This window comes from Candidatus Arsenophonus triatominarum, assembly GCF_001640365.1.
GTDB classification, from domain to species: domain Bacteria; phylum Pseudomonadota; class Gammaproteobacteria; order Enterobacterales; family Enterobacteriaceae; genus Arsenophonus; species Arsenophonus triatominarum.
Window position 1 is genome coordinate 517,714 of the sequence record NZ_LWMI01000016.1, and the last position, 50,883, is coordinate 568,596.

The window sequence follows — 50,883 nt, forward strand, 5'->3', positions numbered from 1 at the left end:
CTAGGCTACGTTTTATCGTCCGCTCAATATCTGGCTCCTTAGGCCGACACCAATAGCGATATAGCTAGGCGACTTAATTTTGATTACAAGGTGTGTTATGAGTTATACAATTGATTTTCGACGTAAAGTAATATCTGTAAGGAAAGCCGAAGGTTTAACAATTCGAGAAACTGCGAAACAATTCCGTATTGGAAAAGCGTCTTTAGTACGTTGGCTTAAACGACCAGAGCCAAAAAATTCAACGCCACGTAAGAGGAAGCTCGATAAAAATGCTTTAGCAAAAGATGTGGAACAGTATCCAGATGCTTACCAAAAGGAACGGGCAGAGCGATTCGGTGTTTGTAAAAAGACTATTTGGCAATCCCTTAAAAAGCTGGGATTAACCTATAAAAAAAACTCTATTCCATCCAAAAACCAACGAAAGCGACAGGCTGGCACATCAGCAAAAAAGACAACAGTATGAAAAAAAAGATAAATCTGTTGTTTTTATTGATGAAAGTGGTTTTTCACATGACACTCCACGAACTCACGGCTATTCCCCAAAAGGTCACCGTTGTTTTGGCCTGAAAAACTGGGGTGCTAAGGGAAGAACAAATGTTATTGGCGCTTTATTGGGAACAACCCTTTTTGCTATCGGATTATTTGATTGCAATATTAACCGTGATGTTTTTTATGTTTGGATCACAAAAATATTGCTCCCAGAACTTCCTGAAAATTCTGTTATTTTTATGGACAACGCTAGCTTTCACAAAGGTAAGAATATTGAACAGACAATTATAAACGCAGGACACCAGATAGAATATTTGCCTGTGTATTCACCAGATTTAAATCCTATAGAACATAAATGGTCTCAAGCTAAACGTAAAAAGATGGAAACAGGATGCACTATCGATGACCTGTTTTTAATACATATGCTGTAATCAAAATTAAGTCGCCTAGCTATAACTGCTTCGGTGAACATTAAAAATACGACACAAAGTTTTCACCGGATAAAGCACTCTTAGCTTTTCAACTACCGAAAATTTTTCAGTGAGTCGGACATTAAGAGCGCAGTAGCCTTTTTTAAGATGTCATTCTCTATTTCCAGCCGGTGGATTTTTTTCTTCATTTCTCTGAACTCAATTTGTTCAGGTGTTAATGGCAGACCAGGCGATGTTTTCCCTTGACGTTCTAAACGAAGGGCTCTTACCCACCGGCTAATCGCTGAAAGACTGACGTTCATGCCTTTCGCGGCTTCCTGGTAGGTGTAATTTTGGTCAAGGACTAATTTGGCGGTTTCACATTTAAATTCAGCAGTAATTATTTTACTCATTTCGGCACCTATAAAAATTATGAGGTAAGCATATCACCTCAACTTAGGTGGCCAAATTTAGTATGCCACTACATCATCTACTCTATATTTTTACGTTAGGCACCCGTCGATTTTGATTAATTAAAGCGTCTATCCCACCATCGTTAACAAGTTCCTGGTAGCGATAAAACGTATCTCGGGATACCCCCATAATCTTACAGGCTTTTGAGACGTTATTAAGCTCTTCAGCGAGGTTAAGTAACCCGACTTTATGTTTGATGATAGGATTATTTGTTTGATACATAGAATTACCTTTTATTTAATTATCTAATAATGTTAATTAAAACCGGTAACGCTCTTTTTTAAAATCAGAATTGTCAGATTAAGTTAAGACTAACACACTTAATCAAAGAACGCTCTGCACCATTAGCTAGTAACTGTTTAGCAATTTTACGAGAAGCAACTTTCTCGCCTTGCTGCAATCCCTCGTTAACCCCATCCTGTCGGCCTAGCTGGTAGCCTCTTTTTTCACCTTTAGGTTCAAGCTGTTCTGCAATAGTAATAAAATCCTCCCGGTAAGTCGGTGTCTTTTCCGCAAGGGTACGTATGAATCCTCGCCCGCCGTCAATCGTATTTCCTGCTTGAGCTATATAAAATATAATAAACTCTTGCATTGTTCTTTAGAATATGCCATTTTTCTATTACACTACTCTTGCACAGGAATATAAAATTCTAAAAATAGCTTAAAATGATGATTAATCAGTAATTTACCAAAAATAATTTATTCATTTAAATAACAATAACTTACAGTTTATAAGATTTTCTTAATTATATATTATGCTGAATTAACCTTAAAAATAACTCGTTTTTTGATTGATGCGAAACTCGTGCATATGTTGAAATGACTATAGTGATCTGAGCCGATGATCACCTAAAATTCCGATTTATTCAACAAAGCTGCGTATGTGATGAATATCGATCTCCACTATTTGCCGCCTTACAGCCCGAATCTAAATCCGATAAAAAGGCTGTGGAAAGTGATAAATTAACAAGCGAGAAACATTCCACGGTATATTACCGAGACTGGCAGGGGCCTTTACACATAGAATTAATGACCACTTCCAGACGCTGAAAAATGCAACTTTAAGTTAATTGAGTATATACCGTAATTATTACAGCTAGATCAGGGATGATACATTATCTAATAAATAGCCATATAACTCAGCTCGGCCTCTTTGGTTAAACAACATTTGTTCAGTATTATTTAGTTCTAAAAATGATTTTACAAATTTAGTCAGAGATCCATAAGGTGTTTTGTTTAAGTTATTTGCTATGGACTTCATTGCGTTAGACACAAACAAACCACATGCGTTAGGTGCATTTTCTTGGAGTGATTCTTTCACTACTGAAATTTCATTTGTGCCAAGAGAGCCGGCAAGTGTTTTTATGAAATTCATTTCTTTGTTATTTAGATAATTTGTACTATCAAACAATATTGCTGATTTATCTCCCGACTCAGTCGTAGACAACCCAAACAAAACCCAATGACCTCTAAACAATAGGGGAATAAAATCTCCTAGTGAAGGTATTTGTTTTCCTTTATTGTCAATGTTTAGTAATGTAGACAATAATTTTTGTGGTATATGTTCATTATCAATAGCAGTAGCGGCTATTTCTACCGCATCATGGAATTTAAAACCACCTTCTTTACTATTCAGTGATTTAGAAATGGAGTCTAACTCCGCTGATGTGATTAATCGGTTTGTGTGGAAAAATGATGAGCTGACGGGTTCTCCATCATCAACACAGACACAAAAGTTTACATTTTTATTTATTTCTTCTAAAATTTCTTCTCTCTGTTGTGATCTTTCTTGTGTTTCAAAACCCGCCATGATTAAGATTTTATCAGGTATAGACCATGCCTCTTCTGGTATTGTATTTTTATTTTTTCCTTGCACAATCTCCCATAACTTTAAACTATCTTTTCCTAACTGTTCCTTTATATAGGGATGCCCCTCTTCCTTTCCTGTATACAAATCGAAAAGAAAAGATTCAGCCTCTAATCCAGCAGGACTATTCTCACATGCTAGTGTAAACAAACAATCAATACTAAAATCATCGTTATTTCGAGCGGCGCTTTTTAAAGCTTCAAGTGAAGGAAAGTTATATGCATATTCTATTTTGTTATTCTCTTTTGCATGAACAGAATATGTACTTAATGATAGTGGGTAAGAAACAGAAAGTGCAGTCATTTGCAGTCCTTATTATTTTAATAAAAATAAAGTCAGTTCTTCAGATTGTTTAACTCCGCATCGTTTAGCCCTGTGGAAAGCTTAATGACTTCTCTATCAACACCATTAGCAAGAAGCTGGCGGGCGATCTGAATTCGGGTTTCCTGTTGGCCTTCCTGTCGGCCTTTCAGCTTCAGCTGCTCTGCAATAGTCATAAAATCCTCCCGGTAAGTCGGTGTCTTTTCCGCTAGGGTTCGTATGAATCCCTCGCCATCAATTGTATTCCCTGCTTTAGCTATATAATATAATAAACTCTTGCATTGTTCTTTGGAATACTACCATTTTTCTATTAGAGTAGCTAACTCCACGGCAAGTTCCAACATATCTCGCGTTCGGATGTGCTTTTGTACCAATTGCAGGAGTGCTACTTGGCGGTGTGTCAGGATCTCCTCATCCAGTATCGTGGTAATATCAACCAGCGGAAAAGCTTGCCTGTAGACTGATTCTGCCAGTTCAGGGTCAGCAAAGCAGTCAAACCATTGGGTAGTGTACGGATAGGGTGATGTGGTACCGTGATAGAATAACAGCGGGATAACAACAGGCAAAGAGTCATTGCCTTGTTCATGGTGCCGCTGCATGGCTGCCACACTGTACCGTAAAAGCCTAAATGCCATTAGCTTTTCAGTGGTGCTCGACTACTGTGTAGATATAGCCTTTTCCCGCTTTCGTCTGTACAGAGTACAGCATATCTGAACATTGTGTGCGCAAGTCGTCTTCGATAAAACTGCCAGACTCCATCGCAAGAGTGCTGAAATTACAATGCGCCCGAAGATGAGGAGGCAAATGTACTTCCAAGAAATCCCTTGCTACAGCAATATCGCCAAGGAACTTTTTAAATAGCGAATCATGTATTGAGAGTGATGATTTTGTCATGGGCACAGTATACCAAGCTAAGTTAATAAATGCCAATTGAAGTAATAAGCCCAACACATAACGACATAACGAGCCATATTGCTTCTGTTAGATAGATAACAGAAATTGATATATTACAAGCTAAGTAATTTTCTTTCCCATAGATCAATAATCTCGCGTTTTTCTTTTAGATAGTCGTATCGGTCATAGTGTCGAGCAGATACTCCGGGCATTTTATGATTCTGCAATCTATAGCTAGGCGACTTAATTTTGATTACAAGGTGTGTTATGAGTTATACAATTGATTTTCGACGTAAAGTAATATCTGTAAGGAAAGCCGAAGGTTTAACAATTCGAGAAACTGCGAAACAATTCCGTATTGGAAAAGCGTCTTTAGTACGTTGGCTTAAACGACCAGAGCCAAAAAATTCAACGCCACGTAAGAGGAAGCTCGATAAAAATGCTTTAGCAAAAGATGTGGAACAGTATCCAGATGCTTACCAAAAGGAACGGGCAGAGCGATTCGGTGTTTGTAAAAAGACTATTTGGCAATCCCTTAAAAAGCTGGGATTAACCTATAAAAAAAACTCTATTCCATCCAAAAACCAACGAAAGCGACAGGCTGGCACATCAGCAAAAAAGACAACAGTATGAAAAAAAAGATAAATCTGTTGTTTTTATTGATGAAAGTGGTTTTTCACATGACACTCCACGAACTCACGGCTATTCCCCAAAAGGTCACCGTTGTTTTGGCCTGAAAAACTGGGGTGCTAAGGGAAGAACAAATGTTATTGGCGCTTTATTGGGAACAACCCTTTTTGCTATCGGATTATTTGATTGCAATATTAATCGTGATGTTTTTTATGTTTGGATCACAAAAATATTGCTCCCAGAACTTCCTGAAAATTCTGTTATTTTTATGGACAACGCTAGCTTTCACAAAGGTAAGAATATTGAACAGGCAATTATAAACGCAGGACACCAGATAGAATATTTGCCTGTGTATTCACCAGATTTAAATCCTATAGAACATAAATGGTCTCAAGCTAAACGTAAAAAGATGGAAACAGGATGCACTATCGATGACCTGTTTTTAATACATATGCTGTAATCAAAATTAAGTCGCCTAGCTATACCATACGGTGTATCAGGGCCACCCCATTCAAGAATCTGAAATTCACCGCAATGCGGACAGGGCACCCAGTAATGACGCTGATCACTCTCGTTATAGACTTTTTCAATCCGGCTGACATGCTTTACCGTCGGGGTTGAGCCTAAGACAATAAGCGTGTTGCTTAATAGTGAAATAAGGGTATTTCGGTGATTGAAGTAAATTTTAGGCTGTTCTGAGATGGAAATTCCAAAGACCGGCACTAAGGAGTAAAAAGGTATCATCAATAAAGGGTCTACGATTCCGTAAAATTTGGGTCATACAACCGAGGCGCTTGATACCCGCGATGGCGTGTTCAACCGTAATACGGATGCCCGAGATTATTTTATTTTCTTGTTTTTGTTCAGGCGATAAAGGTCTTTTTCGAGTTCCTTTTTTTGGGATTTGTGTATTAGGATGCTGTTTATCTGTATTAGTCTTAACTTAATCCGACAATTCTGATTTAAAAAAGAGCGTTACCGGTTTTAATTAACATCATTAGATAATTAAATAAAAGGTAATTCTATGTATCAAACAAATAATCCTATCATCAAACATAAAGTCGGGTTACTTAACCTCGCTGAAGAGCTTAATAACGTCTCAAAAGCCTGTAAGATTATGGGGGTATCCCGAGATACGTTTTATCGCTACCAGGAACTTGTTAACGATGGTGGGATAGACGCTTTAATTAATCAAAATCGACGGGTGCCGGTGCCTAACGTAAAAAATAGAGTAGATGAACAGATTGAAAGCGCTGTAGTCGAGTATGCGATTGAATACCCTGCACACGGTCAACACCGCAGTAGTAATGAACTAAGAAAAAAAGGCATTTTTGTTTCGGGGAGTGGCGTTCGCTCTATTTGGCTGCGCCATAATCTCGAAAATTTTACAAAACGCCTAAAAGCGCTTGAAGATAAAATCGCAACAGAAGGAATTATCCTGTCAGAATCACAAATCAGTGCTCTATAGCTAGGCGACTTAATTTTGATTACAAGGTGTGTTATGAGTTATACAATTGATTTTCGACGTAAAGTAATATCTGTAAGGAAAGCCGAAGGTTTAACAATTCGAGAAACTGCGAAACAATTCCGTATTGGAAAAGCGTCTTTAGTACGTTGGCTTAAACGACCAGAGCCAAAAAATTCAACGCCACGTAAGAGGAAGCTCGATAAAAATGCTTTAGCAAAAGATGTGGAACAGTATCCAGATGCTTACCAAAAGGAACGGGCAGAGCGATTCGGTGTTTGTAAAAAGACTATTTGGCAATCCCTTAAAAAGCTGGGATTAACCTATAAAAAAAACCCTATTCCATCCAAAAACCAACGAAAGCGACAGGCTGACACATCAGCAAAAAAGACAACAGTATGAAAAAAAAAGATAAATCTGTTGTTTTTATTGATGAAAGTGGTTTTTCACATGACACTCCACGAACTCACGGCTATTCCCCAAAAGGTCACCGTTGTTTTGGCCTGAAAAACTGGGGTGCTAAGGGAAGAACAAATGTTATTGGCGCTTTATTGGGAACAACCCTTTTTGCTATCGGATTATTTGATTGCAATATTAATCGTGATGTTTTTTATGTTTGGATCACAAAAATATTGCTCCCAGAACTTCCTGAAAATTCTGTTATTTTTATGGACAACGCTAGCTTTCACAAAGGTAAGAATATTGAACAGGCAATTATAAACGCAGGACACCAGATAGAATATTTGCCTGTGTATTCACCAGATTTAAATCCTATAGAACATAAATGGTCTCAAGCTAAACGTAAAAAGATGGAAACAGGATGCACTATCGATGACCTGTTTTTAATACATATGCTGTAATCAAAATTAAGTCGCCTAGCTATAGAAAAGAAAGCGCAAGATGATGAAGCCTGTGGTGAGATTGAAACAGCGCATCCAGGTTATCTGGGTTCACAAGATACTTTTTATGTCGGTCATTTAAAAGGCGTTGGTCGTGTTTATCAACAAACTTACATTGATACTTACAGTAAAGTCGTTCATTGTAAGCTTTACACAACAAAAAGCGCGATAACGGCGGCAGATTTATTAAATGACAAGGTTCTCCCTTTTTATTCCCAGCATGGGTTACCGGTGTTACGTATACTGACGGACAGAGGCAGTGAGTATTGTGGTAAAGTTGAACATCACGATTATCAACTTTATCTCGCTATCAATGATATTGATCATACAAAAACTAAAGCTCGTTCACCTCAAACTAATGGGATTTGTGAACGCTTTCATAAAACTGTATTACAAGAGTTCTATCAGGTGGCTTTTCGTAAGAAAATCTATAGGGCTTTAAATGAATTACAAGCTGATTTAGATAAATGGTTAGCGGAATATAATAACCAACGCACTCATCAAGGAAAAATGTGTTGCGGTCGAACTCCTATGGCAACTTTACACGATGGAAAACAACTTTGGAGAGAGAAAGATTTAAATCAAATTTAACCTGACAGGTACTGTATAAATAACCGGTAACTGTCAGATTAAGTCTGAGCTACTACAATCTAATGGGGTTGGGATAAATCCTTTCTGCCCTGCACCCATCTGCCGCTCGTGATCTTTTCGATTCTTTTTCCGATAAATCAAATAACAAGCTGAAAATTCAGCGGCTAAATTTTTCAATTCTTCGACTGATAATCCAATGATTGCTTTACATAAACGATTATCTCGTAACAACCGCTTTTTGTTGATCATTTCAAACCGTTATTTTCTAAGTTAAACCTCTTTTTATTGTCTATAGCGTGACAAAAAATGCAAGTCTCTATTCAGCAACTATTTTAATCTTACGGTTCCAGAAGGTTTCTGAACGTTTGGTACCCAGGGCTATTTGATCTCCTTCTGCGCCAGCCCCCCCAAAGGGTAACCATCCATCTCGTCAAATAAAATAATGCGACAGGTGATACGCCGAAAGCCACCTGGTGAATTAGCGCCGACCAGGGTTAAATTCGCGCCGTTTGAAAATTGCTTTTTAAGGATAGTCTGGCCCGTGTCTTTCGCTTTGGCTTCAGGGGCGATGGCGGTGAGCACGGGTGTATCGCGTATCATCGGCGCGATTTCCGTTTTACTATAATCTTCGGCATCCTCCACACGCGGTTGTACCACTAAGATGGGTGACGGATCATACGAAAGATAGTACGGCCACCACATGATCAAGGATTTTGGTATAACCGACCCGGGCGGACTTCATGACAGAGACTTGCGTGACATCCGGATCTGTGACTGCATCCATAATGCCATCCTGATAGGCAAAAGAACGAAATTTACCGGTTTGCGGGAAAGCACCGCATATTTATTTGCCCATTCACTGAGCGATAAGGCTTCTGGTGGTTTAATATCGGTGCGTTTTTGAAACATTGCATTGGTAAATAGGTGCCTGGCATTACTCTCCCTGTTCACGGTCATCAAGGCTTAATTCCTCCATCGCCTCATAAATAACCTCTCGCAAAGCAGCGACAAACTCAGCATCATTTACCGTACTTGCTAACGCTCTCAAACGGGGGCCATGTTCAGGGGCAATCGCAATTAAACGGGTTCGCATCCGTGCGTATTCTTTTCCAACCTGGTTTATCATGTCTTGCCAAGGCAGCACTTCACCCGATTTGATACTGTACTCCAATTTCACCAATTCAGCTAAATAGTGCTCTTTAATGGCACGAGATTCTTCTAAACTGCGGATTTGTTCATCATTTGATACTAATGAAGCATATAACGATTCTGCCCGCTGCTGAAAATCATCAGTATCGCTGACCACTGCTTGATGAGCTTCTGGTTTTTTCTTTGCTTTTTGGGTACGAAGATCATGACTGTCGCGATACTGCTTTAGATTTTTATCACTGCTTTCAACATCAATCTCGCCATTAAGCATCACGATATATTTTCCGCTTTTCATCCATCGCGAGATCGTTTTACGGTTTACGCCCGTATGTTGGGCATACTCAGAAATATTCATCGTCGACATGGGACATTTTCCTCAATCAATGGGACATAGCGTGGGACATGTCCCACATTAAATGGGACACAAAATCCAAATAATTTTTCACTAACTTGATGAAATAAAAATAAAAGTGACCCTCCCATATCATGGGACATGGGACACAAATTCAAAAACGTTTAGCTAGTGAAATACTGCGGTGCGCAATGTCCACGGTTTACAAAAGTGTCAGGAAGGACCCAAAATAAATATTACAATAAACAATAGGTTATTGTTAAATGGATTTAATTAAAAATATTAAAATGTGATCTTTTTCATGGTTATGCGCAAAAATGTGATAAAGACTGGATTGCCATTGAAATCTCTATAGTAATTTCATAAAAATTAAGGTGATGACCTGATTATTATTTAACACAGATAAATTATATATAAGTTATTAAATTAAGTATTTTGGGATAAACCAAAATAAGCAAATGAAGTTTATTTTTAATTTTACACTTTTGGGAAAATAGAAAATATGACATACGTAAATTTGAATGCAGAACGTTGTTCAAGTTTTGCTCATCATATAATGAATGTTAACAATGTAGAAGGTAAAAATTTAATAACATCACCGAAAGGACTACTTGAATATATAATAAATTTTTTTACCGCTGGAGGGATCGAAAGGGAATTATCTAAGCAATATGATAATTTTATTCAAGCAGTAACTCACTCTATTGAAGAAAATAACGCTGACTCAAACTCTTATCATTTGCCTGAAAAAATGAAATTTAATTTCAAAGGTTGTTTAGTAACAATTACCTCTTGTGATTCTTCTCCTGATAGGGTAACTATTAACGTTCAAGGAAAAAAAGGAGAGAGCTTTACTTCAGAAATAGGTGAGAAAGAGTTTAAAAATGTCGCTACCTTATTATTATTACAAAAACGGCTTAATTTAAACGTTAACATGAACGAAGGTAAAATAGATTTATCAGGCATAAATCTATCAGGCAAAAATCTATTGGGAATTAACTTAGAAGGAGCAAATTTATCATTCTCAGATCTAAGCGAGGCCGACTTAAGCGGAGCGAATCTGGAAAACGCAAATATGGCGAATTCGATACTCAATAAAGCCAGGCTAATCCAAACCAACCTAAACGGAGCAAATCTAGAACAGGCTCAATTAAAGAATGCAAATTTAAATTCAGCCTTGTTAAATAAAGTAACAATGCTTGGTACTAATTTGATGGGCTCAACGCTTATTGATGCAGATTTAAGGGAAGCAGATATAAGAATATCTATCTTGGCTGATACAAATCTACAGCATACAAAATTAAATAACGCAACTATTGATGCATCAGATTTAACACTTGCAGAGATGGCTGAAGCAGATTTAACAAATGCAAGTCTGTTTTCGACAAAAATGAAAGGAGCAAATCTGAGCAGAGCAAACCTACATCAAGCAAGACTAAGATTTGTTAATTTAGAAAAAGCAAACCTAACTCAAGCTATCTTAATAGAAACTGATCTTCATGAGGCAAATCTATCTGGAGCACATCTTGAACAAGCAAATTTAGCAAAAGTTAATCTTCACGCAGCAGATTTAAGTTATACCAATTTAGCAAAAACTACATTAGTTGAATCAAATTTAAGCTACGCAAATTTAGAAGGCGCTGTCTTACAAGAAGCTAATCTGACCAAAACAAATTTAGAGAGTGCGAACTTAAGTAAAAGTAATTTAATGAAAGCGACGTTAAGAGAGGCTAATTTAAGCAACGCAAATCTAGAGGGCGCTATTTTGAAAAAAGCCAATCTTACAGACGCTAACCTAAATGGTGCAAACTTAACTGAAAGTAATTTAAAAAAAGCTTCGTTGAAAGATGCTAACTTAACAGAAGCTAATCTTAATAAAGCAAAATTAAAGCAGACAAATTTAGAAAACACAGGTTTGACCGCAGCAAATCTTTACTCTAAAACCACAATAAATATGTTAGCAAAAAAAGCGATATCAAAACTGGGTAAAATTTATGGTTAAAAAAATTAATATATTCTATACAGTTAATACAATATATTGATAGTCTTTTTTGATCATAAGCGTGAAGTTTATACTAGCTCAAACTTTATCTGACAGTTGCCGGTTATTTATACAGTACCTGTCAGGTTAAATTTGATTTAAATCTTTCTCTCTCCAAAGTTGTTTTCCATCGTGTAAAGTTGCCATAGGAGTTCGACCGCAACACATTTTTCCTTGATGAGTGCGTTGGTTATTATATTCCGCTAACCATTTATCTAAATCAGCTTGTAATTCATTTAAAGCCCTATAGATTTTCTTACGAAAAGCCACCTGATAGAACTCTTGTAATACAGTTTTATGAAAGCGTTCACAAATCCCATTAGTTTGAGGTGAACGAGCTTTAGTTTTTGTATGATCAATATCATTGATAGCGAGATAAAGTTGATAATCGTGATGTTCAACTTTACCACAATACTCACTGCCTCTGTCCATCAGTATACGTAACACCGGTAACCCATGCTGGGAATAAAAAGGGAGAACCCTGTCATTTAATAAATCTGCCGCCGTTATCGCGCTTTTTGTTGTGTAAAGCTTACAATGAACGACTTTACTGTAAGTATCAATGTAAGTTTGTTGATAAACACGACCAACGCCTTTTAAATGACCGACATAAAAAGTATCTTGTGAACCCAGATAACCTGGATGCGCTGTTTCAATCTCACCACAGGCTTCATCATCTTGCGCTTTCTTTTCTAGAGCACTGATTTGTGATTCTGACAGGATAATTCCTTCTGTTGCGATTTTATCTTCAAGCGCTTTTAGGCGTTTTGTAAAATTTTCGAGATTATGGCGCAGCCAAATAGAGCGAACGCCACTCCCCGAAACAAAAATGCCTTTTTTTCTTAGTTCATTACTACTGCGGTGTTGACCGTGTGCAGGGTATTCAATCGCATACTCGACTACAGCGCTTTCAATCTGTTCATCTACTCTATTTTTTACGTTAGGCACCCGTCGATTTTGATTAATTAAAGCGTCTATCCCACCATCGTTAACAAGTTCCTGGTAGCGATAAAACGTATCTCGGGATACCCCCATAATCTTACAGGCTTTTGAGACGTTATTAAGCTCTTCAGCGAGGTTAAGTAACCCGACTTTATGTTTGATGATAGGATTATTTGTTTGATATAGCTAGGCGACTTAATTTTGATTACAAGGTGTGTTATGAGTTATACAATTGATTTTCGACGTAAAGTAATATCTGTAAGGAAAGCCGAAGGTTTAACAATTCGAGAAACTGCGAAACAATTCCGTATTGGAAAAGCGTCTTTAGTACGTTGGCTTAAACGACCAGAGCCAAAAAATTCAACGCCACGTAAGAGGAAGCTCGATAAAAATGCTTTAGCAAAAGATGTGGAACAGTATCCAGATGCTTACCAAAAGGAACGGGCAGAGCGATTCGGTGTTTGTAAAAAGACTATTTGGCAATCCCTTAAAAAGCTGGGATTAACCTATAAAAAAAACTCTATTCCATCCAAAAACCAACGAAAGCGACAGGCTGGCACATCAGCAAAAAAGACAACAGTATGAAAAAAAAGATAAATCTGTTGTTTTTATTGATGAAAGTGGTTTTTCACATGACACTCCACGAACTCACGGCTATTCCCCAAAAGGTCACCGTTGTTTTGGCCTGAAAAACTGGGGTGCTAAGGGAAGAACAAATGTTATTGGCGCTTTATTGGGAACAACCCTTTTTGCTATCGGATTATTTGATTGCAATATTAATCGTGATGTTTTTTATGTTTGGATCACAAAAATATTGCTCCCAGAACTTCCTGAAAATTCTGTTATTTTTATGGACAACGCTAGCTTTCACAAAGGTAAGAATATTGAACAGGCAATTATAAACGCAGGACACCAGATAGAATATTTGCCTGTGTATTCTCACCAGATTTAAATCCTATAGAACATAAATGGTCTCAAGCTAAACGTAAAAAGATGGAAACAGGATGCACTATCGATGACCTGTTTTTAATACATATGCTGTAATCAAAATTAAGTCGCCTAGCTATACATAGAATTACCTTTTATTTAATTATCTAATGATGTTAATTAAAACCGGTAACGCTCTTTTTTAAATCAGAATTGTCGGATTAAGTTAAGACTAATACAAATTAACACACAATGATTTCCACGCACTCATGAAACGGGCTAAAGAAGGGGGGGTGACGTTACCTGCTTCAGTCAACCGTTTGTATCTGGCCAATGATGCCCAGCCGTTACCCTCCACTTTGACCAATGGTGGTATTCCTGCCATCGTCGCGGGGGGTATCGATCCGAACGTTATCAGAACGGTATTTGCCCCAACCCGTGCCACGGAAATTTACGGCGAGCGCACAATCGGATTGTGGCAACACGATTAACCAGGATTACAACCGGTTTGCCTTTTTTGGTGTTGAAGGCATTAACTACGGCGCATTAAATAACCCTCAGCTTCCCACGCCGATCACACCAACCAAGGTGAGTGGTAAAACGAAATGGGAAGATAAATCCATCCAGCAGCGTTACAACGATATTTTAGCACTCTACAGTGACCTGGTAGGACGAACCAACGGGGTGGTGGGTGACGGGGTGGACATGGCTTCCTCCCTGACGCTGGTATTGTCAAACAAAGCCTCGGTGTATTTGAAATCATCAAACGAAATCATGGCCACCTCGCTTGAGGACTTGATCAAAAAAGCGTTCCCCAATCTACGCATTGAAACGGCTCCACAATTGAGTACCGATGCCGGTGAGTTAATACAGATGTTCGTGCGCAGCTATCAGGGACAGCCTGCTTGCTATAGCTAGGCGACTTAATTTTGATTACAAGGTGTGTTATGAGTTATACAATTGATTTTCGACGTAAAGTAATATCTGTAAGGAAAGCCGAAGGTTTAACAATTCGAGAAACTGCGAAACAATTCCGTATTGGAAAAGCGTCTTTAGTACGTTGGCTTAAACGACCAGAGCCAAAAAATTCAACGCCACGTAAGAGGAAGCTCGATAAAAATGCTTTAGCAAAAGATGTGGAACAGTATCCAGATGCTTACCAAAAGGAACGGGCAGAGCGATTCGGTGTTTGTAAAAAGACTATTTGGCAATCCCTTAAAAAGCTGGGATTAACCTATAAAAAAAAACTCTATTCCATCCAAAAACCAACGAAAGCGACAGGCTGGCACATCAGCAAAAAAGACAACAGTATGAAAAAAAAAGATAAATCTGTTGTTTTTATTGATGAAAGTGGTTTTTCACATGACACTCCACGAACTCACGGCTATTCCCCAAAAGGTCACCGTTGTTTTGGCCTGAAAAACTGGGGTGCTAAGGGAAGAACAAATGTTATTGGCGCTTTATTGGGAACAACCCTTTTTGCTATCGGATTATTTGATTGCAATATTAACCGTGATGTTTTTTATGTTTGGATCACAAAAATATTGCTCCCAGAACTTCCTGAAAATTCTGTTATTTTTATGGACAACGCTAGCTTTCACAAAGGTAAGAATATTGAACAGGCAATTATAAACGCAGGACACCAGATAGAATATTTGCCTGTGTATTCACCAGATTTAAATCCTATAGAACATAAATGGTCTCAAGCTAAACGTAAAAAGATGGAAACAGGATGCACTATCGATGACCTGTTTTTAATACATATGCTGTAATCAAAATTAAGTCGCCTAGCTATATGTGGCGAATTCGCAAAAATATCGGGCATTTCCGCTTCTTCAGCAACACTCAAGCTGGTCGCAGAAAGTGGCGGCCAGTACGTATGGCACGGTGATCACACAACCCATGCTTTTTGCTCAAATGTTGGGGATCTGATCATGGGAAAAATCATTGTCGGCTGTAAACTCCCTCATGGTCTAAAAGCCACCGTGAAGAATGAAACTATCGAATTGAAAGGGGCTAACGCTTGCGCCATTTATGGCGGTTTTGGCATAACTGAAGGCGTAGATGAGGCGTGGTTCAATGTATTTTCAAAAACCTACGCGCAGGCGGGATTTATCGAAAAGGGGTTAATCTTCAAGGTCACCGATCAAAAAAGTTTTTCCTCAGCCGCTAAGGAAAGAGCACAGGTCAAAACCGGTTTAGAACCGATTAACCCGAAAAAGGCAACCGTCAAACCCACGGAGGTTGAATGACTGTCGTGACATTGGATATTGCAGTGTTTCGCAGAGATTACCCACAGTACGACAACGTTGCCGATACACAACTTAATCTCATGTTTGATATCGCGCAGACGGCGTTTGATAATTCTGAAGGCGCACTAGAGCCAGATTTAGACAAACGCAAGCGCCTGCTTTATCTGCTGGCGGCGCATCTGTGTGATATCACCTTTGGTGATACGAAGGGTAAGGGTTCAGGTGCGTCCGGCGCTATCGGTCGGGTTGCGAGTGCATCAGAAGGCAGTGTTTCCGTGTCGCTTGATGTCGGGCAGGGATTACCTTACTCGCAAGCCTGGTATTGGGGGCAGCTTTTCTGGCAACTGACCAAGCCCTACCGGATGTTTGCCTATTTCCCAGGTATTGAGGTGAGGTGCAGCTGATGGCGGGGAAGATAAAAGCGTTTCTGGACGCACAGGAAAAGCAGCTTAATGACCTGACGTTAAACGTCGGCTTTCCAAAAGAGGCAAGCTATCCAGAAGGCCGTCGGGTTGCTGAAATGGCTTACATGAACGAATTTGGCAATCCTGGGAATAACCAGCCACCGCGCCCTTTCTTCCGTAACGCTATTTCAGCCCATCAAAAAGACTGGTCAACCTATCTGGCGTCGTCCATGCGCGCCGGTGTTAATGCTAAAGAAGCGGCAGAATTATTAGGTGAAAAAGTCGTCAGCAATATTAAAGATTCAATATTGACACTCACCGATCCGCCGCTTTCTGAAACCACGCTTTATGTGAGAAAGCACCGGACTCACAAACCAAAAAACTTCACTGACAAACCGCTGGTTGATACACATCACATGCTGGAGTCAGTCAAATACTGGGTGGTGGTGGATGATGAATCTTCATAATCTCACTCGTTCGGCTATTCGAGCCGTTAACCCTGATATTGCTGCAATAGTCCGCCGTTCTGATGGTTGGACAGTCGGTGAAGGCCGGACACGCATCCCCAAATACCTTCCCGATGAACATATAGCTAGGCGACTTAATTTTGATTACAAGGTGTGTTATGAGTTATACAATTGATTTTCGACGTAAAGTAATATCTGTAAGGAAAGCCGAAGGTTTAACAATTCGAGAAACTGCGAAACAATTCCGTATTGGAAAAGCGTCTTTAGTACGTTGGCTTAAACGACCAGAGCCAAAAAATTCAACGCCACGTAAGAGGAAGCTCGATAAAAATGCTTTAGCAAAAGATGTGGAACAGTATCCAGATGCTTACCAAAAGGAACGGGCAGAGCGATTCGGTGTTTGTAAAAAGACTATTTGGCAATCCCTTAAAAAGCTGGGATTAACCTATAAAAAAAACTCTATTCCATCCAAAAACCAACGAAAGCGACAGGCTGGCACATCAGCAAAAAAGACAACAGTATGAAAAAAAAGATAAATCTGTTGTTTTTATTGATGAAAGTGGTTTTTCACATGACACTCCACGAACTCACGGCTATTCCCCAAAAGGTCACCGTTGTTTTGGCCTGAAAAACTGGGGTGCTAAGGGAAGAACAAATGTTATTGGCGCTTTATTGGGAACAACCCTTTTTGCTATCGGATTATTTGATTGCAATATTAATCGTGATGTTTTTTATGTTTGGATCACAAAAATATTGCTCCCAGAACTTCCTGAAAATTCTGTTATTTTTATGGACAACGCTAGCTTTCACAAAGGTAAGAATATTGAACAGGCAATTATAAACGCAGGACACCAGATAGAATATTTGCCTGTGTATTCACCAGATTTAAATCCTATAGAACATAAATGGTCTCAAGCTAAACGTAAAAAGATGGAAACAGGATGCACTATCGATGACCTGTTTTTAATACATATGCTGTAATCAAAATTAAGTCGCCTAGCTATATCGTCATTCAGTTGCAACCCCTGTCGAAAGGGGATTTGCAGCATGTGGACGGATTGAATATCCACGGCATATTCAAATCGATTCACGTTAACGGAAACTTCTGGTCGGTTAACCGAAAACAACAGACCGGTGGCGATTTATTCCTCATTGAGGGGGATACCTGGCTGGTGATTGAACCGCTTGAATTGTGGCCGGACTGGTGTCGGCTGTTAGTGTGTCTCCAAACGGACAGGGAGGGGGGATGAATGATTATACGGTCAATCAGGTCATTGACACGTTGGCCGATTTCATTGAACCGATTGCAGGTACGGTCTGGCAGGCTCAGGATAACCGGAATCCCATGCCGAGCGATATCTTCTGTGTTCTCACGCCATTACGATTTATCCGGCTGTCGGCGGCGAGAGGGATTGCCCATGACAGCGGAAACCCTCAAACCAGTACGATGAACTGGACTGAAGTAAGGCAAGCTGATATAGCTAGGCGACTTAATTTTGATTACAGCATATGTATTAAAAACAGGTCATCGATAGTGCATCCTGTTTCCATCTTTTTACGTTTAGCTTGAGACCATTTATGTTCTATAGGATTTAAATCTGGTGAATACACAGGCAAATATTCTATCTGGTGTCCTGCGTTTATAATTGCCTGTTCAATATTCTTACCTTTGTGAAAGCTAGCGTTGTCCATAAAAATAACAGAATTTTCAGGAAGTTCTGGGAGCAATATTTTTGTGATCCAAACATAAAAAACATCACGATTAATATTGCAATCAAATAATCCGATAGCAAAAAGGGTTGTTCCCAATAAAGCGCCAATAACATTTGTTCTTCCCTTAGCACCCCAGTTTTTCAGGCCAAAACAACGGTGACCTTTTGGGGAATAGCCGTGAGTTCGTGGAGTGTCATGTGAAAAACCACTTTCATCAATAAAAACAACAGATTTATCTTTTTTTTCATACTGTTGTCTTTTTTGCTGATGTGCCAGCCTGTCGCTTTCGTTGGTTTTTGGATGGAATAGAGTTTTTTTATAGGTTAATCCCAGCTTTTTAAGGGATTGCCAAATAGTCTTTTTACAAACACCGAATCGCTCTGCCCGTTCCTTTTGGTAAGCATCTGGATACTGTTCCACATCTTTTGCTAAAGCATTTTTATCGAGCTTCCTCTTACGTGGCGTTGAATTTTTTGGCTCTGGTCGTTTAAGCCAACGTACTAAAGACGCTTTTCCAATACGGAATTGTTTCGCAGTTTCTCGAATTGTTAAACCTTCGGCTTTCCTTACAGATATTACTTTACGTCGAAAATCAATTGTATAACTCATAACACACCTTGTAATCAAAATTAAGTCGCCTAGCTATAACCTGGATGCGCTGTTTCAATCTCACCACAGGCTTCATCATCTTGCGCTTTCTTTTCTAGATGCACTGATTTGTGATTCTGACAGGATAATTCCTTCTGTTGCGATTTTATCTTCAAGCACTTTTAGGCGTTTTGTAAAATTTTCGAGATTATGGCGCAGCCAAATAGAGCGAACGCCACTCCCCGAAACAAAAATGCCTTTTTTTCTTAGTTCATTACTACTGCGGTGTTGACCGTGTGCAGGGTATTCAATCGCATACTCAACTACAGCGCTTTCAATCTGTTCATCTACTCTATTTTTTACGTTAGGCACCCGTCGATTTTGATTAATTAAAGCGTCTATCCCACCATCGTTAACAAGTTCCTGGTAGCGATAAAACGTATCTCGGGATACCCCCATAATCTTACAGGCTTTTGAGACGTTACTAAGCTCTTCAGCGAGGTTAAGTAACCCGACTTTATGTTTGATGATAGGATTATTTGTTTGATACATAGAATTACCTTTTATTTAATTATCTAATGATGTTAATTAAAACCGGTAACGCTCTTTTTTAAATCAGAATTGTCAGATGAAGTTAAGACTAATACATATAAATAACCGGTAACTGTCAGATTAAGTCTGAGCTACTACAGCAAGCCGTATTCTGAGACGACCTGACAGGCTAATTTAAATATTCTGGTTTTATCCCGACTCGCTGTTGATGGGTGGATCCCTAGTGATTTAGCAAACCCGTTATTACCGCCTTCTGATGCCATCTTCTGGTAGAAGTAAGATTCCAAATGCTCAGGTTTGCAGGTGATTTTGATAGTATTTGAATTTTCCATGGTTATAATCCTTAAGTAATAAAATTCCCTACCTCGATATTCCTATGGGGTTTGTGAAAAAATAATAGATAGAATGAGATTGTGAGTGATTAAGTGGGTTTTGCCGCTTCAGCCATTTAGCAGAATGCTATCCGGTCGCCCGATGGTATACCGCATCGTTCGGTAAAATGTAGATTAATTTATACTGCTATTAGCTCTGGCCAGATCTTATGCCAATCATCAGGTCGTAAATCTTTGCGTGATACTTTGCCACAGGTGGCTAGCTCAATTTCAACGCATCGTTTGGGTGATATTGGACATAAGCCAGAGGCCATTTGAGATAAAAAAGATTTAGATATATTTAATTTTCTTGCTAGATTCTTAGAACCGCCACGCTCAAGAGAATCTATGTATTCTTTTAATTCCATATGAACTCCTTTAATCCTTTGGATTTAAGTCAAGTTTATATAACGCTAAACATTGTGTCAATAGTTTGATTGTTTAGGATTTACTAATCAAAATGTTTCCATGGATATAAAATTAATTCGTCAACGACGTTTAAAAGAGTGGTTTTCAGATAAGACCCTCCCAGAAAAAGAAAAAAGTTATTTATCGCAGCTGATAAACGGCAAGACTTCTTTTGGAGAAAAAGCAGCAAGACGTATTGAAAGTACGTACGGCATGCCTAATGGCTATTTAGATTCGGAGTCCTTTGATGATATAATCAAAAATAAATATAAAAAACTTACAAATCAACAAATTGAAATATTAGAGTTATTCGATAATCTCCCCTCAGAAGACGCAAAACAATTTCTGAATGAAATGAAATCCAGAAAAGCTCACTATGATTTGATTTTTGCTGAGTTATTAGAAAAACGTAATAATCACCCTCCCTTAACCAAAAAATAAATACTTTTAAATCAATCGCATAGAGCATTAATTAAAAAAATGTTCTATTTTTAATTGACTAAAAGTTTATAGTTTAATAAACTTACTTCATCGAAGGTAATCAGCCTGAGATTGAAAAAAGTGAACGGAGCACTCTAACGCACGGGCGGACGGCGTATCTCACAAGAGACAATGTACCGAAGTGGCAAAACCCATTTTTCATTACAAACACGATTATTTATTCATCTAATTTGTTAAGGAAAAATATTATGAAAAAAACATCTGCTATATGCCCTGTATGTTCTAAACGTTTCAATCCCAACAAATCTTACGAACACATTAAGGAATTTCACCCTACAGCAAGTGACTATCAATTAGCTATCATTCGTGATGTACGTCGTAAATGTTATGGGCAGAGTAAACCAGTGAAACATAAAAATGCGGCTTTACTTCCTCACACATCAAACTTTGCAATATCACGGACAAGAGCCACTAAATTAAGAGTTGCCTGACAATTTGATAGTCTTTGCAGCAATCTTATCCTACACTTAATTCCATAAGTTTCAGATAATAGTTATCCCTCCCGATGGGCTGGGAATTTAATAATCTCCCAATTTCAGGGAGGCCAGGTTGTTAAAGAGCGGTGTTACTTACATGGTAGTTTGCTTATCAGCAGGGATACCATCTGTTGGGTTTGGGTAAAGATCGGGGCGTAGCTCGTGAGGTGTGATCTACCACCCTAAAACTTTAGCCATTGAAAAAACGCATTCAGCAGGAACACGATTTCTAAACCAAACACTAATTGTTTGGGGACGTTTACCCAATTTACGACCTAACTCAGACTGAGTTGTGATAGCAAATATTTTATTTTGTAGATCTATGTCCATACGATCTCCTCTAACTTGAGCTTACTGATATTACAGATTTAATTTTAAATTTCAAATTATATTTGCAATGTTAATAACAAAAAAATTTTGTATGCTTTAATAGTAATAACTATTTAATGGATAAAAGTATGAGTTTTCCTAAAAGACTCCAGCAAGTGTTAGATGAACTAGGCTGGAATCAATCAGAATTAGCTCGCAGAATGGGAGTTAAGCCTCAATCCGTTCAAGGCTGGTTAAAAAATGTAATACCTAGGATGGATAAACTTGAGAAATTATCTGAAGTAACAGGAAAACCTTTAGATTGGTTTTTCTCTCATCAATTACAAAATCAAGAAAAAAAAAGTTATGAAACTTTTCGTAAAGAGAAAAATACACTTACAGAAAAACAAAAGCTAATACTTGAACTATTTGAAGCTCTTCCTGAAAGTGATGTAAATCTGATTCTAAAAGAGTTGGAAATTAAAAAAAGCTTTTATGAAAAGAAAATAGCTGAACTTTTAAATCAAAAGAAGAATATAGTCTAACTCCTCCATTATTTTATCCTATTTTATAGGAATATCAAATTTTACCAACCAAAGTTACAAATTAAATTTTAATTTTTATTGACAATTTAAATTTTAATTTGTAGATTATTTCCATCAACTCACTGCAACAGGCAAACGCAAGACAATACCACGAGTTATCTGAAACTTTGCCAGACGCTGCTAAGTAGCCAGCCGAAGGCGTATGAACATGAAGGCAAGTGACGACAGTTAAGCAATACCGCTCTTTAACACCATTTCGCTGAAAAAGCGAACCATAAAACACCCAAACAGTCGGTTTTGGGGTGTGTGAAATAACCAAATTGCAGCCATAAAGTTGAAACCAACACCAGGGTACTACCAATATGACTGTAAATATAATCCGGATACCTCCGGCACACACCACCAAAACCCATTGTCAGGAGGTAATATGTGTAACTTTCATGGTTATGATAATGCTCGCTGTCGTAGACATGAGCGTAGAAGCGCCAAGCGAGCAGCCTATAACTATAACAAAGCGCTTAATTTGGCATTGAAAGCAGCGTTAAACCCATCTAAAAAATCTAACCAACTAACAACTCCAAATCCTAAACGCCCTGTTCTTTCACTAAAAAGAAAAATGATGAGTCGTGTAGAAAAAGCAATATCAATACGCCTAACTAAAGTTTATGACTCATTTGATAATTGCTGTTTGCCTGAAATAGCTTTATACACTGCTAAAAGGTTTAAAAATAAACCTAAGCTCAACTTCGGAGTAACTGCTAATGTTTGAGAATAACAAAACGATTAAGGTTCAAATTGTTGCTGATGTTAGAGCAAAGTGTAACTATATAGTAGATATGAACGAAGAAGATTATAAAAAATTTGAAAGAATTATCGATTCACAAATGACATCCAGCAAGATGAATGATGCAATTCTTGATATAGCAAGCAAATATGGAATTTATGATAATATCGACTTCTGCGAACCTGAAGACATTGAATTCCATCTGATAGGAGCATAATTAATCAATTCACAAAATCAAATCCTTTCTTTTTATTAATCATAAATAAACAATTCATAATATAATCAATGTCTTATTAAGGTGATCATTATTCCTGTTTTGTGTGTTGTTGGATTACACAGAGGGAGCGAGCCTGACGCGCCAGAAATATCTGGCAATCAAATTAGTTTCAGGATGTGTGAATGCGGCTCTGCGCTCGCGGGACAGTCAACATTCTATAAATTATCTTTCAAATAGCTAAATATAGTTTGATTGCGTTTACCCGACCGTGATGACTGTAATCGGACACCAAGAGGCACTTGGCACACATCCTAACTTTTCAGCAAATGTTAACAAGGAGTACACATAATGAGATTGGACAATCCACGCATTGTAACGGCAAAGCATCCCAATATGGGTAATCTGGTTGGGATTACTAATGGTAGTCGTCATTTGAGCGATGCAAAATACTTAAGCAGCATTGATATATGGAATGACGACGACATGGAAACAAAAACTTTCAAAGAAATTATACAGTGCTTAACAAAAGAAAATAAGCGTCTTAAAAAAGAGAATTTAAGACTGATGAAGATATATCGTGAAATTGGCGGGCTGTGCAGGACTTGAACCTGCAATAAGTAAATTTTATCTACTGCTCTACCATTCAGCTAACAGCCCAATGTTAATTATAGTGCGGGCATCAAGAAAGCTTTAACCACCAGAGAGAGAATACCTAAAATACCCGCACCTAACATCCAGCGAATTAACTTTTGTTCAGCACGAATACCAGACATTTCAAGTTGTAGGTCTTTACGGACTATTTCCATGTCTTTACGAACATTGGTTATTTCAGCAGATAAGTCCTTACGGACATCAGCTATGTCACGTTTAACGTCAGCAATATCAGCTTTAGTTGCTACATCCGCAACTTCATGCGATCTACGTACAACAAGTGAAATAGCTTTAGCTTGCTGACTAGTAAGTCCAGCCGTTTGAAGCTCTTCTGATGCCTGTAGTGTATCAAATGCAACCTGACCCATAGGAAATCCTCCTTTTTGGTAAGTATAACGGGTTTAGTCTGCAATCTGCAAAATCTTTCACGTTAATACCTTAATTCGTTTACTCACGGAGAAACCGTTATGTCTAAATTAGTTGTTATTGAAAATACCGTTGTTCATCAAAACGCTTTCGGGCGTTATTGTCTGAATGATTTACATAAAGCCGCAGGAGAATTAGAAAAGGATAGACCTAAGTATTGGCTCGCCAATGATAAGACTCAAGAATTAGTTGCTCAATTCGTAAGCGATGGTGGAATTCCCCCATCGGTTATTAAAGGAGGTACAGAGCAGGGAACCTACGTTGCTAAAGAACTGGTTTATGCTTATGCCATGTGGATTAGTGCAGCTTTCCATCTCAAAGTTATCCGGACGTTTGATGAAGTTATTTCTACACCTATCCAACCACTAACCGATAAAGTTCAGGCTGGATTAGCAATGCTGGCATTCTGCAAACAAGAATTGCGTATCGCACCTTCTGGTATGCTTGGTGCAATGAAAAAGCTACAAAATTCACTTGGTATGCCGGATATCCTTCCCGCTTATGCTGTTGATGCACCAGAAGGGAGTTTAACGGGTTCAAGCGAAGTGACGCACTCTTTTACGGAGCTTTTATACTGCATGGCAAGCCTTACAGCCCACCATCTGGCTTTAAACGTCTGTAATTATTAGGTATTGTTGAGCGTAAATCACGTCCAAGTAGCAAACATCCTGATAAAGAAAAATTATTCTGGTCACTGACAGAAAAAGGATTACAGTTTGGCAAAAACCTAACAGACCCAAATCATCCTCGTCAGACTCAGCCTCATTTTTATGATAACCAATTTCATAGATTGTTAGGTCTCATGATGAACGGAATTGCAGCATAATAAACCATTGACGAAAAAAGAAATCATGCGCTATATTCTATATCAGGTGCTGAACACACCTTCAACGAGCGGATATCCGCACCCGACAGTTTAGCGGTTTTTTTACGTCCATAGATTATGGTCGGGTAGTGAACAGAATATACAAAACCCTGAAAAGGGGAAAACTGTTGGCCGTCTCGTTGCGGTGTTCAAGTACCCGACCGCCCATCTGAACAGTGGGTTTTAATAAATCAACGAGGACATAAAAATGACCACTCCAAAACTATCCATTGATGCTTCAACGGCATCTCCAAACGTATACATTAATAATGGTAAAACAGTAACAACATCAATTGCTATTGCTGAATACTTCCAAAAAACTCACGACAACGTACTCAAGAAAATTCGATCAACAATTTCTGAATGTGATGATGAGTATCATGTCGTTAATTTTAACGAGATGTTCTTAGAGATCGAAGTTGCAAATGGAGCACTACGAAAAACTCCCTACTACGAACTTACCCGAGATGCATTCGTTTTGATCGCGATGGGCTTCACGGGTAAAAAAGCTTTAAAATGGAAAATAAACTACATCAATACCTTTAATCGCATGGAAGCTGAATTACACAATTCTATCGCTGTAACCGGAGCAACAAATAAAGTTCTTCTCACCTTACTTCCAAATGGTAAAGTAGATAGCGCAAGAGTCATTCATGACAATGAATATGTTGCATCACTAGAGTCATTGTTTGAAATTGGCCGTCGCGCGGGTTATATGATTATTCATAAAGATGAATTAATCAAAAAACTATCAGAATAGCTTAATTTTCCTCGAGCACGTCTCCGTTTCAAACGGAAGCGTGCACCACATTAATAAATACCAATATTCATTCATCAATTAACTTTGAGGGATATCCTTATGTCAAATTTAATCAACATCGAAACAAAAAACATCAATGGTGAATTAATCCAGACTGTTAATACCCGTGATTTACATTCATTTTTGGAAAGCAAGCAGGAGTTTGCTAATTGGATAAAAGACCGCATCCAACAATACGGTTTTATTGAACATCAGGACTTTTTGATAAATTTATCAAAAACCCCAAATGGCGGTCGTCCAGCAAAGGAATACCACATCTCCCTCGATATGGCGAAAGAACTATCCATGGTTGAACGCAACGAAAAAGGGAAACAGGCCAGACAGTACTTCATTGAATGCGAAAGACGAATTTTACAATCACAATTACCCAATAACCCAACAACTTTAGGCTTACCTAATTTCATTGACCCTGCTGAATCTGCAATTGCATGGGCTGAGCAGCATAAAAAAGTTCAACTGTTAGGGGTACAGGTTCAACAGCTTGAAACCGAAATCGATAGCCTAAAAAACCTGTTTCAGATTGGTATGACACCTGTTCAATTCTGCAAGCAGCTTAATGGCGTAAATATTAACCAGGTCAACCTTTTTCTGGAATCGCGTCATTTTCTCTACGATGCAGAAAAGGATATCAGCAAGGCTCATGTCTGGCGTGTTCATTCTTATGCGAGAGATACCTATCTAACCGAATCACCCTTCATCATGACAAACGATTACGGGAAACACCAGTGTTATAAAATCGTTCTGCTAAAAAAGGGGGCTTCATGGCTATATAACCAATACCTCAAAAGTAAGCTACCGATGAAGAAAGACTGGAACGGCGAATTCACTCACGACAAATATAGTCAGGTGGCATAAGGGGTAACGATGAACAAAGACAACATCCTGCTAGCGCTGGCAAGACAGGCAGCAAAGTTAGCGATTGATACCCAACGACAAGATATATGGCTAATCGCTTTATCACTGCAACTAAAAGCTTATGGAAAAAATCATCATGCCCCTTAAATCTGAAAAGGCGAAAAAACGCCATCTTAAAGAAAAAATTATCACTCTGCTACTGGATTCGTCCTTTTCACAAAATGAAATCGAGTTATTAGTCGCGGAGATTAAAACCAGAAAAAACAGGATGCTATTTCAGTTCGAGGAGGTCAAATGAACCCTTACGCCATGCAAGATTACTGGTACGAACAACAGCAAGAAATTGCTTATTGGGAAGACAGGCTGGACGACGAAATCAGCGAACTTGTCCAGCCTATTTATGACTGCCTACCTTCCTCAGTGATGCGAAAACTCAGTATTGAGGATTTTGACGATATCTGGAAGGCGCTGTTTAACCATTTCAAAAATGAGAACATCCATCAGTACAAAGCACTTCGAGCACCTAAGAGGAAATATCTATGAGCGAAACACAACATACCGAAAAAGAGAGAAGTTTTCAACAACAGGTTTGGGAAACGCTGTCGGTGATTAATGTTAACGATAAAGTTGAAAAGAAAAACGGCCTTTCTTATCTCTCATGGGCTTGGGCATGGGGCGTATTAATGGCACATTATCCAGAATCCTACTATGTCATTGATGCCATTAGCTATAACAATGATGGCAGTGCGATGGTGTCGTTAACACTCACGGTTAAACAAGGAAATAATGAGTTTCCCCGAAAAATGTGGTTACCCGTTATGGATTACCGGAATCAGGCTATTTCTAACCCTAATGCCGTTGATATCAATAAAACGCTCATGCGCTGTCTCACCAAGGCTATTTCAATGTTTGGATTAGGATTTTATATCTATGCCGGAGAAGACTTGCCTGAACAGGAAAAAATTGTAATACAGAAAGAAGCCGCACAACAAAAAGCCCGTTACGAACAATTAATCCAGGAATTAGAAACATCAGCAAAAGGCGGTATTGAATCAATGAAATCCCATTGGCTGAAATTAACACCAGAAGAGACGGATATCATTGGCGAAGAAAATAAAATGGCTATTTATCGCAATATTGCAATGAAAAACGAGGCTAATCATGAAGCAGAAAACGGACGAATGGTTTCAGGCAAGACTTGGGAAAGTCACCGCCAGCAATTTACACAAGGTGTTATCCAAAGGCAGGGGAACAACGCAACGAAACTACCTCATGCAATTAGTTTGTGAAACCCTTACCGGACGACGAGAAGAAATTAAAACCAATCAGGCCATTGAACGGGGCATTGCCCTTGAACCACAAGCTAGAGCGCGATATTGCCTCAATGAGTTTGATGTCACGGTCACCGAAGTGGGCTTTATCCCCCACCCGTCTATTGCGCTATTTGGGGCAAGTCCTGATGGTTTGGTTAATGATGATGGACTTTGTAGTAGCTCAGACTTAATCTGACAGTTACCGGTTATTTATACAGTACCTGTCAGGTTAAATTTGATTTAAATCTTTCTCTCTCCAAAGTTGTTTTCCATCGTGTAAAGTTGCCATAGGAGTTCGACCGCAACACATTTTTCCTTGATGAGTGCGTTGGTTATTATATTCCGCTAACCATTTATCTAAATCAGCTTGTAATTCATTTAAAGCCCTATAGATTTTCTTACGAAAAGCCACCTGATAGAACTCTTGTAATACAGTTTTATGAAAGCGTTCACAAATCCCATTAGTTTGAGGTGAACGAGCTTTAGTTTTTGTATGATCAATATCATTGATAGCGAGATAAAGTTGATAATCGTGATGTTCAACTTTACCACAATACTCACTGCCTCTGTCCGTCAGTATACGTAACACCGGTAACCCATGCTGGGAATAAAAAGGGAGAACCTTGTCATTTAATAAATCTGCCGCCGTTATCGCGCTTTTTGTTGTGTAAAGCTTACAATGAACGACTTTACTGTAAGTATCAATGTAAGTTTGTTGATAAACACGACCAACGCCTTTTAAATGACCGACATAAAAAGTATCTTGTGAACCCAGATAACCTGGATGCGCTGTTTCAATCTCACCACAGGCTTCATCATCTTGCGCTTTCTTTTCTAGAGCACTGATTTGTGATTCTGACAGGATAATTCCTTCTGTTGCGATTTTATCTTCAAGCGCTTTTAGGCGTTTTGTAAAATTTTCGAGATTATGGCGCAGCCAAATAGAGCGAACGCCACTCCCCGAAACAAAAATGCCTTTTTTTCTTAGTTCATTACTACTGCGGTGTTGACCGTGTGCAGGGTATTCAATCGCATACTCGACTACAGCGCTTTCAATCTGTTCATCTACTCTATTTTTTACGTTAGGCACCCGTCGATTTTGATTAATTAAAGCGTCTATCCCACCATCGTTAACAAGTTCCTGGTAGCGATAAAACGTATCTCGGGATACCCCCATAATCTTACAGGCTTTTGAGACGTTATTAAGCTCTTCAGCGAGGTTAAGTAACCCGACTTTATGTTTGGTGATAGGATTATTTGTTTGATACATAGAATTACCTTTTATTTAATTATCTAATGATGTTAATTAAAACCGGTAACGCTCTTTTTTAAATCAGAATTGTCGGATTAAGTTAAGACTAATACAAATAATTTAGAATACAACCATTGGAGGTCACTATGACCACTTTAACTTTCCGTAACTATACTTTTTCACCTATAACTCATCATTGTAAAATTTGGTTAACTTCGGCTCAACTTGCTAAGGCTCTCGAATATGCGGATCCAAAAGCGGTAACAGGTCTATACAACAATAATAAAGATGAATTTACTGTTTGCATGTCTAAGGTGGTCGATTCAACCACCTTAGGAAAATCCCGTAACAAGACTCGCATTTTCTCCCTACGAGGTGCTCATCTTGTTGCAATGTTCGCCCGTACTCCAGTAGCCAAAGAATTCAGAAAATGGGTGCTCGATATATTAGACAAGGAAGTTGACAATCCTCAACCCAGACCCGAAGCAACCGAATTTCTAACCGACAACGATACTCGCAATTTGGCTCATCTTGTCTGGAGCATGGCGAATGGATTTAGATTTGAGAGAGCATGGACGCAAGGTATCTGGTATGCGCTACGTCATGCGACAGGAATCGCATCGCCTCAACATTTCGAAGTTAATCAAATCGCAATAATTGCAGAAGAATGCCGCCGGATTTACGGCATGACTAACACGCTCAAATCAGCTATTTTTGATGCTGAAAAACAAGTTATCCGTCGTTTACTTCGTCATAAAGACGATGTCGAGACCGTACTTCGTGAAATGCAGCAACTGTTAGAATCCAGCACTCACGAACACGATAGCGTCATGACTCAATCCCTTGAAAGATGGCAACAGGCGAACGTCAATCGCTTCCTCCAACGTAACTAAATAATCCTAACGCCCCTTTTTACAGGGGTAATCATTCATCAATTTAACTATTGAGAGATACCTTTATGTCAAATTTAATAAACATCGAAACAAAAAACATCAATGGTGAATTAATCCAGACCGTCAATGCGCGTGATCTACATGCGTTTTTGGAAATTACCACGCGATTTAATGATTGGATAAACAGACGTATAACAGAATATAGTTTTGAAGAGAATATTGACTATATTATTGTTGAAAATTTGAGCTACTCAAATTTGAGTAGTGCAAAATCTCGACAACGGCCTATGAAAGACTACTGCATCAGTATCGACATGGCGAAAGAGTTATCCATGGTTGAGCGCAACGAAAAAGGGAAACAGGCAAGACTTTACTTTATTGAATGTGAAAGAAAAGCATTAGAAGCCGTTAGTCCGGTTAAGATATTAAATGACCCATCAGCGATGAGAGGATTGTTGCTTAATTACACCGAAAAAGTTATTGCGCTTGAACACAAAGTCGATGAGATGAAACCGCAAGTTGAAGCACTAAAACGAATCAGCTATTCAGAAGGCTCGCTTTGTATTACTGATGCGGCAAAATCACTCCAAATGAAACCCAAAGCACTTTTTTCATGGTTACAAGGACATGATTGGATTTATCGGCGTGTTGGTGGAAAAAGTTGGGTTGGCTATCAGGATAAAATCAAGCAGGATTTAATCGAGCACAAAGTGACTGTCGTTGCTAGAAATGACGGTTCGGAGAAGTTAACTGAACAGGTAAGAATTACGCCAAAAGGACTTGGAAAATTATCCATTCTTATTAGTCAATAATGCTAATAAAATGTATTAGTCTTAACTTAATCCGACAATTCTGATTTAAAAAAGAGCGTTACCGGTTTTAATTAACATCATTAGATAATTAAATAAAAGGTAATTCTATGTATCAAACAAATAATCCTATCATCAAACATAAAGTCGGGTTACTTAACCTCGCTGAAGAGCTTAATAACGTCTCAAAAGCCTGTAAGATTATGGGGGTATCCCGAGATACGTTTTATCGCTACCAGGAACTTGTTAACGATGGTGGGATAGACGCTTTAATTAATCAAAATCGACGGGTGCCTAACGTAAAAAATAGAGTAGATGAACAGATTGAAAGCGCTGTAGTCGAGTATGCGATTGAATACCCTGCACACGGTCAACACCGCAGTAGTAATGAACTAAGAAAAAAAGGCATTTTTGTTTCGGGGAGTGGCGTTCGCTCTATTTGGCTGCGCCATAATCTCGAAAATTTTACAAAACGCCTAAAAGCGCTTGAAGATAAAATCGCAACAGAAGGAATTATCCTGTCAGAATCACAAATCAGTGCTCTAGAAAAGAAAGCGCAAGATGATGAAGCCTGTGGTGAGATTGAAACAGCGCATCCAGGTTATCTGGGTTCACAAGATACTTTTTATGTCGGTCATTTAAAAGGCGTTGGTCGTGTTTATCAACAAACTTACATTGATACTTACAGTAAAGTCGTTCATTGTAAGCTTTACACAACAAAAAGCGCGATAACGGCGGCAGATTTATTAAATGACAAGGTTCTCCCTTTTTATTCCCAGCATGGGTTACCGGTGTTACGTATACTGACGGACAGAGGCAGTGAGTATTGTGGTAAAGTTGAACATCACGATTATCAACTTTATCTCGCTATCAATGATATTGATCATACAAAAACTAAAGCTCGTTCACCTCAAACTAATGGGATTTGTGAACGCTTTCATAAAACTGTATTACAAGAGTTCTATCAGGTGGCTTTTCGTAAGAAAATCTATAGGGCTTTAAATGAATTACAAGCTGATTTAGATAAATGGTTAGCGGAATATAATAACCAACGCACTCATCAAGGAAAAATGTGTTGCGGTCGAACTCCTATGGCAACTTTACACGATGGAAAACAACTTTGGCGAGAGAAAGATTTAAATCAAATTTAACCTGACAGGTACTGTATAAATAACCGGTAACTGTCAGATTAAGTCTGAGCTACTACAGCCTGTGTTGCGTTTAAATCAATCAGATACTCTCGACAAAAGGCTTCCTGTTTATCTGTGAGAGTCATAATAGCTACCTTACTTAATGTTTATTTTTAGCCGCACTCTTCGCCCATCGTTTAGCCTGATTGAGACAATCCGCTATCATCTTTCCTCGTCTGCTAGCTGGCTGTTTGCGGTAATACCGGATAGCTTCACTTGTGGCTAAGCTAGCGACAGAAGAAGAAAAGCCGAGCTTGATTAACTCGGCCTTAACATTGGCTTCGATGAATTGCTCAGGAGTCATCCTTCTAACCTCATGCTCCCACCAATTAAATCAAGGGGGATTTGAGATAACTCCATTACTGTTTTTTCAGCTTTTTTAAGAATGGGTAAATCATCTTGACGCTTACGTAATCGACGACCAGCATCCGAAGAGTCTTTATCAGACTCTTTTCTGGCTGTAGCAACAATATTTTGTAATTGCTCAATAGTAAAAGCTAATCCTTTATTTTCTTCCAACTCCGTCATGTAGTCATAGATTTTAGCCTGCAACTCATAGCTGTAGCTCATTGCCATTAGACAGGCTTCACGTTTTGGAAATCGGTAAATTTTTCGAATAGACTGGGCACCGTTTCCAGTGGTGAAAATATCATCAGCTAAAAATTTAGCAGATGTTTCTCCAAGAACTTTGGGTACTTTTGCCATAAAATTATTGTGCTGTAATTTACGATATTTTTTGCAAGGAAACGTTAATGCTTCTGCTTCCGCTTTTGATTTCCGGTCAGCATTAATGTAATCCACCATTTCCAGACTGGTCATTGTTGGCATTTCTGTTACTAAAAAATTGTCATTTTTAGTTGTTACTAATTTCATCGTACTTTTCCTTATAGAAAATCGAACCTGCGCGCACAGAACAGCCGCCCACAGAAAAGCACCATTTTAAACGGCGTTCTTCAGGCTCGACTTTCTATAAGGTTCTGTGTTTTATTGATGCGCGTGCGTGGCGCTGAGATTGTTAAGATTTGAACGTGCCAATGACCGATTCAGTGACACTGTGTTTTGATGTACTGCTGTAGATATTCCGTCTGCTTTTCGTTCTCAGCTATCATCGCTCTGAGACGGAAATAATCTTCTCGAGCTGCCTTACTAAGTTGTGGGGTGGCTTCATTATGTCGGCTCTGGGTGGTAGCGGTTTTGGGTATTGGACACACGGCATTGACGTGCAACTGCTTAGTGCCAGCACGAACAGCATCATTGAGCTTAGCAATTTCAGCTTTGGCATTATTTAATTTCTCCGTGTGTTGAATATCGAGTTGGTGCAAAGAATCAATCTTTTGCTGCTGTAATTTCACGGCTTCAATTTGTGCGCGATATTGCTGTTTTAACGTTTGGTAATCTTGCTTGACGATTTGGTAACGAAAGTTGATGAAAATGAGTGATAAAATCAATGCAGCAACAATCACTACGATAAATGTGTAAGGTCGCCATAACATATTACGCTCTCAATTTCCCGACGGGTAATTAGCCCTTTCCAAACTTCGCCTTTCACATAAACCCACCGCTTCATCTCATCACATGCCCCTTTTCGGTCATTGTCGTTGAGCTTTTTGAGCAAGGTCGATTTGGCAAAATTGCCCACGCCCACGTTATAAGCAAATGAGTAAAGGGCTGCCTGTGTTAGCGTGTTGATATTGACCTTAATCAACGGGTCAACATAACGTTTAACGGCTTTTAAATCGTCATTAAGCCACTTATCGCAGTCTTCTTGCGTGTACATCCGGTTACGCACAATATCCTTGCCTGTATGACCATAACAAACAGAGAGTACACCACCTCCATCGAAGTAAGGTTTAAATTTTAATCCTTCAAAATGCGTTATCATCGTTGAGGCTAAAAACAACGCACTACCGCCCGTTGCCATCAATATTTTTTTCGGTATCTTCATACTGACGTTCCTTGAGTCTGTACTCCTTTTTGCGGTAGTACACGTTGATAAAAAATGTCCCTATCGTGCAGACAATACCCATCACAGCTACCCACTGCTCAAGGGTAAAAAAATCAAAAATCGTTGTCATGACTCCCCCGATGGTGGTCATGATGCCCCACAGATAGGCGGCAGGTGTTGAGTATTTTTCAGACATGCGCATATACCCTACCTTTGAGGGTTCCATTGCTTTAAATTAAACAGGGGAGCCAACCGCCTTACCCGTTTATGTTTAATGGCTTGTGAGTATTGCGGTGGCGTAAACGAAAAACCCCACGCTTTCACATGGGGCTATGCACTACTGCCTTAATTTGTAGTAGCTCAGACTTGATCTGACAGTTGCCGGTTATTTATACAGTACCTGTCAGGTTAAATTTGATTTAAATCTTTCTCTCGCCAAAGTTGTTTTCCATCGTGTAAAGTTGCCATAGGAGTTCGACCGCAACACATTTTTCCTTGATGAGTGCGTTGGTTATTATATTCCGCTAACCATTTATCTAAATCAGCTTGTAATTCATTTAAAGCCCTATAGATTTTCTTACGAAAAGCCACCTGATAGAACTCTTGTAATACAGTTTTATGAAAGCGTTCACAAATCCCATTAGTTTGAGGTGAACGAGCTTTAGTTTTTGTATGATCAATATCATTGATAGCGAGATAAAGTTGATAATCGTGATGTTCAACTTTACCACAATACTCACTGCCTCTGTCCGTCAGTATACGTAACACCGGTAACCCATGCTGGGAATAAAAAGGGAGAACCTTGTCATTTAATAAATCTGCCGCCGTTATCGCGCTTTTTGTTGTGTAAAGCTTACAATGAACGACTTTACTGTAAGTATCAATGTAAGTTTGTTGATAAACACGACCAACGCCTTTTAAATGACCGACATAAAAAGTATCTTGTGAACCCAGATAACCTGGATGCGCTGTTTCAATCTCACCACAGGCTTCATCATCTTGCGCTTTCTTTTCTAGAGCACTGATTTGTGATTCTGACAGGATAATTCCTTCTGTTGCGATTTTATCTTCAAGCGCTTTTAGGCGTTTTGTAAAATTTTCGAGATTATGGCGCAGCCAAATAGAGCGAACGCCACTCCCCGAAACAAAAATGCCTTTTTTTCTTAGTTCATTACTACTGCGGTGTTGACCGTGTGCAGGGTATTCAATCGCATACTCGACTACAGCGCTTTCAATCTGTTCATCTACTCTATTTTTTACGTTAGGCACCCGTCGATTTTGATTAATTAAAGCGTCTATCCCACCATCGTTAACAAGTTCCTGGTAGCGATAAAACGTATCTCGGGATACCCCCATAATCTTACAGGCTTTTGAGACGTTATTAAGCTCTTCAGCGAGGTTAAGTAACCCGACTTTATGTTTGATGATAGGATTATTTGCTTGATACATAGAATTACCTTTTATTTAATTATCTAATGATGTTAATTAAAACCGGTAACGCTCTTTTTTAAATCAGAATTGTCGGATTAAGTTAAGACTAATACACTTAATTACCTTATATGTACCCTACGAGCTTATAAAAAGTAGTGCGTTAACAAGATATAATTATTAAGTCAATGAAACAACAAAAAACCCCACAAAAGTGGGGTTCTAATATATGTTTAAGCGCTAACTCAATAGCTATGCGCTACTGTAACATATAATACTGTACGGATGTACGGACAGTCAAGCATTTTACTGAGGATTTGATCAGTATTTAACGTCGCTGTAAAAATTGCTGTATCTCTGCTTGTTGCCAGCGTGTTAATGTATCGGTCAAAACAAGAGTATGCTCCTGATTACTCTCTTCAAGCAATTGTTTCATTTCAGCTAATACCTTGTCTGCATCCTCACGTTTGCGGAGTACTCGCCTTACGGCCTGTTTCTCAGCCTCATAAATCGCTTCTTTAACGCCATTGGTGAAGTTATAAATCTTTTCGCATTCTTTTGCGATTATCGGTATCTGGTTAACTTCAAAATTTTGTGGTGACTCTACCCCTGTTGCATGACGTAAAGCATACCAGATACCTTGCGTCCACGAACGCTCAAATCGGAAGCCGTTAGCCATCGTCCAGATAAGACGAGAAAGATGTGACGTGTCATCTGCGGTTAATAGTTCTCTCGCTTCTGGATGGTGTTTAGGTGTATTAAATGTTCTTTCTGCATGAAAATAGTAATCTTCTAATTGCTCGAAGATTTCCCATGCTTGATCAGTTTCAAGCATTTTAGCATGTCTTGCGGCTCCACGTTCTGTCCAAAGCATGAGGCTACGAACATTAGGTGCAATTTTCACAGAGTTACTTTGGGTAACCTTGTGCTTAAATTCTCGTAATTCCGGCCCTTCCAATTTGAAATAGTGTTTTCCTTCAACAAATCTATCTGAATTACGTGAATGATTAACTTTGATATTATTTGTTTCTGTACCATAAAGCCAAGCCAAAAGTTCAGTTGTCACAACTGGAACCTCATTATGAGTTATGGTTGGGATAGTTTCTACGGTGATTTGAGTAGCCATATTCGGCCTCCACATTAGTTTAGTCAAAATACGCCAGTTAATAGTGGCGATCGGGTGTTAACTGAGCCTAATGTGAAGCTCTGGGCATATTCCCCTTTTGGGTTTTGTATTACGCCTCTCCACCCGATCATTATCTGGATGCAATTACGCCGTATAACAGGCGTAAAAAAGCCGCATGGTTATCGGGTGCGGTTTGCCGCACATTAGTTCAGTACGGTCAGCATACGATAGTCTATACGGTGTTGTCAATTTGTTGCTTTAAGGAGTGTGTGAACAGTGCCAGCTATGTAGGATTCAGCCCTACCCATGTAAGCGGTGATATAGTCAGGTCTTTTCTTCCAGTTTTTAGCTATCATCCGACATGAAATATGATGCTGATAATGTAAACAAATAATGTTATATCCATCGATATCATATTTTTTTAATCCGGCTACTGCTTTATCAACTATTTCGCCTTCCTCATCGCTTAGCCAGGGTCTGTCATCATCGAATTTAACAGGAGCAATGGTAGACATACCTTTGTATTCGGTTCCAATTCGGCTCATGCTCCAGTTTCCCCATCCTTCGAGTAAATCTTTTACGTGCCTACTCATCTCCCCTCCGGCAATAAAATATGAATAGGGGCATGGGTATTAACCATAATGCCCTGCTTTGAATGCTGGTTTCTTGATTACGCTATTTCCCAAATGGTGATAACCAGTTTTCCGCCCTTAATGATTTCCTTGCGCTCAACGTGCAACACATCTATCTGAGAATCATCAATTATCAAACCACCATGGCAGAGTGCATCAATCGGTGCTTTCATCAGGTTATCTAAATCTCGCTTACGACGGTCAGCCGGATGCACTCCTATCTCGATCCCTAAACGTTGAGATAATCGCTTACAAAGCTTTTGACGCATTATTTCAGCGACTACCGACTGACGGTATAATCTGCCTTTTGCGGTGATGAAGTGTTTGTGTTTGGCGTGATACCAGTAGTGATTGACAGAAGGTGGGAAAGGAACGGTGATGTTATAAGTTTTCATTCATAGCTTAATCTCTCTCATCTCCACCCCTTTAGCGGTATAACCGGTTAACTGTTTACCTGCTATTCGTTGACGCTTTTTCGTCAAAAAGTGGATGTGGTCTTCATAAACATAGCGGTATTCACCATCGACAAGGATGTGTTTAAAAGCTTTCATTGGTTGTTTTGCATACTGCACAAATTTATTATTATCCTTATATATCAATGCATTAGATGGACATAACGTTTTTCTTGCTTTGGATTCTTTAATTTCCTTCTCTGCACCTCGGTATACCCAGAATGTTTCTTTATGGCCCGTAATTTTACGTGTACGAACTTTAATATAACCAAGCCGTGCCATTAATCGACTAAACTCATTATTACTTTTTACCAACAAAGAAAGTTCATAGGTTGATTCACATAACCAGCCATGACGAACATACTCTTTGACCAATGCCTTATTGTGTTCAATGTTAATTACTGTATATTTATCATGTTGTCTAGGATGTCGATAGATAACCCAATTATCGAAAGCGTCTTGTCTTTCATTTGTTAATATCTGCACTGCAAAAGTTCTTAACGCTTTTCCATTTTTACGATTCCAATATTCAACCCATGAATCAGAGCGGTTAAGTATCAAAAGACAGTAATCATCAACTTTATGTGAATGCACGCCACGTGAAAAAACCTTATTTTCCAATGGCCTATCTGGGCATAACGATGCTTGATATTCATAAGATTTTTTATATCCTCCGGTGAATCCGGTATCACTATCTGCCTCATGAACGGAAATCCCCGAATTAAGCCACACTAACCCATTACCATCGTGCCTCAGTCCTAAATCCGTTAATGTACAGATACCGTTGTTAATGACTGACCAGTTCCCCGAAATAACCGCTTTTCGGAGGTTAAATATATTGAAGTCCTCACTTTGGACACAAAGGTATCCTTCACGGCGATTTTCCCTGCTTTGAATTTTCATATTTTTGCCTATTTGATTTTTATTTGGTGGGGTTTAGCGGATTACAGGTGAAGTTTTCTATTAACACTTTTGGCAATTTGTCACGCTTTCCAGCACTGCCTCCCGTCCAGTAATAATCAATTTCTTTAAATTGCATTCTAAACATGGACGGCTGGGATAAGATTTTCAGGCAATCCTGTTCTGATAGTGCTTTGTCACTATAGTGCTGCCAATACACGGGTTCGCCGCCATTTTTAACAATGGTTGCTTCGATTTGGTATTTCATTGGGGGTGTCCTAATTAAATCGTTACGCCTTGAGCGTGGTGTCTTAAACTTTGTTGATGAGATGATTGTGAGATTTTTTCTGCTTCCTGTTGATTGGTGTCGATAAAGTGACCGTTTTTAAACTCCTGATAAACCGTACCCGTTTTGCCAAATCGATTTTTGGTTACGATAATTTCAGCATACTTCGCTGAGGGTGAATTTTCGTTATAAACCCCATCACGATACAGCATGATAATACTGTCTGCATCTTGCTCAACACTGCCTGAATCCCGTAAATCAGCATTAACAGGACGTTTATTTGTCCGCTTTTCAACCTCTCTTGATAACTGGCTCAATGAAATTACGGGCGTTTTTAATGTTTTAGCCAGCCGTTTCAAATTTGCCGAAATATGCGCTATAGCTAGGTCATTTCGTTCAGCTCTGGGTTTATGCAATTAATCCGAGGTAATCAACCATGATTAACGAGAGCTGGGGATACTTTTTTTTCTGTCTGGTGGCAACAGAGGCTATTTGCTCAATGGTAAGTTTACTTGCATCCACTATCCAAACATCTAAATCATGCAACAAACCAATCGCACCAGTTATCTTATTCCAGTGCTCCTGCTCTAATCTTGAGGGATTTCTCAGCATTGAAACGGGAAGATTTGACGCTTGTGCAATCTGTCTTTCAATGATTTGGCTTGAGTCCATTTCCATTGAAAAAATTAGCACACCCCGTCGCTGATTCATGTCCCTTATTTCTTGACTGGCAACACTTCTGGCAATCTTCAATGCAAATTCGGTTTTCCCCATACCGGGTCTGGCAGCGACAATCACTAAATCAACCGGATTAATACCCCCTGTTATCTCATCCAGTTCACCTATCCCTGTTTTTAAGGTATTTGACTGCTCACCGTTTTGTAAACGATTGTCCAGTAAGTCGGTATAATCACTAATGAGTTCTTTCAGGTTTACAGGCTTGATTTCTTCATTCGAAGTTCGCAATTTTGTTGCTTTCGACAAAAAATCATCGATAGCTTGAGTGGCTGACTGGATAGTGCCATTGGCAACAACATCCTTGACCGAATTTATCATTGTCAAAAATTCCCGTCGTTGATAATTCTCAGCAACCATTTTCGCATAACCTTTGAGATTGGCTGCACTGGGGCAATCTTTGGCTACGGACATAACCTGAGTGAAATTACCCTCTCCCATGTGTTCAGCCACCATCACCATATCAATCATGTTTCTGGTTTTAGCCTGGCACTGAATTATTTTGTAAATTTCACGACAGAAATGGGAGGAAAAAGCATTAGGCTCAAGCGTTGACAACACATCACTGGCGTCTGGCGTTAAACCTGAAATCAGCAAGCCGCCTATCACGCTTGCTTCAAGTTGGACGTTGACCAATTGAGTATCTCCTTAATCACAGATTTTCCAAAAACAGAAAAACTCGCCGTATCGCATTCTGAGCGACGATAAATTTTTAGACGTACCTGAATACGTTTTTATCAAGAAAATCTTTCAGAATTGATTACAGAGCGTTTTAGAGGGCATCTGAATAGAAAATTGAGATTGAATTTTTAAATCTGAGGAGAAAATCTGCAATGCTAGCATCCCCTGTCGGCAAATTTACCTTCACGGACTCCGGTTACTGTGGTTTCTCTCAGCAAGTAATCAATATCCGCTGTCCAGCCTGTGTTGTTCTCACCAAAGTAAAACGGTTTTGCCATACCAACAAACGCTCTGACATAGGCTCGCCAGCCTTCCAGGTTTGAATTAGCCAGTAAGCCAACAATTTTCTTCAAGCGGGTTTTACGCTTGGCATTGGCTTCAACAGCATGGGGGAGTCTGTCACCCACTTCCTCGTTGTAGGCAACCAGATAATCGTTGTAGTTCAGTGTTTGGGGTTTTCGCTTTTCAGGTTTAGCCAATTCTCCCCCTTTCACCTCGTGAGGGGTAAGGGGTGTATTATTATATTTATTTTCTTTTGTAATAGTTTCTTTTGTGTGTCCCTGTTTTGGTGACAACGCTGTCACGCTTTTGGTGACAATTTTTGTCACTGTTTTGGTGACATTTCTTAAGTTGTCACTATTTTGGTGACACTCTTGAATTTTCCACTCAGAAATTATTTTATTTAAACCAATCTTATTACCTGATTTAATTAAGATATTCATCGAAATTAACTCATTCTTTGCTTTGTTTACTTTTTGTCTTGGTAATTTTGTTATCTCAGCTAATTGACTATCAGAAATGCGATCCATTTTTTTCTGAAAACCATATGTTTTTCGACAAACAGCATGTGCTACTTTTGCCTGATTTCTGGTTAAATCGGCACCAATGAGTGCCTCATACAGTTCATTCGCTATTCGTGTATATCCATCTTCAATCTCAGCCACGGCATTCTCCCTGACTTCGTTTTTAACTCTGTAATCATCAAGACTGGTGACTGTTGCAGCCATTTTTAACTCCTTGTAACTTTCTGAATTCTGATACAAATCGATATGCGAAACGCTTATTTTTTTTGATGCAGCAACCAATAACCCATCAGGACTATCTGGATGGACTTTTTCTTCATGGTTTTTGTTGATAAATCGGCGTTTTTTTGGCATAATAACCTCGCTGAAATTGAAAGAAAAAAAGGGAAATTCGTCGTTTCCCTTCTCCTTGAAATACTAAACTTTCTTCATCAAACACAAAGCTCATTACAATTCTCAAAAGCTTCATCGTTTTTTAACCTTGAAGCTTCTTTTTTTGGCAGTCTAAGATGCTCCAGCATGTCTATCAGCTTGCGTATCTCTTCACCTGATATATTTGTAATAACAACCTCCTGTGTCGATGAACCAGGCACACTCACTACATGACTAGGCAAGCCGTATTCTGAGACGACCTGACAGGCTAATTTAAATATTCTGGTTTTATCCCGACTCGCTGTTGATGGGTGGATTCCTAGTGATTTAGCAAACCCGTTATTACCGCCTTCTGATGCCATCTTCTGGTAGAAGTAAGATTCCAAATGCTCAGGTTTGCAGGTGATTTTGATAGTATTTGAATTTTCCATGGTTATAATCCTTAAGTAATAAAATTCCCTACCTCGATATTCCTATGGGGTTTGTGAAAAAATAATAGATAGAATGAGATTGTGGATGATTAAGTGGGTTTTGCCGCTTCAGCCATTTAGCAGGACGCTATCCGGTCGCCCGATGGTATACCGCATCGTTCGGTGAAATGTAGATTAATTTATGCTGCTATTAGCTCTGGCCAGATCTTATGCCAATCATCAGGTCGTAAATCTTTGCGTGATACTTTGCCACAGGTGGCTAGCTCAATTTCAACACATCGTTTGGGTGATATTGCGCACAAACCAGAGGCCATTTGTGATAAAAATGATTGAGAAACATTTATTTTTTCTGCTAATAGCCTTACCTCTCCTCGCTTTAAGGTTGATAGGTATTCCTTAAGTTTCATAGTATTCTCCTTTTAATCACTTTTTAAAATTTACCAAATACTAACGAATATAGCAACTGTTTGCTTATTTAGTTTTTACTAATCAAAATATGTATATGGATATTAAAGAAATCAGGCGAAAACGCCTTAAAGAATGGTTTTCTGATAAACCACTACCTGAAAAAGATAGAAGCTATTTATCACAGTTGATAAATGGAAAGTCCTCTTTTGGTGAAAAAGCTGCTGCTAGAATCGAAAATGATTATCGGATGCCAATAGGATATTTGAGCAATCCATCTAAAGAAATCAATGATGCAATTATCATTATCCAAGATCGCCGCGAGCAGACTCTCCTATCGTTATTTCGTGAATTACCAGACTCAGAAAAAGAGAAAATGCTTTCTCTATTCGAAGAAAAAGTAATGAACTACAATAAACTCTTCAATGAACTTCTAAAAGTAAAAAAATTCAAAAAATAACTTCTTATAATTGATTGAAATTAAAGCGCCTGTTCAGGTTGCTTTAGTTTTTTATGAATTTTTATTAACTAAATGATTGACATATAAATTTAGTAAATGGTAAATTTACTCCATCGAAGGCAAACAGCCAGCGATTGAAAAAAGTGAACGGCGCACTCTAACGCACGGGCGGACGGCGTATCTCACAAGAGACAATGTACCGAAGTGGCAAAACCCATTTTTCATTACAAACACGATTATTTATTCATCTAATTTGTTAAGGAAAAATATTATGAAAAAAACATCTGCTATATGCCCTGTATGTTCTAAACGTTTCAATCCCAACAAATCTTACGAACACATTAAGGAATTTCACCCTACAGCAAGTGACTATCAATTAGCTATCATTCGTGATGTACGTCGTAAATGTTATGGGCAGAGTAAACCAGTGAAACATAAAAATGCGGCTTTACTTCCTCACACATCAAACTTTGCAATATCACGGACAAGAGCCACTAAATTAAGAGTTGCCTGACAATTTGATAGTCTTTGCAGCAATCTTATCCTACACTTAATTCCATAAGTTTCAGATAATAGTTATCCCTCCCGATGGGCTGGGAAGGTAAAATCTCCCAATTTCAGGGAGGCCAGGTTGTTAAAGAGCGGTGTTACTTACATGGTAGTTTGCTTATCAGCAGGGATACCATCTGTTGGGTTTGGGTAAAGATCTGGCCTAATTTCATGTGGCGTTATGCATGTAAGTTTATAAATTGGTAATAAACGCTCAGGTGGAGCTTTACCAGCATTCTTTTTGACCCATCTATTCAAAGAAGCTGGTGTAACTCCTAAAGCAATAGCCAATTTTCGCTGGCTTCCAAATTGTTTAATGGCTTTATCAAGTCCGTTCATAAGCACTCCTTGATTCTGAAAGATTAACAATTGTAAGCATTTAGCTAACTAATGTCAACAATATGCTAGATTGAGTGATGTTAGCATCTTGCTTATACTTTAATTATGAAAAAAATGAATATCGAAAAAGAATCGTTGATAACACAACGTCTCGATGAATTATTAAAAACTAGGCATATGTCTAAATCTGACATGGCCAGGCTTACTGGTGTAAGTCGTGCTTCAGTTAATGGTTGGTTCAAGCGCGGCAGTATAAGCAAAGAAGCAGCATTAAAACTTTCATCTGCAACTGGGGTATCATTAGCATGGATATTGGGCGAGGACGCTAGTAACTTGGTCGAATTATCACAAGATGAAATGAAACTCTTAGATCTATTTCGAGAATTACCTAATGCTGAAAAACTGAATATGCTATCAGCATTTGAAATGCGCTTAAAAGAGTTAAAAGAATACTACAATCGTTATGTAATTAAAAATAATTAACCCTTACACATAAATACACTTCCTAAATAATAAGCCGCATCAAGCGGCTTTTTTTATTTATCATACATTAATTGATTACTTTAAGTTGACAAGTGTTAGCTAATTACTTACACCCATTCCCATCAACTCACTGCAACAGGTAAACGCCAGACAATACCACGAGTTATCTGAAACTTTACCAGACGTTGCCAAGTAGCCAGCCTGAGGCGTATGAACATGAAGGCAAGTGACGACAGTTAAGCAATACCGCTCTTTAACACCATTTCGCTGAAAAAGCGAACCATAAAACACCCAAACAGTCGGTTTTGGGGTGTGTGAAATAACCAAATTGCAGCCATAAAGTTGAAACCAACACCAGGGTACTACCAATATGACTGTAAATATAATCCGGATACCTCCGGCACACACCACCAAAACCCATTGTCAGGAGGTAATATGTGTAACTTTCATGGTTATGATAATGCTCGCTGTCGTAGACATGAGCGTAGAAGCGCCAAGCGAGCAGCCTATAACTATAACAAAGCGCTTAATTTGGCATTGAAAGCAGCGTTGAACCCATCTAAAAAATCTAACCAACTAACAACTCCAAATCCTAAACGCCCTATTCTTTCACTAAAAAGAAAAATGATGAGTCGTGTAGAAAAAGCAATATCAATACGCCTAACTAAAGTTTATGACTCATTTGATAATTGCTGTTTGCCTGAAATAGCTTTATACACTGCTAAAAGGTTTAAAAATAAACCTAAGCTCAACTTCGGAGTAACTGCTAATGTTTGAGAATAACAAAACGATTAAGGTTCAAATTGTTGCTGATGTTAGAGCAAAGTGTAACTATATAGTAGATATGAACGAAGAAGATTATAAAAAATTTGAAAGAATTATCGATTCACAAATGACATCCAGCAAGATGAATGATGCAATTCTTGATATAGCAAGCAAATATGGAATTTATGATAATATCGACTTCTGCGAACCTGAAGACATTGAATTCCATCTGATAGGAGCATAATTAATCAATTCACAAAATCAAATCCTTTCTTTTTATTAATCATAAATAAACAATTCATAATATAATCAATGTCTTATTAAGGTGATCATTATTCCTGTTTTGTGTGTTGTTGGATTACACAGAGGGAGCGAGCCTGACGCGCCAGAAATATCTGGCAATCAAATTAGTTTCAGGATGTGTGAATGCGGCTCTGCGCTCGCGGGACAGTCAACATTCTATAAATTATCTTTCAAATAGCTAAATATAGTTTGATTGCGTTTACCCGACCGTGATGACTGTAATCGGACACCAAGAGGCACTTGGCACACATCCTAACTTTTCAGCAAATGTTAACAAGGAGTACACATAATGAGATTGGACAATCCACGCATTGTAACGGCAAAGCATCCCAATATGGGTAATCTGGTTGGGATTACTAATGGTAGTCGTCATTTGAGCGATGCAAAATACTTAAGCAGCATTGATATATGGAATGACGACGACATGGAAACACGCACTTTTAAAACAATCATACAATGCTTAACAAAGGAAAATGATTATTTAAAAAGAGAGAAGCGAAGACTAATGAAGATACATTGTGAAATTGGTGGGCTATGCAGGACTTGAACCTGCGACCGATGGATTAAGAGTCCACTGCTCTACCAACTGAGCTAATAACCCGCAATATGTGTTATAAGGCAGGTATCAGAAAAGCTTTCACCACTAAAGAGAGAATACCTAAAATACCCGCACCTAACATCCAGCGGATTAATTTTTGTTCAGCTCGAATACTTGACATCTCTAGTTGTAGGTCTTTGCGAACATCAGATATTTGTGCGTCTACTCTTTCGAAACGTAAATTCATCTCAGCAGATAAGTCTTTACGGACATCAGCTATTTCTTTTCTGACATCAGCTATGTCACGTTTAACGTCAGCAATATCAGCTTTAGTAGCTACATCAACCGCCTCGTGTGATTCACGGACAGCTAAAGAAATGGCTTTAGCCTGATTTTTAGGCAAGCCTTCTTTTTCTAATGTTTCAACAAATTTTAATGTATCAAATGCAACCTGACCCATAGGGAACCCTCCTTTTTGGTAAGTATAACGGGTTTAGGGTTCAATCTGCAAAATCTTTCACGTTAATAGCTTAATTCGTTTCATTACGGAGAAATATTTTTATGTCTAAATTAGTTGTTATCGAAAATACCATTGTACGTCAAGACGCTTTTGGGCGTTATTGTCTGAATGATCTACACCGTGCCGCCGTTGCACAAGGTAAAGCGACAGAATCTCAGCGGCCATCTGTGTTTCTGAGAAGCGAGGGTATCAGCACTTTTGCGCAAAAAGTAAGCGAAGCATCGCAGAGTGCTTCGGTCAATATCATCAAAGGTGGACTTGAATCTGGCAGCTGGGCAGTTGAAATTATCGCCATTCGATATGCAGCATGGATAGATCCCTCTTTTGAAGTTCAAGTTTATGAGCGGTTTAGGGATTCAGTAAAAAACAATAACGGCGTACTTGTTGAAAAAGTACAAGCTGGCCTGGCAATGATCGCTTTTTATAAGCAAGAGCTACGTATTGCGCCTTCCGCCATGTTGGGAGCGATGAAAAAACTCCAATCTTCCCTTGGAATGCCGGATATACTACCCGCTTACGCCGTTGATGCACCAGAAGGGAGTTTAACAGGTTCAAGCGAAGTGACACACTCCTTTACTGAGCTTTTACTACTGCATGGAAAGCCCTATACGGCACAATCTGGTTATCGGCGGCTACAACTGCTAGGACTCGCTGAACGTAAATCACGCCCTAGCAATAAACATCCTGACAAGGAAAAATTATTCTGGTCATTGACAGAAAAAGGATTACAGTTTGGTAAAAATCTGACTGACCCTAATAATCCGCGTCAAACGCAGCCTCACTTCTACGACAATCAGTTTCCCAGATTGTTAGGTGTCATGATGAACGGAATCACAGCAGCATAATAAACCATTGACGAAAGAAGAAATCATGCGCTATAGTTTATTTGCATCTGCAAAATCAGATGTTGGGATTATCAACCCGATTGAAGTTAACCGCGACATGTACACGCCGCGAGCGTGTTTTTTAATGTCGTAATCTAGCCACAATTCAATGGTGGGCTGGATGGGGCAGCTGAAAAGCTGGCCGGTTGGTTAACTCCGGTGTTGATAACCCTGTTCCGCTCACCGCCAATGAGATTATCAACTCTAGCGGGGGTAAAATTAAGTTAACCATTGGAGGTCATTATGACCGCGTTAGTTGTTACTCCCTTCTCATTTGAAAATCATCAAATTCGCACTGTCAGCATTAATGGCAATCCTTGGTTTATTGCTTCTGACGTTTGCTTAGCTCTAAAAATTTCTAATGTTAGCGATGCTCTTTATAAGCTTGATGATGATGAAAGATTGTACCTAGGTTTAACCGAGGCACAAAAAATAGACAAGATGGCAAGGGAAATTAACATAATATCCGAATCAGGAATGTACACTTTAGTATTACGTTGCCGTGATGCAGTCAAACAAGGAACGCTCCCTCATCGTTTTCGTAAATGGGTAACAAACGAAGTTCTTCCCTCAATCCGCAAAACTGGCAAATATGAGGATCCTCAACCCAGACCAGAAGCCCCAGAGTTATTAAGCGATAACGATACTCGCAATCTCGCTCATCTAGTTTGGAGTATGGCGAATGGATTTAGATTCGAGAGAGCATGGACGCAAGGTATCTGGTATGCTCTCCGTCATGTGACAGGAGTCGCATCGCCTCAACATTTCGAAGTTAATCAAATAGCAATAATTGCAGAAGAATGCCGCCGGATTTACGGCATGACTAACACGCTCAAATCAGCTATTTTTGATGCTGAAAAACAAGTTATCCGTCGTTTACTTCGTCATAAAGACGATGTCGAGACCGTACTTCGTGAAATGCAGCAACTGTTAGAAGCAAGTACTCACGAATACGATAGCGTCATGACTCAATCCCTTGAAAGATGGCAACAGGCGAACGTCAATCGCTTCCTCCAACGAAACTAAATCATCTTAACGCCCCTTTTTACAGGGGCAATCTTTAATCAATTTAACTATTGAGGGATACCCTTATGCAAAATTTAATCAACATCGAAACAAAAAATATCAATGATGAATTAATCCAGACGGTTAATGCCCGTGATTTACATACGTTTTTGGAAAGTAAACAAGACTTTTCTACATGGATAAAAAAGCGAATCTCAGATTATGGATTTGTTGAAAATAAAGACTTTATTCGCTTCCACAAAAAAATGGAAGCCAACAACGCTACCATAATCGACTATCACATTTCCCTCGATATGGCGAAAGAGCTATCAATGGTTGAGCGCAACGAAAAAGGGAAACAGGCCAGACAGTATTTTATTGAATGTGAAAGACGGATTTTACAGCCGAAATTATCTAATGACCCAACAAATTTAGGCTTACCTAATTTCCTTGACCCTGCTGAATCTGCAATTGCATGGGCTGAGCAGCACAAAAAAGTTCAACTGTTAGGTGTACAGGTTCAACAGCTTGAAACCGAAATCGATAGCCTAAAAAACCTGTTTCAGGTTGGTATGTCACCCGTTCAGTTTTGCAAACAACTTAATGGCGTAAACATTAACCAGGTTAACCTTTTTCTAGAATCGCGTCATTTTCTCTACGATGCAGAAAAGGATATCAGCAAGGCTCATGTCTGGCGTGTGCATTCCTATGCGAGAGATACGTATCTAACCGAATCCCCCTTCATCATGACAAACGATTATGGACAACGTCAGTGTTACAAAATCATTCTGCTAAAAAAGGGGGCTACATGGCTTTATAACCAATACCTCAAAGGTAAGCTACCGATGAAGAAAGACTGGAACGGCGAATTCACTCACGACAAATATAATCAGGTGGCATAAGGGGTAACGATGAACAAAGACAACATCCTGCTAGCGCTGGCAAGACAGGCAGCAAAGTTAGCGATTGATACCCAACGACAAGATATATGGCTAATCGCTTTATCACTGCAACTAAAAGCTTATGGAAAAAATCATCATGCCCCTTAAATCTGAAAAGGCGAAAAAACGCCATCTTAAAGAAAAAATTATCACTCTGCTACTGGATTCGTCCTTTTCACAAAATGAAATCGAGTTATTAGTCGCGGAGATTAAAACCAGAAAAAACAGGATGCTATTTCAGTTCGAGGAGGTCAAATGAACCCTTACGCCATGCAAGATTACTGGTACGAACAACAGCAAGAAATTGCTTATTGGGAAGACAGGCTGGACGACGAAATCAGCGAACTTGTCCAGCCTGTTTATGACTGCCTACCTTCCTCAGTGATGCGAAAACTCAGTATTGAGGATTTTGACGATATCTGGAAGGCGCTGTTTAACCATTTCAAAAATGAGAACATCCATCAGTACAAAGCACTTCAAGCACCTAAGAGGAAATATCTATGAGCGAAACACAACATACCGAAAAAGAGAGAAGTTTTCAACAACAGGTTTGGGAAACGCTGTCGGTGATTAATGTTAACGATAAAGTTGAAAAGAAAAACGGCCTTTCTTATCTCTCATGGGCTTGGGCATGGGGCGTATTAATGGCACATTACCCAGAATCCTACTATAAGCATGTTGCTCAATAGTGAAATAAAGTTGCTTAAAATAAAAACAAGTTAGATACATCTAAAAAATACAAAAATAGTTTATTTTTTAATCTTACATGGGTTATTTTTAATGCAAAAATTGATTATTTTACCATCAGCGGCTGGTTTTTTTGTAAGTCATAATTAATTTTGCTATTGAGCAACAGGCTTTATGTCATTGATGCCATTAGCTATAACAATGATGGCAGTGCGATGGTGTCGTTAACACTCACGGTTAAACAAGGAAATAATGAGTTTCCCCGAAAAATGTGGTTACCCGTTATGGATTACCGGAATCAGGCTATTTCTAACCCTAATGCCGTTGATATCAATAAAACGCTCATGCGCTGTCTCACCAAGGCTATTTCAATGTTTGGATTAGGATTTTATATCTATGCCGGAGAAGACTTGCCTGAACAGGAAAAAATTGTAATACAGAAAGAAGCCGCACAACAAAAAGCCCGTTACGAACAATTAATCCAGGAATTAGAAACATCAGCAAAAGGCGGTATTGAATCAATGAAATCCCATTGGCTGAAATTAACACCAGAAGAGACGGATATCATTGGCGAAGAAAATAAAATGGCTATTTATCGCAATATTGCAATGAAAAACGAGGCTAATCATGAAGCAGAAAACGGACGAATGGTTTCAGGCAAGACTTGGGAAAGTCACCGCCAGCAATTTACACAAGGTGTTATCCAAAGGCAGGGGAACAACGCAACGAAACTACCTCATGCAATTAGTTTGTGAAACCCTTACCGGACGACGAGAAGAAATTAAAACCAATCAGGCCATTGAACGGGGCATTGCCCTTGAACCACAAGCTAGAGCGCGATATTGCCTCAATGAGTTTGATGTCACGGTCACCGAAGTGGGCTTTATCCCCCACCCGTCTATTGCGCTATTTGGGGCAAGTCCTGATGGTTTGGTTAATGATGATGGACTTATCGAAATCAAATGCCCCAACACCACTACCCACATTGAAACCATTGTCACAGGAAAACCGAAATACGAATACCTGTTACAAATGCACGGCCAAATGATGTGCACAGGCAGAAACTGGTGCGATTTTGTCAGCTATGATGACAGACTTCCC

General features: G+C 39.0%; 76 protein-coding genes, 2 tRNA genes and 13 pseudogenes (2 of these 91 cut by a window edge). 51 read left to right on the plus strand and 40 right to left on the minus strand.

Annotated features, from left to right (window positions below):
- Positions 1-61 (minus strand): annotated as a pseudogene (locus AYJ55_RS16920) (IS3 family transposase) (its annotated part extends 734 nt beyond the left edge of the window); the annotation flags it as partial.
- A 36-nt stretch (positions 62-97) separates the two neighbouring features.
- Here AYJ55_RS16920 and AYJ55_RS16925 point away from each other — a divergent pair.
- A complete protein-coding gene (locus AYJ55_RS16925) occupies positions 98-463 on the plus strand; it encodes an IS630 transposase-related protein (RefSeq protein WP_063653415.1) in 366 nt (121 codons plus the stop codon).
- Positions 432-920, plus strand: coding sequence for an IS630 family transposase (locus tag AYJ55_RS16930; protein WP_222703527.1), 489 nt, complete (start codon positions 432-434; stop codon positions 918-920). The genes AYJ55_RS16925 and AYJ55_RS16930 overlap by 32 nt, the downstream gene beginning before the upstream one ends.
- A 21-nt stretch (positions 921-941) precedes the next feature.
- Here AYJ55_RS16930 and AYJ55_RS16935 read toward each other — a convergent pair.
- From AYJ55_RS16935 to AYJ55_RS16945, 3 genes and pseudogenes are all read right to left on the minus strand, one after another.
- Positions 942-1,312: pseudogene (locus AYJ55_RS16935) on the minus strand (transposase); the annotation flags it as partial.
- Positions 1,313-1,400: 88 nt separating this feature from the next.
- Positions 1,401-1,595, minus strand: a pseudogene (locus AYJ55_RS16940) (helix-turn-helix domain-containing protein); the annotation flags it as partial.
- 73 nt (positions 1,596-1,668) lie between these two features.
- Entirely contained in the window at positions 1,669-1,965 is a 297-nt protein-coding gene (locus AYJ55_RS16945; protein ID WP_063657361.1) for a hypothetical protein, read from the minus strand.
- A gap of 273 nt (positions 1,966-2,238) precedes the next feature.
- Between AYJ55_RS16945 and AYJ55_RS32105 the strand changes: the two are divergent.
- A pseudogene (locus AYJ55_RS32105) lies at positions 2,239-2,443 on the plus strand (transposase); the annotation flags it as partial.
- A 26-nt stretch (positions 2,444-2,469) separates the two neighbouring features.
- Here AYJ55_RS32105 and AYJ55_RS16950 read toward each other — a convergent pair.
- Positions 2,470-3,543, minus strand: coding sequence for a C48 family peptidase (locus AYJ55_RS16950; protein WP_063657362.1), 1,074 nt, complete (start codon positions 3,541-3,543; stop codon positions 2,470-2,472).
- Positions 3,544-3,575: 32 nt separating this feature from the next.
- Positions 3,576-4,455, minus strand: a pseudogene (locus AYJ55_RS16955) (Rpn family recombination-promoting nuclease/putative transposase).
- 267 nt (positions 4,456-4,722) lie between these two features.
- On the opposite strand from AYJ55_RS16955, the gene AYJ55_RS16960 reads away from it, so the two are divergent.
- The gene (locus AYJ55_RS16960; RefSeq protein WP_063653415.1) at positions 4,723-5,088 is read left to right on the plus strand and encodes an IS630 transposase-related protein; all 366 of its coding nucleotides are present in this window, start codon (positions 4,723-4,725) and stop codon (positions 5,086-5,088) included.
- Positions 5,057-5,545, plus strand: coding sequence for an IS630 family transposase (locus AYJ55_RS16965; RefSeq protein WP_063653499.1), 489 nt, complete (start codon positions 5,057-5,059; stop codon positions 5,543-5,545). Before AYJ55_RS16960 ends, AYJ55_RS16965 begins: the two co-directional genes overlap by 32 nt.
- Here the strand turns inward: AYJ55_RS16965 and AYJ55_RS33470 are convergent.
- The gene (locus AYJ55_RS33470; protein ID WP_281181178.1) at positions 5,476-5,829 is read right to left on the minus strand and encodes a phage terminase large subunit family protein; all 354 of its coding nucleotides are present in this window, start codon (positions 5,827-5,829) and stop codon (positions 5,476-5,478) included. The two genes, AYJ55_RS16965 and AYJ55_RS33470, sit on opposite strands and share 70 nt — an antisense overlap.
- Positions 5,771-6,001 (minus strand): annotated as a pseudogene (locus AYJ55_RS34755) (transposase family protein); the annotation flags it as partial. The pseudogene AYJ55_RS34755 and the gene AYJ55_RS33470, both read right to left, overlap by 59 nt.
- A gap of 108 nt (positions 6,002-6,109) precedes the next feature.
- On the opposite strand from AYJ55_RS34755, the pseudogene AYJ55_RS16970 reads away from it, so the two are divergent.
- The 4 genes and pseudogenes from AYJ55_RS16970 to AYJ55_RS16985 form a co-directional block, all read left to right on the plus strand.
- Positions 6,110-6,550 (plus strand): annotated as a pseudogene (locus AYJ55_RS16970) (helix-turn-helix domain-containing protein); the annotation flags it as partial.
- 36 nt (positions 6,551-6,586) lie between these two features.
- The gene (locus AYJ55_RS16975) at positions 6,587-6,952 is read left to right on the plus strand and encodes an IS630 transposase-related protein (protein ID WP_063657364.1); all 366 of its coding nucleotides are present in this window, start codon (positions 6,587-6,589) and stop codon (positions 6,950-6,952) included.
- A complete protein-coding gene (locus AYJ55_RS16980) occupies positions 6,949-7,410 on the plus strand; it encodes an IS630 family transposase (RefSeq protein WP_063654041.1) in 462 nt (153 codons plus the stop codon). Before AYJ55_RS16975 ends, AYJ55_RS16980 begins: the two co-directional genes overlap by 4 nt.
- Before the next feature lie 18 nt (positions 7,411-7,428).
- Positions 7,429-8,040, plus strand: a pseudogene (locus tag AYJ55_RS16985) (integrase core domain-containing protein); the annotation flags it as partial.
- 33 nt (positions 8,041-8,073) lie between these two features.
- On the opposite strand, the gene AYJ55_RS16990 reads toward AYJ55_RS16985, so the two are convergent.
- From AYJ55_RS16990 to AYJ55_RS17000, 4 genes are all read right to left on the minus strand, one after another.
- Positions 8,074-8,289 carry a hypothetical protein gene (locus tag AYJ55_RS16990; protein WP_063657365.1) on the minus strand — a complete coding sequence of 72 codons (216 nt, stop codon included), beginning with the start codon at positions 8,287-8,289 and terminating at the stop codon, positions 8,074-8,076.
- 129 nt (positions 8,290-8,418) lie between these two features.
- Complete coding sequence (locus AYJ55_RS33475) at positions 8,419-8,742, minus strand: phage terminase large subunit family protein (protein ID WP_245677422.1); 324 nt, start codon at positions 8,740-8,742, stop codon at positions 8,419-8,421.
- Entirely contained in the window at positions 8,714-8,824 is a 111-nt protein-coding gene (locus tag AYJ55_RS33480; RefSeq protein WP_245677400.1) for a phage terminase large subunit family protein, read from the minus strand. Before AYJ55_RS33480 ends, AYJ55_RS33475 begins: the two co-directional genes overlap by 29 nt.
- 150 nt (positions 8,825-8,974) lie before the next feature.
- Positions 8,975-9,544, minus strand: a complete 570-nt coding sequence (locus tag AYJ55_RS17000) for a hypothetical protein (protein ID WP_063657438.1) — start codon at positions 9,542-9,544, stop codon at positions 8,975-8,977.
- Between the two features lie 514 nt (positions 9,545-10,058).
- Here AYJ55_RS17000 and AYJ55_RS17005 point away from each other — a divergent pair.
- Positions 10,059-11,543 (plus strand): pentapeptide repeat-containing protein, encoded by a 1,485-nt coding sequence (locus AYJ55_RS17005; protein WP_063657367.1) that lies wholly within the window; start codon positions 10,059-10,061, stop codon positions 11,541-11,543.
- A 126-nt stretch (positions 11,544-11,669) separates the two neighbouring features.
- Here AYJ55_RS17005 and AYJ55_RS17010 read toward each other — a convergent pair whose 3' ends face one another.
- The gene (locus AYJ55_RS17010) at positions 11,670-12,689 is read right to left on the minus strand and encodes an IS481 family transposase (RefSeq protein WP_074168126.1); all 1,020 of its coding nucleotides are present in this window, start codon (positions 12,687-12,689) and stop codon (positions 11,670-11,672) included.
- Between the two features lie 54 nt (positions 12,690-12,743).
- On the opposite strand from AYJ55_RS17010, the gene AYJ55_RS17015 reads away from it, so the two are divergent.
- From AYJ55_RS17015 to AYJ55_RS29495, 11 genes are all read left to right on the plus strand, one after another.
- Positions 12,744-13,109 carry an IS630 transposase-related protein gene (locus tag AYJ55_RS17015; RefSeq protein WP_063653415.1) on the plus strand — a complete coding sequence of 122 codons (366 nt, stop codon included), beginning with the start codon at positions 12,744-12,746 and terminating at the stop codon, positions 13,107-13,109.
- A 25-nt stretch (positions 13,110-13,134) separates the two neighbouring features.
- Positions 13,135-13,476 carry a transposase gene (locus tag AYJ55_RS17020; protein ID WP_245677373.1) on the plus strand — a complete coding sequence of 114 codons (342 nt, stop codon included), beginning with the start codon at positions 13,135-13,137 and terminating at the stop codon, positions 13,474-13,476.
- Between the two features lie 401 nt (positions 13,477-13,877).
- Positions 13,878-14,369, plus strand: a complete 492-nt coding sequence (locus AYJ55_RS17025; protein WP_063657369.1) for a hypothetical protein — start codon at positions 13,878-13,880, stop codon at positions 14,367-14,369.
- Between the two features lie 29 nt (positions 14,370-14,398).
- Positions 14,399-15,223 (plus strand): IS630 family transposase, encoded by an 825-nt coding sequence (locus AYJ55_RS17030; RefSeq protein WP_063657243.1) that lies wholly within the window; start codon positions 14,399-14,401, stop codon positions 15,221-15,223.
- A 162-nt stretch (positions 15,224-15,385) separates the two neighbouring features.
- Positions 15,386-15,703 carry a hypothetical protein gene (locus tag AYJ55_RS17035; protein ID WP_063657370.1) on the plus strand — a complete coding sequence of 106 codons (318 nt, stop codon included), beginning with the start codon at positions 15,386-15,388 and terminating at the stop codon, positions 15,701-15,703.
- The gene (locus AYJ55_RS17040; RefSeq protein ID WP_063657371.1) at positions 15,700-16,107 is read left to right on the plus strand and encodes a DUF4054 domain-containing protein; all 408 of its coding nucleotides are present in this window, start codon (positions 15,700-15,702) and stop codon (positions 16,105-16,107) included. The genes AYJ55_RS17035 and AYJ55_RS17040 overlap by 4 nt, the downstream gene beginning before the upstream one ends.
- Positions 16,107-16,574, plus strand: a complete 468-nt coding sequence (locus tag AYJ55_RS17045; RefSeq protein WP_063657372.1) for a hypothetical protein — start codon at positions 16,107-16,109, stop codon at positions 16,572-16,574. The genes AYJ55_RS17040 and AYJ55_RS17045 overlap by 1 nt, the downstream gene beginning before the upstream one ends.
- On the plus strand, positions 16,558-16,749 hold the full coding sequence (locus tag AYJ55_RS17050; protein ID WP_162505655.1) for a hypothetical protein: 192 nt from the start codon (positions 16,558-16,560) through the stop codon (positions 16,747-16,749). The genes AYJ55_RS17045 and AYJ55_RS17050 overlap by 17 nt, the downstream gene beginning before the upstream one ends.
- Positions 16,733-17,098, plus strand: coding sequence for an IS630 transposase-related protein (locus AYJ55_RS17055; RefSeq protein ID WP_063653415.1), 366 nt, complete (start codon positions 16,733-16,735; stop codon positions 17,096-17,098). The genes AYJ55_RS17050 and AYJ55_RS17055 overlap by 17 nt, the downstream gene beginning before the upstream one ends.
- Complete coding sequence (locus tag AYJ55_RS17060) at positions 17,067-17,555, plus strand: IS630 family transposase (RefSeq protein WP_063653499.1); 489 nt, start codon at positions 17,067-17,069, stop codon at positions 17,553-17,555. Before AYJ55_RS17055 ends, AYJ55_RS17060 begins: the two co-directional genes overlap by 32 nt.
- A gap of 265 nt (positions 17,556-17,820) precedes the next feature.
- Positions 17,821-18,144, plus strand: coding sequence for a hypothetical protein (locus tag AYJ55_RS29495; protein ID WP_162505656.1), 324 nt, complete (start codon positions 17,821-17,823; stop codon positions 18,142-18,144).
- Here AYJ55_RS29495 and AYJ55_RS17070 read toward each other — a convergent pair.
- The 4 genes and pseudogenes from AYJ55_RS17070 to AYJ55_RS17085 all read right to left on the minus strand — a co-directional run bounded on the left by AYJ55_RS17070 (position 18,075) and on the right by AYJ55_RS17085 (position 20,166).
- Positions 18,075-18,896, minus strand: a complete 822-nt coding sequence (locus AYJ55_RS17070; protein ID WP_063654603.1) for an IS630 family transposase — start codon at positions 18,894-18,896, stop codon at positions 18,075-18,077. The two genes, AYJ55_RS29495 and AYJ55_RS17070, sit on opposite strands and share 70 nt — an antisense overlap.
- A 35-nt stretch (positions 18,897-18,931) precedes the next feature.
- Positions 18,932-19,427: pseudogene (locus AYJ55_RS17075) on the minus strand (helix-turn-helix domain-containing protein); the annotation flags it as partial.
- 134 nt (positions 19,428-19,561) lie between these two features.
- Complete coding sequence (locus AYJ55_RS17080; RefSeq protein WP_063657375.1) at positions 19,562-19,759, minus strand: hypothetical protein; 198 nt, start codon at positions 19,757-19,759, stop codon at positions 19,562-19,564.
- A gap of 179 nt (positions 19,760-19,938) precedes the next feature.
- Positions 19,939-20,166, minus strand: coding sequence for a transcriptional regulator (locus AYJ55_RS17085; protein WP_063657376.1), 228 nt, complete (start codon positions 20,164-20,166; stop codon positions 19,939-19,941).
- A 100-nt stretch (positions 20,167-20,266) separates the two neighbouring features.
- Between AYJ55_RS17085 and AYJ55_RS17090 the strand changes: the two genes are divergently transcribed.
- Complete coding sequence (locus AYJ55_RS17090; RefSeq protein WP_063657377.1) at positions 20,267-20,647, plus strand: hypothetical protein; 381 nt, start codon at positions 20,267-20,269, stop codon at positions 20,645-20,647.
- A gap of 248 nt (positions 20,648-20,895) precedes the next feature.
- A complete protein-coding gene (locus AYJ55_RS17095) occupies positions 20,896-21,138 on the plus strand; it encodes a hypothetical protein (protein ID WP_063656463.1) in 243 nt (80 codons plus the stop codon).
- Positions 21,139-21,276: 138 nt separating this feature from the next.
- Here AYJ55_RS17095 and AYJ55_RS33485 read toward each other — a convergent pair.
- Positions 21,277-21,513: pseudogene (locus AYJ55_RS33485) on the minus strand (YdaS family helix-turn-helix protein).
- Between the two features lie 116 nt (positions 21,514-21,629).
- Between AYJ55_RS33485 and AYJ55_RS17105 the strand changes: the two are divergent.
- From AYJ55_RS17105 to AYJ55_RS26695, 4 genes are all read left to right on the plus strand, one after another.
- Entirely contained in the window at positions 21,630-22,037 is a 408-nt protein-coding gene (locus AYJ55_RS17105; protein WP_245677401.1) for a helix-turn-helix domain-containing protein, read from the plus strand.
- Between the two features lie 334 nt (positions 22,038-22,371).
- Positions 22,372-22,806, plus strand: a complete 435-nt coding sequence (locus AYJ55_RS17115; protein ID WP_245677380.1) for a transcriptional antitermination N peptide — start codon at positions 22,372-22,374, stop codon at positions 22,804-22,806.
- The gene (locus tag AYJ55_RS17120; protein ID WP_063657380.1) at positions 22,799-23,038 is read left to right on the plus strand and encodes a hypothetical protein; all 240 of its coding nucleotides are present in this window, start codon (positions 22,799-22,801) and stop codon (positions 23,036-23,038) included. The genes AYJ55_RS17115 and AYJ55_RS17120 overlap by 8 nt, the downstream gene beginning before the upstream one ends.
- A gap of 348 nt (positions 23,039-23,386) precedes the next feature.
- On the plus strand, positions 23,387-23,644 hold the full coding sequence (locus AYJ55_RS26695) for a hypothetical protein (protein WP_063656976.1): 258 nt from the start codon (positions 23,387-23,389) through the stop codon (positions 23,642-23,644).
- Here AYJ55_RS26695 and AYJ55_RS17125 read toward each other — a convergent pair.
- Positions 23,623-23,695, minus strand: a tRNA-Phe gene (locus AYJ55_RS17125). The two genes, AYJ55_RS26695 and AYJ55_RS17125, sit on opposite strands and share 22 nt — an antisense overlap.
- A gap of 8 nt (positions 23,696-23,703) precedes the next feature.
- Complete coding sequence (locus AYJ55_RS17130) at positions 23,704-24,057, minus strand: CCDC90 family protein (protein WP_063657381.1); 354 nt, start codon at positions 24,055-24,057, stop codon at positions 23,704-23,706.
- A 99-nt stretch (positions 24,058-24,156) separates the two neighbouring features.
- On the opposite strand from AYJ55_RS17130, the gene AYJ55_RS17135 reads away from it, so the two are divergent.
- The 7 genes from AYJ55_RS17135 to AYJ55_RS26700 all read left to right on the plus strand — a co-directional run bounded on the left by AYJ55_RS17135 (position 24,157) and on the right by AYJ55_RS26700 (position 28,164).
- Positions 24,157-24,744 (plus strand): KilA-N domain-containing protein, encoded by a 588-nt coding sequence (locus AYJ55_RS17135; RefSeq protein ID WP_425393813.1) that lies wholly within the window; start codon positions 24,157-24,159, stop codon positions 24,742-24,744.
- A gap of 444 nt (positions 24,745-25,188) precedes the next feature.
- Positions 25,189-25,740: a Rha family transcriptional regulator gene (locus tag AYJ55_RS17140; protein ID WP_063657382.1), complete on the plus strand. Its 552-nt coding sequence runs from the start codon at positions 25,189-25,191 to the stop codon at positions 25,738-25,740.
- Between the two features lie 99 nt (positions 25,741-25,839).
- Positions 25,840-26,655 carry an antA/AntB antirepressor family protein gene (locus tag AYJ55_RS32110; protein ID WP_074168127.1) on the plus strand — a complete coding sequence of 272 codons (816 nt, stop codon included), beginning with the start codon at positions 25,840-25,842 and terminating at the stop codon, positions 26,653-26,655.
- 9 nt (positions 26,656-26,664) lie between these two features.
- Entirely contained in the window at positions 26,665-26,802 is a 138-nt protein-coding gene (locus AYJ55_RS30970) for a hypothetical protein (RefSeq protein WP_187153132.1), read from the plus strand.
- Positions 26,803-26,949: 147 nt separating this feature from the next.
- Entirely contained in the window at positions 26,950-27,198 is a 249-nt protein-coding gene (locus AYJ55_RS17150; protein WP_063657383.1) for a hypothetical protein, read from the plus strand.
- Complete coding sequence (locus AYJ55_RS33490; protein ID WP_063653613.1) at positions 27,195-27,944, plus strand: Sak single strand annealing protein; 750 nt, start codon at positions 27,195-27,197, stop codon at positions 27,942-27,944. Before AYJ55_RS17150 ends, AYJ55_RS33490 begins: the two co-directional genes overlap by 4 nt.
- The gene (locus tag AYJ55_RS26700; protein ID WP_245677402.1) at positions 27,886-28,164 is read left to right on the plus strand and encodes a YqaJ viral recombinase family protein; all 279 of its coding nucleotides are present in this window, start codon (positions 27,886-27,888) and stop codon (positions 28,162-28,164) included. Before AYJ55_RS33490 ends, AYJ55_RS26700 begins: the two co-directional genes overlap by 59 nt.
- Positions 28,165-28,197: 33 nt before the next feature.
- Here the strand turns inward: AYJ55_RS26700 and AYJ55_RS17165 are convergent, their stop codons facing one another.
- Entirely contained in the window at positions 28,198-29,238 is a 1,041-nt protein-coding gene (locus tag AYJ55_RS17165) for an IS481 family transposase (protein ID WP_063657385.1), read from the minus strand.
- 128 nt (positions 29,239-29,366) lie between these two features.
- On the opposite strand from AYJ55_RS17165, the gene AYJ55_RS17170 reads away from it, so the two are divergent.
- The 3 genes from AYJ55_RS17170 to AYJ55_RS17180 all read left to right on the plus strand — a co-directional run bounded on the left by AYJ55_RS17170 (position 29,367) and on the right by AYJ55_RS17180 (position 32,073).
- The gene (locus AYJ55_RS17170; protein WP_063657386.1) at positions 29,367-30,113 is read left to right on the plus strand and encodes a BRO-N domain-containing protein; all 747 of its coding nucleotides are present in this window, start codon (positions 29,367-29,369) and stop codon (positions 30,111-30,113) included.
- Between the two features lie 65 nt (positions 30,114-30,178).
- On the plus strand, positions 30,179-30,925 hold the full coding sequence (locus AYJ55_RS17175) for a phage antirepressor KilAC domain-containing protein (RefSeq protein ID WP_063657387.1): 747 nt from the start codon (positions 30,179-30,181) through the stop codon (positions 30,923-30,925).
- A 107-nt stretch (positions 30,926-31,032) separates the two neighbouring features.
- Entirely contained in the window at positions 31,033-32,073 is a 1,041-nt protein-coding gene (locus AYJ55_RS17180) for an IS481 family transposase (protein ID WP_063654070.1), read from the plus strand.
- Positions 32,074-32,123: 50 nt separating this feature from the next.
- Here AYJ55_RS17180 and AYJ55_RS26705 read toward each other — a convergent pair.
- The 16 genes and pseudogenes from AYJ55_RS26705 to AYJ55_RS17255 all read right to left on the minus strand — a co-directional run.
- Positions 32,124-32,198: pseudogene (locus AYJ55_RS26705) on the minus strand (terminase small subunit); the annotation flags it as partial.
- Positions 32,199-32,212: 14 nt separating this feature from the next.
- The gene (locus AYJ55_RS17185) at positions 32,213-32,416 is read right to left on the minus strand and encodes a hypothetical protein (RefSeq protein WP_063653409.1); all 204 of its coding nucleotides are present in this window, start codon (positions 32,414-32,416) and stop codon (positions 32,213-32,215) included.
- A complete protein-coding gene (locus tag AYJ55_RS17190) occupies positions 32,413-32,985 on the minus strand; it encodes a hypothetical protein (protein WP_063655217.1) in 573 nt (190 codons plus the stop codon). The genes AYJ55_RS17185 and AYJ55_RS17190 overlap by 4 nt, the downstream gene beginning before the upstream one ends.
- A 170-nt stretch (positions 32,986-33,155) precedes the next feature.
- Complete coding sequence (locus tag AYJ55_RS17195) at positions 33,156-33,605, minus strand: lysis protein (RefSeq protein ID WP_063657173.1); 450 nt, start codon at positions 33,603-33,605, stop codon at positions 33,156-33,158.
- Positions 33,575-34,057: a lysozyme gene (locus AYJ55_RS17200; protein ID WP_063657174.1), complete on the minus strand. Its 483-nt coding sequence runs from the start codon at positions 34,055-34,057 to the stop codon at positions 33,575-33,577. Before AYJ55_RS17200 ends, AYJ55_RS17195 begins: the two co-directional genes overlap by 31 nt.
- Positions 34,017-34,253: a phage holin family protein gene (locus AYJ55_RS17205; protein WP_245677403.1), complete on the minus strand. Its 237-nt coding sequence runs from the start codon at positions 34,251-34,253 to the stop codon at positions 34,017-34,019. The genes AYJ55_RS17200 and AYJ55_RS17205 overlap by 41 nt, the downstream gene beginning before the upstream one ends.
- A 212-nt stretch (positions 34,254-34,465) precedes the next feature.
- On the minus strand, positions 34,466-35,506 hold the full coding sequence (locus AYJ55_RS17210) for an IS481 family transposase (protein ID WP_063656566.1): 1,041 nt from the start codon (positions 35,504-35,506) through the stop codon (positions 34,466-34,468).
- 307 nt (positions 35,507-35,813) lie between these two features.
- The gene (locus AYJ55_RS33500) at positions 35,814-36,611 is read right to left on the minus strand and encodes an ORF6N domain-containing protein (RefSeq protein WP_245677404.1); all 798 of its coding nucleotides are present in this window, start codon (positions 36,609-36,611) and stop codon (positions 35,814-35,816) included.
- A 245-nt stretch (positions 36,612-36,856) separates the two neighbouring features.
- Positions 36,857-37,204: an antiterminator Q family protein gene (locus tag AYJ55_RS17220; RefSeq protein WP_063653572.1), complete on the minus strand. Its 348-nt coding sequence runs from the start codon at positions 37,202-37,204 to the stop codon at positions 36,857-36,859.
- A gap of 77 nt (positions 37,205-37,281) precedes the next feature.
- Positions 37,282-37,638: a RusA family crossover junction endodeoxyribonuclease gene (locus AYJ55_RS17225; protein ID WP_063657389.1), complete on the minus strand. Its 357-nt coding sequence runs from the start codon at positions 37,636-37,638 to the stop codon at positions 37,282-37,284.
- Positions 37,639-38,598: a hypothetical protein gene (locus AYJ55_RS17230; protein WP_063657390.1), complete on the minus strand. Its 960-nt coding sequence runs from the start codon at positions 38,596-38,598 to the stop codon at positions 37,639-37,641.
- Positions 38,599-38,617: 19 nt separating this feature from the next.
- Entirely contained in the window at positions 38,618-38,863 is a 246-nt protein-coding gene (locus AYJ55_RS17235; protein WP_063657391.1) for a DUF1187 family protein, read from the minus strand.
- A 14-nt stretch (positions 38,864-38,877) separates the two neighbouring features.
- Positions 38,878-40,252: pseudogene (locus tag AYJ55_RS17240) on the minus strand (replicative DNA helicase).
- 200 nt (positions 40,253-40,452) lie between these two features.
- Positions 40,453-41,304 (minus strand): replication protein, encoded by an 852-nt coding sequence (locus tag AYJ55_RS17245; RefSeq protein ID WP_063657439.1) that lies wholly within the window; start codon positions 41,302-41,304, stop codon positions 40,453-40,455.
- Between the two features lie 227 nt (positions 41,305-41,531).
- A complete protein-coding gene (locus tag AYJ55_RS17250) occupies positions 41,532-41,903 on the minus strand; it encodes a hypothetical protein (protein ID WP_063657392.1) in 372 nt (123 codons plus the stop codon).
- Positions 41,904-42,082: 179 nt separating this feature from the next.
- A complete protein-coding gene (locus tag AYJ55_RS17255; protein WP_063657393.1) occupies positions 42,083-42,310 on the minus strand; it encodes a transcriptional regulator in 228 nt (75 codons plus the stop codon).
- A 95-nt stretch (positions 42,311-42,405) separates the two neighbouring features.
- Between AYJ55_RS17255 and AYJ55_RS30975 the strand changes: the two genes are divergently transcribed.
- Together AYJ55_RS30975 and AYJ55_RS17265 are read left to right on the plus strand one after the other, a co-directional pair.
- Positions 42,406-42,768: a hypothetical protein gene (locus AYJ55_RS30975; RefSeq protein WP_187153303.1), complete on the plus strand. Its 363-nt coding sequence runs from the start codon at positions 42,406-42,408 to the stop codon at positions 42,766-42,768.
- A gap of 271 nt (positions 42,769-43,039) precedes the next feature.
- Positions 43,040-43,282 (plus strand): hypothetical protein, encoded by a 243-nt coding sequence (locus tag AYJ55_RS17265; RefSeq protein WP_063656463.1) that lies wholly within the window; start codon positions 43,040-43,042, stop codon positions 43,280-43,282.
- A 137-nt stretch (positions 43,283-43,419) separates the two neighbouring features.
- Here the strand turns inward: AYJ55_RS17265 and AYJ55_RS17270 are convergent, their stop codons facing one another.
- Positions 43,420-43,656 (minus strand): transcriptional regulator, encoded by a 237-nt coding sequence (locus tag AYJ55_RS17270; RefSeq protein WP_063657395.1) that lies wholly within the window; start codon positions 43,654-43,656, stop codon positions 43,420-43,422.
- 105 nt (positions 43,657-43,761) lie between these two features.
- Between AYJ55_RS17270 and AYJ55_RS17275 the strand changes: the two genes are divergently transcribed.
- The 4 genes from AYJ55_RS17275 to AYJ55_RS26710 all read left to right on the plus strand — a co-directional run bounded on the left by AYJ55_RS17275 (position 43,762) and on the right by AYJ55_RS26710 (position 45,754).
- Positions 43,762-44,139: a helix-turn-helix domain-containing protein gene (locus tag AYJ55_RS17275; protein ID WP_063657396.1), complete on the plus strand. Its 378-nt coding sequence runs from the start codon at positions 43,762-43,764 to the stop codon at positions 44,137-44,139.
- Between the two features lie 342 nt (positions 44,140-44,481).
- Positions 44,482-44,916, plus strand: a complete 435-nt coding sequence (locus tag AYJ55_RS17285; RefSeq protein WP_245677405.1) for a transcriptional antitermination N peptide — start codon at positions 44,482-44,484, stop codon at positions 44,914-44,916.
- Entirely contained in the window at positions 44,909-45,148 is a 240-nt protein-coding gene (locus AYJ55_RS17290; protein ID WP_063657380.1) for a hypothetical protein, read from the plus strand. Before AYJ55_RS17285 ends, AYJ55_RS17290 begins: the two co-directional genes overlap by 8 nt.
- 348 nt (positions 45,149-45,496) lie before the next feature.
- Entirely contained in the window at positions 45,497-45,754 is a 258-nt protein-coding gene (locus tag AYJ55_RS26710) for a hypothetical protein (RefSeq protein ID WP_063658154.1), read from the plus strand.
- On the opposite strand, the gene AYJ55_RS17295 is transcribed toward AYJ55_RS26710, so the two are convergent.
- Together AYJ55_RS17295 and AYJ55_RS17300 are read right to left on the minus strand one after the other, a co-directional pair.
- Positions 45,733-45,808 (minus strand) — tRNA-Lys (locus AYJ55_RS17295). The genes AYJ55_RS26710 and AYJ55_RS17295 overlap by 22 nt on opposite strands.
- Positions 45,809-45,818: 10 nt before the next feature.
- Entirely contained in the window at positions 45,819-46,205 is a 387-nt protein-coding gene (locus AYJ55_RS17300; RefSeq protein ID WP_063657399.1) for a CCDC90 family protein, read from the minus strand.
- Positions 46,206-46,306: 101 nt separating this feature from the next.
- On the opposite strand from AYJ55_RS17300, the gene AYJ55_RS17305 reads away from it, so the two are divergent.
- From AYJ55_RS17305 to AYJ55_RS17330, 8 genes and pseudogenes are all read left to right on the plus strand, one after another.
- Entirely contained in the window at positions 46,307-47,110 is an 804-nt protein-coding gene (locus tag AYJ55_RS17305; protein WP_063657400.1) for a KilA-N domain-containing protein, read from the plus strand.
- Between the two features lie 282 nt (positions 47,111-47,392).
- Complete coding sequence (locus AYJ55_RS17310) at positions 47,393-48,175, plus strand: BRO-N domain-containing protein (RefSeq protein WP_063657440.1); 783 nt, start codon at positions 47,393-47,395, stop codon at positions 48,173-48,175.
- Between the two features lie 65 nt (positions 48,176-48,240).
- The gene (locus tag AYJ55_RS17315; RefSeq protein ID WP_074168130.1) at positions 48,241-49,056 is read left to right on the plus strand and encodes an antA/AntB antirepressor family protein; all 816 of its coding nucleotides are present in this window, start codon (positions 48,241-48,243) and stop codon (positions 49,054-49,056) included.
- Positions 49,057-49,065: 9 nt separating this feature from the next.
- On the plus strand, positions 49,066-49,203 hold the full coding sequence (locus AYJ55_RS30980) for a hypothetical protein (RefSeq protein WP_187153132.1): 138 nt from the start codon (positions 49,066-49,068) through the stop codon (positions 49,201-49,203).
- A gap of 147 nt (positions 49,204-49,350) precedes the next feature.
- Positions 49,351-49,599, plus strand: coding sequence for a hypothetical protein (locus AYJ55_RS17320; RefSeq protein WP_063657401.1), 249 nt, complete (start codon positions 49,351-49,353; stop codon positions 49,597-49,599).
- Complete coding sequence (locus AYJ55_RS17325) at positions 49,596-49,784, plus strand: Sak single strand annealing protein (RefSeq protein ID WP_063657402.1); 189 nt, start codon at positions 49,596-49,598, stop codon at positions 49,782-49,784. The genes AYJ55_RS17320 and AYJ55_RS17325 overlap by 4 nt, the downstream gene beginning before the upstream one ends.
- 156 nt (positions 49,785-49,940) lie before the next feature.
- A pseudogene (locus AYJ55_RS34760) lies at positions 49,941-50,246 on the plus strand (Sak single strand annealing protein); the annotation flags it as partial.
- Positions 50,247-50,409: 163 nt separating this feature from the next.
- On the plus strand, positions 50,410-50,883 hold the 5' portion of the coding sequence (locus AYJ55_RS17330) for a lambda exonuclease family protein (protein WP_063657403.1). It continues 183 nt past the right edge of the window; only the first 474 of its 657 coding nucleotides appear in the window; it begins with the start codon at positions 50,410-50,412; its stop codon lies beyond the right edge, outside the window.

Bases quoted from the DNA above. Each gene is read 5' to 3' on its own strand.
- AYJ55_RS17290 (WP_063657380.1), top strand. From the start codon at position 44,909: ATGTTTGAGAATAACAAAACGATTAAGGTTCAAATTGTTGCTGATGTT.
- AYJ55_RS17275 (WP_063657396.1), top strand. From the start codon at position 43,762: ATGAAAAAAATGAATATCGAAAAAGAATCGTTGATAACACAACGTCTC.
- AYJ55_RS17015 (WP_063653415.1), top strand. From the start codon at position 12,744: ATGAGTTATACAATTGATTTTCGACGTAAAGTAATATCTGTAAGGAAA.
- AYJ55_RS17165 (WP_063657385.1), bottom strand. From the start codon at position 29,238: ATGTATCAAACAAATAATCCTATCACCAAACATAAAGTCGGGTTACTT.
- AYJ55_RS17175 (WP_063657387.1), top strand. From the start codon at position 30,179: ATGTCAAATTTAATAAACATCGAAACAAAAAACATCAATGGTGAATTA.
- AYJ55_RS26710 (WP_063658154.1), top strand. From the start codon at position 45,497: ATGAGATTGGACAATCCACGCATTGTAACGGCAAAGCATCCCAATATG.
- AYJ55_RS16960 (WP_063653415.1), top strand. From the start codon at position 4,723: ATGAGTTATACAATTGATTTTCGACGTAAAGTAATATCTGTAAGGAAA.
- AYJ55_RS17305 (WP_063657400.1), top strand. From the start codon at position 46,307: ATGTCTAAATTAGTTGTTATCGAAAATACCATTGTACGTCAAGACGCT.
- AYJ55_RS17140 (WP_063657382.1), top strand. From the start codon at position 25,189: ATGACCACTCCAAAACTATCCATTGATGCTTCAACGGCATCTCCAAAC.
- AYJ55_RS17000 (WP_063657438.1), bottom strand. From the start codon at position 9,544: ATGAATATTTCTGAGTATGCCCAACATACGGGCGTAAACCGTAAAACG.
- AYJ55_RS33480 (WP_245677400.1), bottom strand. From the start codon at position 8,824: ATGGATGCAGTCACAGATCCGGATGTCACGCAAGTCTCTGTCATGAAG.
- AYJ55_RS30980 (WP_187153132.1), top strand. From the start codon at position 49,066: ATGAACAAAGACAACATCCTGCTAGCGCTGGCAAGACAGGCAGCAAAG.
- AYJ55_RS33490 (WP_063653613.1), top strand. From the start codon at position 27,195: ATGAGCGAAACACAACATACCGAAAAAGAGAGAAGTTTTCAACAACAG.
- AYJ55_RS17190 (WP_063655217.1), bottom strand. From the start codon at position 32,985: ATGAAATTAGTAACAACTAAAAATGACAATTTTTTAGTAACAGAAATG.
- AYJ55_RS17040 (WP_063657371.1), top strand. From the start codon at position 15,700: ATGACTGTCGTGACATTGGATATTGCAGTGTTTCGCAGAGATTACCCA.
- AYJ55_RS17185 (WP_063653409.1), bottom strand. From the start codon at position 32,416: ATGACTCCTGAGCAATTCATCGAAGCCAATGTTAAGGCCGAGTTAATC.
- AYJ55_RS17105 (WP_245677401.1), top strand. From the start codon at position 21,630: ATGGATAAAAGTATGAGTTTTCCTAAAAGACTCCAGCAAGTGTTAGAT.
- AYJ55_RS17030 (WP_063657243.1), top strand. From the start codon at position 14,399: ATGAGTTATACAATTGATTTTCGACGTAAAGTAATATCTGTAAGGAAA.
- AYJ55_RS17210 (WP_063656566.1), bottom strand. From the start codon at position 35,506: ATGTATCAAGCAAATAATCCTATCATCAAACATAAAGTCGGGTTACTT.
- AYJ55_RS30975 (WP_187153303.1), top strand. From the start codon at position 42,406: ATGGATATTAAAGAAATCAGGCGAAAACGCCTTAAAGAATGGTTTTCT.
- AYJ55_RS17270 (WP_063657395.1), bottom strand. From the start codon at position 43,656: ATGAACGGACTTGATAAAGCCATTAAACAATTTGGAAGCCAGCGAAAA.
- AYJ55_RS17220 (WP_063653572.1), bottom strand. From the start codon at position 37,204: ATGAGTAGGCACGTAAAAGATTTACTCGAAGGATGGGGAAACTGGAGC.
- AYJ55_RS17205 (WP_245677403.1), bottom strand. From the start codon at position 34,253: ATGTCTGAAAAATACTCAACACCTGCCGCCTATCTGTGGGGCATCATG.
- AYJ55_RS17325 (WP_063657402.1), top strand. From the start codon at position 49,596: ATGAGCGAAACACAACATACCGAAAAAGAGAGAAGTTTTCAACAACAG.
- AYJ55_RS29495 (WP_162505656.1), top strand. From the start codon at position 17,821: ATGAATGATTATACGGTCAATCAGGTCATTGACACGTTGGCCGATTTC.
- AYJ55_RS17245 (WP_063657439.1), bottom strand. From the start codon at position 41,304: ATGGCTGCAACAGTCACCAGTCTTGATGATTACAGAGTTAAAAACGAA.
- AYJ55_RS17300 (WP_063657399.1), bottom strand. From the start codon at position 46,205: ATGGGTCAGGTTGCATTTGATACATTAAAATTTGTTGAAACATTAGAA.
- AYJ55_RS17070 (WP_063654603.1), bottom strand. From the start codon at position 18,896: ATGAGTTATACAATTGATTTTCGACGTAAAGTAATATCTGTAAGGAAA.
- AYJ55_RS17090 (WP_063657377.1), top strand. From the start codon at position 20,267: ATGGATATAAAATTAATTCGTCAACGACGTTTAAAAGAGTGGTTTTCA.
- AYJ55_RS17265 (WP_063656463.1), top strand. From the start codon at position 43,040: ATGAAAAAAACATCTGCTATATGCCCTGTATGTTCTAAACGTTTCAAT.
- AYJ55_RS17050 (WP_162505655.1), top strand. From the start codon at position 16,558: ATGATGAATCTTCATAATCTCACTCGTTCGGCTATTCGAGCCGTTAAC.
- AYJ55_RS17055 (WP_063653415.1), top strand. From the start codon at position 16,733: ATGAGTTATACAATTGATTTTCGACGTAAAGTAATATCTGTAAGGAAA.
- AYJ55_RS17045 (WP_063657372.1), top strand. From the start codon at position 16,107: ATGGCGGGGAAGATAAAAGCGTTTCTGGACGCACAGGAAAAGCAGCTT.
- AYJ55_RS17225 (WP_063657389.1), bottom strand. From the start codon at position 37,638: ATGAAAACTTATAACATCACCGTTCCTTTCCCACCTTCTGTCAATCAC.
- AYJ55_RS17035 (WP_063657370.1), top strand. From the start codon at position 15,386: ATGGGAAAAATCATTGTCGGCTGTAAACTCCCTCATGGTCTAAAAGCC.
- AYJ55_RS17315 (WP_074168130.1), top strand. From the start codon at position 48,241: ATGCAAAATTTAATCAACATCGAAACAAAAAATATCAATGATGAATTA.
- AYJ55_RS33500 (WP_245677404.1), bottom strand. From the start codon at position 36,611: ATGGCTACTCAAATCACCGTAGAAACTATCCCAACCATAACTCATAAT.
- AYJ55_RS17195 (WP_063657173.1), bottom strand. From the start codon at position 33,605: ATGTTATGGCGACCTTACACATTTATCGTAGTGATTGTTGCTGCATTG.
- AYJ55_RS17080 (WP_063657375.1), bottom strand. From the start codon at position 19,759: ATGGAAAATTCAAATACTATCAAAATCACCTGCAAACCTGAGCATTTG.
- AYJ55_RS33475 (WP_245677422.1), bottom strand. From the start codon at position 8,742: ATGTGGTGGCCGTACTATCTTTCGTATGATCCGTCACCCATCTTAGTG.
- AYJ55_RS17230 (WP_063657390.1), bottom strand. From the start codon at position 38,598: ATGAAAATTCAAAGCAGGGAAAATCGCCGTGAAGGATACCTTTGTGTC.
- AYJ55_RS17150 (WP_063657383.1), top strand. From the start codon at position 26,950: ATGAACCCTTACGCCATGCAAGATTACTGGTACGAACAACAGCAAGAA.
- AYJ55_RS26695 (WP_063656976.1), top strand. From the start codon at position 23,387: ATGAGATTGGACAATCCACGCATTGTAACGGCAAAGCATCCCAATATG.
- AYJ55_RS17320 (WP_063657401.1), top strand. From the start codon at position 49,351: ATGAACCCTTACGCCATGCAAGATTACTGGTACGAACAACAGCAAGAA.
- AYJ55_RS17310 (WP_063657440.1), top strand. From the start codon at position 47,393: ATGACCGCGTTAGTTGTTACTCCCTTCTCATTTGAAAATCATCAAATT.
- AYJ55_RS17130 (WP_063657381.1), bottom strand. From the start codon at position 24,057: ATGGGTCAGGTTGCATTTGATACACTACAGGCATCAGAAGAGCTTCAA.
- AYJ55_RS17095 (WP_063656463.1), top strand. From the start codon at position 20,896: ATGAAAAAAACATCTGCTATATGCCCTGTATGTTCTAAACGTTTCAAT.
- AYJ55_RS16925 (WP_063653415.1), top strand. From the start codon at position 98: ATGAGTTATACAATTGATTTTCGACGTAAAGTAATATCTGTAAGGAAA.
- AYJ55_RS17235 (WP_063657391.1), bottom strand. From the start codon at position 38,863: ATGAAATACCAAATCGAAGCAACCATTGTTAAAAATGGCGGCGAACCC.
- AYJ55_RS16975 (WP_063657364.1), top strand. From the start codon at position 6,587: ATGAGTTATACAATTGATTTTCGACGTAAAGTAATATCTGTAAGGAAA.
- AYJ55_RS17085 (WP_063657376.1), bottom strand. From the start codon at position 20,166: ATGGAATTAAAAGAATACATAGATTCTCTTGAGCGTGGCGGTTCTAAG.
- AYJ55_RS17135 (WP_425393813.1), top strand. From the start codon at position 24,157: ATGTCTAAATTAGTTGTTATTGAAAATACCGTTGTTCATCAAAACGCT.
- AYJ55_RS17120 (WP_063657380.1), top strand. From the start codon at position 22,799: ATGTTTGAGAATAACAAAACGATTAAGGTTCAAATTGTTGCTGATGTT.
- AYJ55_RS16950 (WP_063657362.1), bottom strand. From the start codon at position 3,543: ATGACTGCACTTTCTGTTTCTTACCCACTATCATTAAGTACATATTCT.
- AYJ55_RS16990 (WP_063657365.1), bottom strand. From the start codon at position 8,289: ATGATCAACAAAAAGCGGTTGTTACGAGATAATCGTTTATGTAAAGCA.
- AYJ55_RS33470 (WP_281181178.1), bottom strand. From the start codon at position 5,829: ATGATACCTTTTTACTCCTTAGTGCCGGTCTTTGGAATTTCCATCTCA.
- AYJ55_RS17180 (WP_063654070.1), top strand. From the start codon at position 31,033: ATGTATCAAACAAATAATCCTATCATCAAACATAAAGTCGGGTTACTT.
- AYJ55_RS17170 (WP_063657386.1), top strand. From the start codon at position 29,367: ATGACCACTTTAACTTTCCGTAACTATACTTTTTCACCTATAACTCAT.
- AYJ55_RS17200 (WP_063657174.1), bottom strand. From the start codon at position 34,057: ATGAAGATACCGAAAAAAATATTGATGGCAACGGGCGGTAGTGCGTTG.
- AYJ55_RS32110 (WP_074168127.1), top strand. From the start codon at position 25,840: ATGTCAAATTTAATCAACATCGAAACAAAAAACATCAATGGTGAATTA.
- AYJ55_RS16980 (WP_063654041.1), top strand. From the start codon at position 6,949: ATGAAAAAAAAAGATAAATCTGTTGTTTTTATTGATGAAAGTGGTTTT.
- AYJ55_RS17250 (WP_063657392.1), bottom strand. From the start codon at position 41,903: ATGGAAAATTCAAATACTATCAAAATCACCTGCAAACCTGAGCATTTG.
- AYJ55_RS17255 (WP_063657393.1), bottom strand. From the start codon at position 42,310: ATGAAACTTAAGGAATACCTATCAACCTTAAAGCGAGGAGAGGTAAGG.
- AYJ55_RS30970 (WP_187153132.1), top strand. From the start codon at position 26,665: ATGAACAAAGACAACATCCTGCTAGCGCTGGCAAGACAGGCAGCAAAG.
- AYJ55_RS16945 (WP_063657361.1), bottom strand. From the start codon at position 1,965: ATGCAAGAGTTTATTATATTTTATATAGCTCAAGCAGGAAATACGATT.